At 60.8% G+C, this 57,671-nt stretch carries 47 protein-coding genes and 2 tRNA genes (2 of these 49 cut by a window edge); 27 read left to right on the plus strand and 22 right to left on the minus strand.

The window, feature by feature from the left end:
* Nucleotides 1–998, minus strand: the 5' portion of a protein-coding gene (locus BFP92_RS16870) for a ShlB/FhaC/HecB family hemolysin secretion/activation protein (RefSeq protein WP_065930370.1). It extends 784 nt beyond the left edge of the window; the window shows 998 of its 1,782 coding nt (coding positions 1–998); its start codon is at nt 996–998; the stop codon falls past the left edge of the window.
* Nucleotides 999–1,508: 510 nt separating this feature from the next.
* Here BFP92_RS16870 and BFP92_RS31750 point away from each other — a divergent pair.
* Complete coding sequence (locus BFP92_RS31750; protein ID WP_158235218.1) at nt 1,509–1,652, plus strand: hypothetical protein; 144 nt, start codon at nt 1,509–1,511, stop codon at nt 1,650–1,652.
* A gap of 461 nt (nt 1,653–2,113) precedes the next feature.
* Here the strand turns inward: BFP92_RS31750 and BFP92_RS16875 are convergent, their stop codons facing one another.
* Both BFP92_RS16875 and treR read right to left on the minus strand, forming a co-directional pair.
* Nucleotides 2,114–5,566, minus strand: a complete 3,453-nt coding sequence (locus BFP92_RS16875; protein WP_083221756.1) for a membrane-targeted effector domain-containing toxin — start codon at nt 5,564–5,566, stop codon at nt 2,114–2,116.
* Between the two features lie 78 nt (nt 5,567–5,644).
* Complete coding sequence (gene treR / locus BFP92_RS16880; protein WP_065930372.1) at nt 5,645–6,349, minus strand: trehalose operon repressor; 705 nt, start codon at nt 6,347–6,349, stop codon at nt 5,645–5,647.
* Between the two features lie 251 nt (nt 6,350–6,600).
* Between treR and treP the strand changes: the two genes are divergently transcribed.
* The 5 genes from treP (at nt 6,601) to BFP92_RS16905 (ending at nt 14,119) form a co-directional block, all read left to right on the plus strand.
* On the plus strand, nt 6,601–8,043 hold the full coding sequence (treP, locus tag BFP92_RS16885; RefSeq protein WP_065930373.1) for a PTS system trehalose-specific EIIBC component: 1,443 nt from the start codon (nt 6,601–6,603) through the stop codon (nt 8,041–8,043).
* Between the two features lie 121 nt (nt 8,044–8,164).
* Nucleotides 8,165–9,811 (plus strand): alpha,alpha-phosphotrehalase, encoded by a 1,647-nt coding sequence (treC, locus tag BFP92_RS16890; RefSeq protein ID WP_065930374.1) that lies wholly within the window; start codon nt 8,165–8,167, stop codon nt 9,809–9,811.
* A gap of 74 nt (nt 9,812–9,885) precedes the next feature.
* Nucleotides 9,886–11,106 carry a maltoporin gene (locus BFP92_RS16895; RefSeq protein ID WP_065930375.1) on the plus strand — a complete coding sequence of 407 codons (1,221 nt, stop codon included), beginning with the start codon at nt 9,886–9,888 and terminating at the stop codon, nt 11,104–11,106.
* A gap of 200 nt (nt 11,107–11,306) precedes the next feature.
* Nucleotides 11,307–13,838 (plus strand): phosphoenolpyruvate--protein phosphotransferase, encoded by a 2,532-nt coding sequence (gene ptsP, locus BFP92_RS16900; protein WP_065930376.1) that lies wholly within the window; start codon nt 11,307–11,309, stop codon nt 13,836–13,838.
* Between the two features lie 2 nt (nt 13,839–13,840).
* On the plus strand, nt 13,841–14,119 hold the full coding sequence (locus tag BFP92_RS16905) for a PTS sugar transporter subunit IIB (RefSeq protein WP_065930377.1): 279 nt from the start codon (nt 13,841–13,843) through the stop codon (nt 14,117–14,119).
* A gap of 138 nt (nt 14,120–14,257) precedes the next feature.
* Here the strand turns inward: BFP92_RS16905 and mltF are convergent, their stop codons facing one another.
* Nucleotides 14,258–15,718: a membrane-bound lytic murein transglycosylase MltF gene (gene mltF, locus BFP92_RS16910; RefSeq protein ID WP_058422684.1), complete on the minus strand. Its 1,461-nt coding sequence runs from the start codon at nt 15,716–15,718 to the stop codon at nt 14,258–14,260.
* A gap of 287 nt (nt 15,719–16,005) precedes the next feature.
* Between mltF and purL the strand changes: the two genes are divergently transcribed.
* Nucleotides 16,006–19,902 (plus strand): phosphoribosylformylglycinamidine synthase, encoded by a 3,897-nt coding sequence (gene purL, locus BFP92_RS16915; protein WP_065930378.1) that lies wholly within the window; start codon nt 16,006–16,008, stop codon nt 19,900–19,902.
* Nucleotides 19,903–19,906: 4 nt separating this feature from the next.
* A complete protein-coding gene (locus BFP92_RS16920; RefSeq protein WP_065930379.1) occupies nt 19,907–20,218 on the plus strand; it encodes a YqfO family protein in 312 nt (103 codons plus the stop codon).
* 237 nt (nt 20,219–20,455) lie between these two features.
* On the opposite strand, the gene nagE is transcribed toward BFP92_RS16920, so the two are convergent.
* The 7 genes from nagE to BFP92_RS16955 form a co-directional block, all read right to left on the minus strand.
* Complete coding sequence (gene nagE, locus BFP92_RS16925; protein ID WP_065930380.1) at nt 20,456–22,153, minus strand: N-acetylglucosamine-specific PTS transporter subunit IIBC; 1,698 nt, start codon at nt 22,151–22,153, stop codon at nt 20,456–20,458.
* Between the two features lie 26 nt (nt 22,154–22,179).
* Complete coding sequence (gene ptsP, locus BFP92_RS16930; protein ID WP_065930381.1) at nt 22,180–24,690, minus strand: phosphoenolpyruvate--protein phosphotransferase; 2,511 nt, start codon at nt 24,688–24,690, stop codon at nt 22,180–22,182.
* A 29-nt stretch (nt 24,691–24,719) separates the two neighbouring features.
* Nucleotides 24,720–25,742, minus strand: a complete 1,023-nt coding sequence (locus BFP92_RS16935) for an SIS domain-containing protein (RefSeq protein WP_139114080.1) — start codon at nt 25,740–25,742, stop codon at nt 24,720–24,722.
* Nucleotides 25,723–26,829, minus strand: coding sequence for an N-acetylglucosamine-6-phosphate deacetylase (gene nagA / locus BFP92_RS16940; RefSeq protein ID WP_065930383.1), 1,107 nt, complete (start codon nt 26,827–26,829; stop codon nt 25,723–25,725). Before nagA ends, BFP92_RS16935 begins: the two co-directional genes overlap by 20 nt.
* 10 nt (nt 26,830–26,839) lie before the next feature.
* Nucleotides 26,840–27,598, minus strand: a complete 759-nt coding sequence (locus tag BFP92_RS16945) for a GntR family transcriptional regulator (RefSeq protein ID WP_065930384.1) — start codon at nt 27,596–27,598, stop codon at nt 26,840–26,842.
* A gap of 271 nt (nt 27,599–27,869) precedes the next feature.
* The gene (locus tag BFP92_RS16950) at nt 27,870–28,373 is read right to left on the minus strand and encodes a L,D-transpeptidase family protein (protein ID WP_065930385.1); all 504 of its coding nucleotides are present in this window, start codon (nt 28,371–28,373) and stop codon (nt 27,870–27,872) included.
* A 36-nt stretch (nt 28,374–28,409) separates the two neighbouring features.
* Nucleotides 28,410–28,958: an NUDIX hydrolase gene (locus BFP92_RS16955; RefSeq protein ID WP_065930386.1), complete on the minus strand. Its 549-nt coding sequence runs from the start codon at nt 28,956–28,958 to the stop codon at nt 28,410–28,412.
* Nucleotides 28,959–29,104: 146 nt separating this feature from the next.
* Between BFP92_RS16955 and BFP92_RS16960 the strand changes: the two genes are divergently transcribed.
* From BFP92_RS16960 to purT, 5 genes are all read left to right on the plus strand, one after another.
* The gene (locus tag BFP92_RS16960; protein WP_056858702.1) at nt 29,105–29,707 is read left to right on the plus strand and encodes a CoA pyrophosphatase; all 603 of its coding nucleotides are present in this window, start codon (nt 29,105–29,107) and stop codon (nt 29,705–29,707) included.
* Nucleotides 29,708–29,742: 35 nt separating this feature from the next.
* Nucleotides 29,743–30,267, plus strand: coding sequence for a gamma carbonic anhydrase family protein (locus BFP92_RS16965; RefSeq protein ID WP_065930387.1), 525 nt, complete (start codon nt 29,743–29,745; stop codon nt 30,265–30,267).
* Nucleotides 30,264–30,479 carry a DUF1289 domain-containing protein gene (locus BFP92_RS16970; protein WP_058422692.1) on the plus strand — a complete coding sequence of 72 codons (216 nt, stop codon included), beginning with the start codon at nt 30,264–30,266 and terminating at the stop codon, nt 30,477–30,479. Before BFP92_RS16965 ends, BFP92_RS16970 begins: the two co-directional genes overlap by 4 nt.
* A gap of 178 nt (nt 30,480–30,657) precedes the next feature.
* The gene (locus BFP92_RS16975; RefSeq protein WP_065930388.1) at nt 30,658–31,125 is read left to right on the plus strand and encodes a VUT family protein; all 468 of its coding nucleotides are present in this window, start codon (nt 30,658–30,660) and stop codon (nt 31,123–31,125) included.
* A gap of 69 nt (nt 31,126–31,194) precedes the next feature.
* Nucleotides 31,195–32,376, plus strand: coding sequence for a formate-dependent phosphoribosylglycinamide formyltransferase (gene purT / locus BFP92_RS16980; protein ID WP_065930389.1), 1,182 nt, complete (start codon nt 31,195–31,197; stop codon nt 32,374–32,376).
* Nucleotides 32,377–32,496: 120 nt separating this feature from the next.
* On the opposite strand, the gene BFP92_RS16985 is transcribed toward purT, so the two are convergent.
* From BFP92_RS16985 to ccsA, 3 genes are all read right to left on the minus strand, one after another.
* On the minus strand, nt 32,497–33,807 hold the full coding sequence (locus BFP92_RS16985; protein WP_065930390.1) for an MFS transporter: 1,311 nt from the start codon (nt 33,805–33,807) through the stop codon (nt 32,497–32,499).
* Between the two features lie 356 nt (nt 33,808–34,163).
* Nucleotides 34,164–35,402, minus strand: coding sequence for a transporter associated domain-containing protein (locus BFP92_RS16990; RefSeq protein ID WP_056858697.1), 1,239 nt, complete (start codon nt 35,400–35,402; stop codon nt 34,164–34,166).
* 12 nt (nt 35,403–35,414) lie between these two features.
* Nucleotides 35,415–36,218: a cytochrome C assembly family protein gene (ccsA, locus tag BFP92_RS16995; RefSeq protein WP_170875846.1), complete on the minus strand. Its 804-nt coding sequence runs from the start codon at nt 36,216–36,218 to the stop codon at nt 35,415–35,417.
* A 242-nt stretch (nt 36,219–36,460) separates the two neighbouring features.
* Here ccsA and ffh point away from each other — a divergent pair, with 242 nt between their 5' ends.
* The 10 genes from ffh to thrC all read left to right on the plus strand — a co-directional run bounded on the left by ffh (nt 36,461) and on the right by thrC (nt 45,357).
* Nucleotides 36,461–37,837: a signal recognition particle protein gene (gene ffh / locus BFP92_RS17000; RefSeq protein ID WP_003193965.1), complete on the plus strand. Its 1,377-nt coding sequence runs from the start codon at nt 36,461–36,463 to the stop codon at nt 37,835–37,837.
* 250 nt (nt 37,838–38,087) lie between these two features.
* Nucleotides 38,088–38,339, plus strand: coding sequence for a 30S ribosomal protein S16 (gene rpsP, locus BFP92_RS17005; RefSeq protein WP_003175899.1), 252 nt, complete (start codon nt 38,088–38,090; stop codon nt 38,337–38,339).
* A 5-nt stretch (nt 38,340–38,344) separates the two neighbouring features.
* A complete protein-coding gene (gene rimM, locus BFP92_RS17010) occupies nt 38,345–38,881 on the plus strand; it encodes a ribosome maturation factor RimM (protein WP_056858695.1) in 537 nt (178 codons plus the stop codon).
* Nucleotides 38,863–39,636, plus strand: a complete 774-nt coding sequence (gene trmD, locus BFP92_RS17015; RefSeq protein WP_170875847.1) for a tRNA (guanosine(37)-N1)-methyltransferase TrmD — start codon at nt 38,863–38,865, stop codon at nt 39,634–39,636. The genes rimM and trmD overlap by 19 nt, the downstream gene beginning before the upstream one ends.
* A gap of 45 nt (nt 39,637–39,681) precedes the next feature.
* Entirely contained in the window at nt 39,682–40,032 is a 351-nt protein-coding gene (gene rplS, locus BFP92_RS17020) for a 50S ribosomal protein L19 (RefSeq protein WP_003175895.1), read from the plus strand.
* A gap of 82 nt (nt 40,033–40,114) precedes the next feature.
* On the plus strand, nt 40,115–40,528 hold the full coding sequence (locus BFP92_RS17025) for an acyl-CoA thioesterase (RefSeq protein ID WP_003193963.1): 414 nt from the start codon (nt 40,115–40,117) through the stop codon (nt 40,526–40,528).
* A 138-nt stretch (nt 40,529–40,666) separates the two neighbouring features.
* The gene (gene xerD / locus BFP92_RS17030; RefSeq protein WP_065930392.1) at nt 40,667–41,563 is read left to right on the plus strand and encodes a site-specific tyrosine recombinase XerD; all 897 of its coding nucleotides are present in this window, start codon (nt 40,667–40,669) and stop codon (nt 41,561–41,563) included.
* A 151-nt stretch (nt 41,564–41,714) separates the two neighbouring features.
* Nucleotides 41,715–42,446 carry a thioredoxin fold domain-containing protein gene (locus BFP92_RS17035; RefSeq protein WP_058422696.1) on the plus strand — a complete coding sequence of 244 codons (732 nt, stop codon included), beginning with the start codon at nt 41,715–41,717 and terminating at the stop codon, nt 42,444–42,446.
* Nucleotides 42,447–42,576: 130 nt separating this feature from the next.
* Nucleotides 42,577–43,881, plus strand: a complete 1,305-nt coding sequence (locus BFP92_RS17040) for a homoserine dehydrogenase (RefSeq protein WP_056858691.1) — start codon at nt 42,577–42,579, stop codon at nt 43,879–43,881.
* A gap of 66 nt (nt 43,882–43,947) precedes the next feature.
* Nucleotides 43,948–45,357, plus strand: a complete 1,410-nt coding sequence (thrC, locus tag BFP92_RS17045) for a threonine synthase (protein ID WP_056858690.1) — start codon at nt 43,948–43,950, stop codon at nt 45,355–45,357.
* On the opposite strand, the gene BFP92_RS31300 is transcribed toward thrC, so the two are convergent.
* Entirely contained in the window at nt 45,323–45,520 is a 198-nt protein-coding gene (locus tag BFP92_RS31300; RefSeq protein WP_122527260.1) for a hypothetical protein, read from the minus strand. The genes thrC and BFP92_RS31300 overlap by 35 nt on opposite strands.
* Nucleotides 45,521–45,708: 188 nt before the next feature.
* Between BFP92_RS31300 and BFP92_RS17050 the strand changes: the two genes are divergently transcribed.
* Nucleotides 45,709–45,993, plus strand: a complete 285-nt coding sequence (locus tag BFP92_RS17050) for a DUF3509 domain-containing protein (protein ID WP_065930486.1) — start codon at nt 45,709–45,711, stop codon at nt 45,991–45,993.
* Between the two features lie 182 nt (nt 45,994–46,175).
* On the opposite strand, the gene BFP92_RS17055 is transcribed toward BFP92_RS17050, so the two are convergent.
* Both BFP92_RS17055 and BFP92_RS17060 read right to left on the minus strand, forming a co-directional pair.
* Nucleotides 46,176–47,048, minus strand: a complete 873-nt coding sequence (locus tag BFP92_RS17055) for a TIGR02285 family protein (RefSeq protein ID WP_065930393.1) — start codon at nt 47,046–47,048, stop codon at nt 46,176–46,178.
* Nucleotides 47,048–48,247 (minus strand): CaiB/BaiF CoA transferase family protein, encoded by a 1,200-nt coding sequence (locus BFP92_RS17060; protein ID WP_056858688.1) that lies wholly within the window; start codon nt 48,245–48,247, stop codon nt 47,048–47,050. Before BFP92_RS17060 ends, BFP92_RS17055 begins: the two co-directional genes overlap by 1 nt.
* 148 nt (nt 48,248–48,395) lie before the next feature.
* Here BFP92_RS17060 and BFP92_RS17065 point away from each other — a divergent pair, with 148 nt between their 5' ends.
* A complete protein-coding gene (locus BFP92_RS17065) occupies nt 48,396–48,938 on the plus strand; it encodes a YaeQ family protein (protein ID WP_003193952.1) in 543 nt (180 codons plus the stop codon).
* A gap of 79 nt (nt 48,939–49,017) precedes the next feature.
* On the plus strand, nt 49,018–50,727 hold the full coding sequence (gene recJ / locus BFP92_RS17070; protein WP_065930394.1) for a single-stranded-DNA-specific exonuclease RecJ: 1,710 nt from the start codon (nt 49,018–49,020) through the stop codon (nt 50,725–50,727).
* Nucleotides 50,728–50,795: 68 nt separating this feature from the next.
* Here the strand turns inward: recJ and BFP92_RS17075 are convergent, their stop codons facing one another.
* The 4 genes from BFP92_RS17075 to BFP92_RS17090 all read right to left on the minus strand — a co-directional run bounded on the left by BFP92_RS17075 (nt 50,796) and on the right by BFP92_RS17090 (nt 55,364).
* Nucleotides 50,796–52,082 carry a virulence factor family protein gene (locus tag BFP92_RS17075; protein WP_065930395.1) on the minus strand — a complete coding sequence of 429 codons (1,287 nt, stop codon included), beginning with the start codon at nt 52,080–52,082 and terminating at the stop codon, nt 50,796–50,798.
* On the minus strand, nt 52,082–54,724 hold the full coding sequence (gene mprF, locus BFP92_RS17080) for a bifunctional lysylphosphatidylglycerol flippase/synthetase MprF (protein WP_065930396.1): 2,643 nt from the start codon (nt 54,722–54,724) through the stop codon (nt 52,082–52,084). The genes BFP92_RS17075 and mprF overlap by 1 nt, the downstream gene beginning before the upstream one ends.
* A gap of 279 nt (nt 54,725–55,003) precedes the next feature.
* Nucleotides 55,004–55,080 (minus strand) — tRNA-Met (locus BFP92_RS17085).
* A 207-nt stretch (nt 55,081–55,287) separates the two neighbouring features.
* A tRNA-Met gene (locus tag BFP92_RS17090) sits at nt 55,288–55,364 on the minus strand.
* 280 nt (nt 55,365–55,644) lie between these two features.
* Between BFP92_RS17090 and dinB the strand changes: the two genes are divergently transcribed.
* Nucleotides 55,645–56,703, plus strand: coding sequence for a DNA polymerase IV (gene dinB / locus BFP92_RS17095; RefSeq protein WP_065930397.1), 1,059 nt, complete (start codon nt 55,645–55,647; stop codon nt 56,701–56,703).
* A gap of 128 nt (nt 56,704–56,831) precedes the next feature.
* Here the strand turns inward: dinB and BFP92_RS17100 are convergent, their stop codons facing one another.
* Nucleotides 56,832–57,671: the 3' portion of a hypothetical protein gene (locus tag BFP92_RS17100; RefSeq protein WP_065930398.1), read on the minus strand. The gene runs 114 nt beyond the window's last position; the window shows 840 of its 954 coding nt (coding positions 115–954); its start codon lies beyond the right edge, outside the window; its stop codon occupies nt 56,832–56,834.

Genomic DNA, 57,671 nt, shown 5'->3' on the forward strand with positions numbered 1-57,671 from the left:
TTATACTCGCTGGTGGTGAACGCCAGTTGCCAGTAACCCATCGGCAGCGAGTAGTGGAGCGTATTGCCATTGGAGCCGTGTCGGCCGGACTCGCCGCCGCCCAGGTCGTGGTTGAAGCTGGCGTAGAACAAGTCGTTGAGCGACAGCAGGTTGTCCAGCGACAGCGACACATTGCCCTGATACTTGCCTGTGGATTTGCTGCCCGAGTTGTCGACGGACAGGCTCACGCGGGCCGGAAACTGCTGGCTCCATTTGATCACCACATCGCTTTCGCCGGGCTTGGCATCAGCCGCCAGGGTGGGGGTGATTTGAATGTCGGCGTCGGCAGTGGGCACGCGCTTGAAGTTTTCCAGCGCCTGTTCGATATCGCGCAGGTTAAGCAGGTCGCCGGGGTTGGCAGGCATCGCATTCCACAGGGTGGCGCGACGGCTGGTGCCTTCGGCAAAGCGGATTTCGCGGATGCGCCCCGGCACGATTGTCAGCACCAGAATCCCGCTGTTGAGGTCCTGCGCTTCGGCAAGCACGCGGGTGGTGACAAATCCCGCCTGGATGATCGCATTCTGCATGCGCTTCATCGTCATGTTGATGCCCGCGCCACCCAGGCAACGCCCCACGGCGGGGTCTTCCTCGGGGTTGGCGGCCTTCAGCGCCCATTGAAACTTCTCGGATGCGTCGCCAATCAGGCGGATGTCTTTAATGGCGAAGCAGGGCGCTTCTTTTACAGGAAGACGAGAGCCGCCTTCGTCGAGCGCAGGTGCCTGAAGACGCACATCGGGCCGCGATTCCAATTGATCACGCAGCGCGCGCTCACGCTCCTGCTGACGCAGTAATTCCTCTTCAGGCCCGGCAGCCTGAGCGGTGGCGGTCGTAAAGAGTGTCCACACTGCCAGCGCCGTCAGCGCGAGGTGTCTTGCATTCGTCGACGACAAGCGGGCCAGCCCCACGACATATCGAGAGGGGCCTGGCTTGTGCAGTGGGCAGCGTGAGTCCGCGGGCATTTCACATCCTTGTGATCAGAATCAGAGGCGCAATAAGTGCACGGCCTGGAACGGCAGTGGCACTGAAGAAAATAGAAAAATGTAAGGGTTTCGACGAGCAGAAAATGAAATTTCCTACATTCAGTCATACGCTCTGATGGAGGCTTAGTCCGAAAGTTCCGTGATGGGCAAGGCGACGATAACAACGCTCAGGAATGTGACGATCTTCACGCGTATTGCGAGTGCCGAGGCAAGCGAATCAGATAGTTTGCTAGATCTTAATACCTAGATCGAGCATATCCAAGAATGCTCGCGCCTCCTTAGCGGGGTTGTGCTGATCTTAGGGGCCTCGTAGCGCACGAGGCATTTGCCCTGTTGATGCGGCGCACGGTCTTATGGTCTCGCCAGTGAAATGCCCCGGTAGATCTGACGCCGCTGTCGACGGTGTTGCAGGAGGTTTTCCTACATGCCGTCAGGCTTGCGCTCCAGCAAGGGCTATTTGAACTGAAAGAGGAAAGAAGAGGCAATACGATGAAACGTTGGGAGGTGTACCAGGAAGGCAAACGGTTTGAAGGTGTTCAGGCCCGCGACCATTCCGAGGCAGTGCTTGAAGCATTGCGCAAACTCGACCTTAATGACGAGTCGGGGCTGGACGTGCGGCTGGCCGCGCAGTAATTCGGGAAAAGTCAGCCATGTCGTCCAGCACAAATCCGCTTGTGCTATGCGTGTATAGCTGCACCGTGTATGGCCATGCTGGTAACTTGCATCTGCCTTAATCATCACCCAAGGTGACTAAGGCCTGCTCCGCATGCGGTGCCGAAGTCCTGGCTGAATGGGACGGAGGCGTAGAGATGGTCACCAATCAACTCCAATTACGGAAAAATATGGAACGCAAGTTTTTGCTCCTGACCGATGACCGCACCACATGAGTCATGCAGTGCGTGCGAAAACAGCTTTTCGTTACTGGCATTTCTCGTGGTATCAGCTGAAAAATTAAAATAAGAATATGATTTGTAAAGACTTTTTATGGTGGTTTATGTTCGAGTGGGAATGATTCCTGGCCCGCCCCTGGAATCGTAAATAAACAAAGCCCCGGCATTGCCGGGGCTTTGTTGTTTCAGGGTGCTGGTCAATGACTATCGTGAAAACGTTTCCCACAGCCCATAGGCGTTGAGCCGAACCGCAATTGAGTCAGCGGCATCGTTGGGCGCGTGGGGGTTGATGATCGCCCAGCCGCTGGTGCCGTTGCGATAGGTTTCATAGCGCACGTAGTACGGCTTGCCATCGTGCAGTATCGCCTCTGAGGGGTCGGATTTCAGACGGTAGATGCCTTGATATTTTCCAGGACTGTTGAGAGGGGTCTGGCTTTCCAGAATCTCATTGGCTTCCCACGCTGCCGGGATTTCAGGGGCGTTGGTCGCCGGCAGCATCGCCTGGGAATTGCCCGTTGCAGCCATGCTCGTTCCTGAAACCGAGAGTTCGGTGGACGCCGCTAAAGCGTTGGTGCCCACCTCCGCCGCCGGAACCTGCAGTTTGATCAACGGCATCCCCTTGAGCTTCATGCCCTGGTTGTCCAGGGCCTGGAGCAGTTCGGTCAACGAGCCGTAGACGGTGCCCTTGAGCCGGGGAAACTGGGTCGCATCAATAAAGTAACCATTGTCGGCGGTACTCTGGAGGGTACTGCGCACCAACGCGTTGAGCCGGTTGCGGTGGATCAGTGTCAGTACCGACTGGGTTTGCTCCAGAAGATAATCGCCGGGAGTTTTGAGTACACGCTCAATCTCCTGCGCATTGAATGCGTAACGGTGTGGCAGCGCCACTTCCGTCACTGGCACCTGCAGGGCGAAGTCCGTGTCCAGAACGCCCGGCTTCGGATGCCGTGGAGGTATAGCCCCGGCGTTATTTACCACTTTGGGACCCAGGCGCATTTTGATCGCGGGGCTGGCGGCATTGAGTTCCTCAACGGTGCGCAGGCTGATACCACCGTTTATTTCACTGATACCGGCTACCCCCCGGAATGTGTTGGTATTTTGTGCTTCAGTCAGCGCCACCCATTTGCCGACGCCGTTTTTAAGTTGGTCCAGGCGGATGATTTCGCTGGTCAAAAAGTTCTTGGCCATTTGCTCATCCACCACGACAGGGAAGGACTTGTAGTTGGCCAGGCAGCCAGTGGCCTGGACGCGTATCCCGTAATCCCTGGCAGCGGTGAGCAGCGTCTGGGTGTTGAAGCGTACAGGCAACTGACCGTCCATCTCACGCAGATAGACTTGCAGGTTGTCGGACAGCTCCCCGGTGTTGGCAAACGTATCGAGGTCCAGTTGATGCAGGTCGTTGAACAGCCGGTTCAGATACAGCGTCTTGACCCCTTGTCGCGCCAGGGCGGGCATGTCCTTGATCAGGAGGTACAAGCTGGCGACGCGGCCGGGGCTTTCAGCGACCACCAGGCCTGACGTGGTTTTGAAGACCTTTTCGATCAGCTCGACGGAGGACATTTCTGGCGTGAGCGTGGGAAGAGCAGGACGTTCAGGCAAGGTATGGATGAAAAAAGGCCGGGAAAAAAAGTTACGCGCCGCGGTGAGTATTCCAGTGCGCGCCGGGTTGATTGAGTAATCTGACATATAGAACTCAGTAAAGCCGCCGTCAGGCTTGGGGATGCGCTTGAAGCGATCATCCCTGCCGCCCATTGCGATCTCAACCTCGTAGTTTTTGAGGTTGTTGAGGTCGTAGGGTGTGCTCAGGCTGGAGTGTGAGTGCCTGTAGGTGGGTGATCCATAGGCGGTTGGCATGGTTTCTTTGGCCACGGCTGAGTCCTCGCTTGCCGTGATCGTGTCGACAGGGGTGCCTCCCCTGACGGTGTCGGAGGGGCGCGGGGCGAGTTCCCACTCACCTGCGGCGTTCAGTCGTACGGGGCGTGAGCCGTAAAAAGCGTGAGGGTTTTGCGGATCAATGATCGCCCAGCTTCCATCGCCATTGACGTCGGCTTCGTAGCGCACGTAATAGACGGCATCCTTGAATTTGATCACGGTCGAAGGGTTGGATTTGACGCTGTAGATATTGCGATAGCGTCCTCCTTCACTCATCGGCGTAGCCCCTTCCAAGCCTTGCTGGCGTTTCCAGGCTGTGGGTATTTGAGGTTCTGGCGCAGCGGGTTCCACGGGGCCTGGCAACGGAGCTGTTTCTCCGCTCGTCGCTGCCACGCTCGGCGCGTCGACAGGATCAGGTTGCAACGCCTCTTTATACGTGGCCATTTCGGCCGCCTCTGTGGCATCGACCTCTGCGCCCACTTCGGTGATCGGGCCAGGCCCGGTCAGGGCCACCACGTTGAACAGCATGGCGATGCCGTTAAGCACGGCCGCCGTCACGCCGGCCTTGCGCTCTGCGCGAGTGCGGCCATTGACGGCCTGATCGATATTCAGCCCCGTGAGCGCAATGCTGGCACCCAATACCGGCAATGCCACCACCCAGCCGATTGCCGCCATTGGGCCGAACACTTTCAAACCGGCACTCAGGTAGCCTATCCAGAGTTTCTTTTGCAGCTGCGTCTGAGTGGTCAGCAGTTGCTGCGCCTCGTCGTACATTGACCAGCGGGTACGATCCCTCAGCCAGGTGAAGGCATCGGCGGTGATCGCCTGGTTTTTGCGATTGATCAGATGATGGTCGGACTGGCCCCAGGTGCCGACCAGGCGATTCATCAAGTCGGTGAGGTTGTCCTGCATGGCCTGGCGGTCAGACAGCGGAAAGTGACAGAGGAAGGCACTGCGGCTTTGCTCATTGTTCAGTTTGCCCAGAACCCACCAGTGCATGTCTGCCGGGGTTTCGAGTACTTGGAACGCTGGGGTGTCACCGGGGGTATAGAGAATCTGTCGGCCCTTCGGGTCGACGATGCGCAGCAGGTTGAACGCCACATGGCCGTCCACGTCCAGGGCATAGACCTGCAGGCCTTGGGTGGGCGTCTCTTCGGTCTGCAGCATCTGGCGGGTAATCGGCCACGTTACATTGGAGGCGACTGCGCTGATGCAGGTCTGGAAGTCGTCGGCCGTCAGTTGCTTAACGTCGAGAGCCTGGATGGCCTTGCTGAGGAAGTTGCACTTGGCCAGGACGCGAAAGTCGTCGGCATGGGTGTGCCAGAAATCATCCAGTGTATGGGTATACAGGCTGTCGAATTGCAGGTTCCAGAAGTCTTTCAGCACCTCATTGCCATGCAGGTGCACTTCGTTGGTTTCGTTAAAATCGCCATACACCGGGCCTTGGGTGTAAAAGCCTCCATAGAGGTCGAGCAAGTCGGCATTGTCGACGTCGGTGGCGCGAAAGCGCCGAATCACCAACTGTGTCAGGGTGGTCGATTCGTAGGGTTTTTCCAGAATGTGCTCCCAGCCGGTAAAGGTCTTGGTGCTGCTCTGGGCGGACTTGAATCGATGGTAGTAAACATCGTCCGGATCCAGGTCTGTCACGCCGTGCTTTTTCAGGATGCCGCAGGCGGTTTCATGGGCGCTGTCGTGCAGGCTGGGGCATGCCTGCACCACTTGGGTGGCCAAGGCCTTGAGGGCCGCCTTGTCGGCAGCGTTGGGCAGGGAGTTAGCGGTACTCATGGGACTCATCCGTCGATAAAGAACGGCGAGGGTCCCAAAGTTGCAAGGGTGTCAGGTGCTACATAGTTAGATCAGCCGTCACCGCCGGGCAATATCCGAAAAGTAAAACTTATCCAGCGTATGCCGCGACTCGGTGTACTCGAACTGCCTTCCATCCTGCAAAAACGTCTGGTTGCTCACCACAATCACATGGCTTTGCCCATCCAGATCCAGATGCGCCTGGTCGTCCTTGCTGCGCGGCAGGGCTTCGATGGTGCGTTGTGCGTAGCTGATCTGCAGCTCCAGCGTCTGTTCGATAAACGCATAGATCGACTGCTCGGCGATGTCGCGGTCCAGGCCTGGAATCAGGTCAGCCACAAAGTGGTTGATGTCCAGGATCACCCGTTTGCCGCCAATGCGCCGTACCCGTTTGATGCGGGTAATCAAGGTGCCGGGGGCGGCTTCGATGTGTTGCAGCAGCGTGCCTTCGAGCGGGAACTGGCTGAATTCGACCACCTCGGTGCGTACGTCATCGCCCAGGTCAGCGTGGGTTTCGTGGAAGCTGACGATGCCGCCCAGTTGGAACTCGATGGGGTTGGGCGACAACACAAAGGTGCCCTTGCCGTGGATTTTTTGCGCAAACCCACGCTCCTGCAACTGCTCGATGGCGCGGCGCACCGTGCCACGGCTGGCCTGGTAGGCGTCCATCAGTTCGGTTTCAGAGGGAAGGCGCGTACCGCGTTGCAGGCGTTCAGTGGTGATGCTGGCAAGCAGATCCGTATAGATCTGGTTGTATTTGCTCATGGGGATGGCTCTGTGCCGGCTTGATGAAGGTGAACGGCGCGTTCAAGGCAGGAACCTTAGTGGCAGAGGTGGGCTTTGTCCATTGGACCTGCGTGGAATCAGGGAAATGTCTGACTTCCAATTCGGAAAATTAAACTTAATGTAACTCGTACAGACGAGTTGTTGATTTAACTCGTACATACGAGTACTTTTGGCCACGGCGTGCTGCCAATGACTGCCCTCAAATAAAAAAACCAAAGTGGAAACCAAGCATGAGCCACGACTATTCCAATATTGCCCGCGAGATTCTCGAGAACCTCGGGGGCAGCGACAACGTTGAGCAAGCCGCCCATTGCGTGACGCGCCTGCGCCTGGCGCTCAAGGACCCGAGCCTGGTCAACGGCAGCGCGTTGAACCAGGTCGATCTGGTCAAGGGCTCGTTCTTCACCGGTGGCCTGTTCCAGGTGGTGATCGGCCCCGGCGAAGTGGAAAAGGTCTATGCCGCCCTGCGTGAGCAGACGGGGCTTGCGGCTTCGACCATTGCCGACGTCAAGCAGAAGGGCGCCGACAAGACCAACGCCATGCAGCGTCTGGTGCGGGTATTTTCCGACGTGTTCATGCCGATCCTGCCCGCGCTGATCATCGCCGGCCTGTTGATGGGCGTGAACAACCTGATGGGCGCCAAGGGCATGTTCATCGAGGGCCAGACGCTGCTGGAGGCGTATCCGAACCTGGATGGCCTGTGGAGCCTGATCAACCTGATGGCCAATACCTCATTCGTGTTCCTGCCGGCGCTGGTGGGCTGGTCGGCGGCCAAGCGTTTTGGCGGCAGTGAAATCCTCGGCATCGTGCTCGGCCTGATGCTGGTGCACCCGGACCTGCTCAACGCCTGGAACTACGGCAAGGCCGTGGCCGGGCTCGATGGCCAGAGCCTGCCGTACTTCGATATTTTCGGTTGGTTCAAGATTGAGAAGGTGGGTTATCAGGGGCAGATCCTGCCGATCCTGATGGCGGCCTATGTGATGAGCGTGATCGAGAAATGGCTGCGGGCTCGCGTGCCTAATGCCATCCAACTGCTCGTGGTGCCGATCACCACCATCGTGGTCACCGGCGTGCTGGCGCTGGCAATCATTGGCCCGGTGACCCGTCACCTCGGCATCCTCATCACCGAAGGCGTGGTCACCCTGTTTGACCTGGCGCCGATGGTCGGTGGGGCGATTTTCGGCCTGTTGTACGCGCCGCTGGTGATCACCGGCATGCACCACATGTTCCTCGCCGTAGACCTGCAACTTATCTCCACCCAGGGCGGCACCTTTATCTGGCCGATGATCGTGATGTCCAACCTGGCCCAGGGCAGCGCCGCACTGGGCGTGTTCTACATGACCCGCAACGCGCGGGACAAAAGCATGGCCTCGACCTCGGCGATTTCCGCTTACTTCGGCATCACGGAACCGGCGATGTTCGGCGTGAACCTGCGCTTCAAGTTTCCGTTCTATGCCGCGCTGCTCGGCTCGGCGCTGGGCAGCATTTTCCTGTCGCTGAACAAGGTGACGGCCTCGGCCATCGGCGTGGGTGGCTTGCCTGGGTTTATCTCGATCATTCCGCAGTTCATCCCCAGTTTTGTGATCGGGATGGTCATCGCCATGGTCGTGCCGTTTGTTCTGACCTGTGCGTTGAGCATGAAGATCGTTCGGCCGGGATATCGGGTCGCCTGATCGACCGCTTTCGCGGACAAGCCAGCTCCCACAGGTTGGAATGCATTGCAACTGTGGGAGCCGGGCTTGCCCGTGATGAGGCCCTCAAAGCCAGCCCACAACTCAATTGAAGGAACCCACCATGCAAGCCTGGCAACACTCGGTGATCTACCAGATCTACCCCAAAAGCTTCCACAGCCACGCGGGTAACGCCACCGGTGACCTGCTGGGCATCGTGGACAAACTCGACTACCTCAAGTGGCTGGGTGTGGATTGCCTGTGGATCACCCCGTTCCTGCGCTCGCCGCAACGCGACAACGGCTATGACATCAGCGACTACTACGCCATCGACCCCAGCTACGGGACCATGGCCGACTGCGACCTGCTGATCAGCGAAGCGGCCAAGCGTGGCATCAAGCTGATGCTCGACATCGTGGTCAACCACACCTCCATCGAGCATGAGTGGTTCCAGCAGGCGCGCAGCAGCCTCGACAACCCGTACCGTGACTTCTATATCTGGCGCGACCAGCCGAACAACTGGGAATCCAAGTTCGGCGGCTCGGCCTGGGAGTATGAAGCGCAAACCGGCCAGTACTTCCTGCACCTGTTCGACCACACCCAGGCTGACCTCAATTGGGACAACCCCAAGGTGCGCGCCGAGGTGTTCAAGTTGATGCGCTTCTGGCGTGACAAGGGCGTGGGCGGCTTCCGCCTGGACGTGATCAACCTGATCTCCAAACCCGCCGATTTCCCCGAAGACCACAGCGATGGCCGGCGCTTCTACACCGACGGTCCGAACGTGCATGAATACCTGCAGCAAATGCACCGCGAAGTCTTCGAAGGGCACGACCTGATCAATGTCGGCGAGATGTCATCCACCAGCCTTGAGCACTGCATTCGTTATTCGAATCCGGCGTCCAAAGAGCTGTCGATGACCTTCAATTTTCATCACCTGAAAGTCGATTACCCGAACCTGCAAAAGTGGGTGAAGGCCGACTTCGACTTCCTGCAACTCAAGCGGATTTTCTCTGACTGGCAACTGGGCATGCAGGCCGGTGGCGGCTGGAACGCACTGTTCTGGTGTAACCACGACCAGCCGCGGGTGGTCTCGCGTTTTGGCAACGACGGCGAGTACCGTGTGGTCTCGGCCAAGATGCTTGCTACCGCGCTGCACTTCCTCCAGGGCACGCCGTATGTGTACCAGGGCGAAGAGCTGGGCATGACCAACCCGGGTTTCGACAAGATTGAGCAGTACCGTGATGTCGAGACCCTGAACATCTTTCGCCTCAAGCGTGATGCCGGTGAGTCCGAGGCGTCGAGCATGGCGGCGATCATGCAGAAGTCACGCGACAACAGCCGCACGCCGATGCAGTGGAACACCCAGGCCAATGCCGGTTTCACCCGTGGCGAACCGTGGATCGGCATCCCGGCCAACGCGGCGCAGATCAACGTCGAAAGCCAGTTGGATGACCCCGATTCGGTGCTGCATCACTACCGCGCACTCATCGCCATGCGCCGCAACGAACCGCTGATCCAGAACGGAGTTTATCGCCAGTTGCTGCAGGACCACCTGCAAGTCTGGGCTTACCTGCGCGAAGGCCAGGGCGAGCGCTTGCTGGTGCTGAACAACTTTTATGGCAAGCCCTGCGAAATCCAACTGCCCGAAGGCGTCATCAGCGCGGCCAGCGAGCAACGCCTGCTGATCAGCAACTACCCCGACTGCCCTGTGCGTGCGAGCACGGTGCTGTTGCGCCCGTATGAATCGTTTGTGTTGCACCTCAAGGACTGAGACCCGCTGCAACCCCCGTATGGGAGTGCGGGGGCGCTTCACCCAAAAACATAATAAAAATACCGGAGTGCTTCATGAAAACAACAATAAAGCTGGGCCTCATTACGTCATGCCTTACTGCACCTTTTGCCGTTCAAGCCCTGGAGTTTGCCGGCTATTTGCGCAGCGGCGCGGGGACTTCAACGGGCAGTGGCAAACAGCAATGTTTCCAACTGCCGGGGGCGCAATCCAAATACCGTCTGGGCAACGAATGCGAGCAGTACGCCGAATTCGAATTGCGCCAGGACCTGCTGACCCTCGACGACGGCTCGGTGCTGAGCGTCGATGCCATGGCCTCGTTGTACAACAAATACGACCGAGCCCTGAAGTTTCAGGGAGAAGACAACGGCTCGGCGCGCATGCCGCAGATGTATGCGCAGTGGTCCAACCTGCCCAGCCTTAATGGCGGCTCGGTGTGGGCGGGGCGCCGTTACTACAAGCGTAACGACATCCATATCTCCGACTTCTACTACTGGAACCAGAGCGCCACGGGCGGCGGTGTCGAGGACGTCAAAATCGGCGACCTCAAATACAGCTACGCCCTGTCGCGCAAGGACAACCTGTACCAGAAGGAATACGCCACCCGTCACGACTTCAACGTGGCGGGCTTCAAGACCAACCCCGGCGGTGAGCTGGAATTTGGCTTGAGCTATATAGAAAAAGCCGGTGGGCGTGAGGCCAACAGCGGTTGGGCGATCACTGCGCAGCATGTGCAAAAAGCGTTTCTCGGCGGCAAGAACAAATTCGCCTTGCAGTACGGCGAAGGCCCCGGCACGGGCTTGGGCTATACCGGCGATACCGCCTTGGACAAGAGCAGCAAAAGCTACCGCGCCGTGGAGTTTTTCGACTGGCAGGTAACGCCGCGTTTCGGCGGGCAGGTCGAGGCGGTGTATCAGAAGGATATTCGCCCCGGCAGCCAGGACCAGACCTGGATGTCCATCGGCGTGCGCCCGGCCTACGCCATCAGCGAACAGTTCAAACTGGTCACCGAGCTTGGGCATGATCAAGTCGAGGCTGCCGGCGGCACGCGCAAGCTGAGCAAATTCACCTTCGCCCCGACCTGGTCGCCCAACGGCCCGGATTTCTGGGCACGGCCGGAAGTGCGGTTGTACTACACCTATGCAAGCTGGAACGAAGCGGCCAAGCGTGCGGCGAATGAACTGGCGGCGGGCTCGGCGTTGTCCGACACCGGCGCCTACGGCACGGCGCGGCATGGCTCGAACGTGGGTGTGCAAGTCGAATACTGGTGGAAGTAAACCTTTGGGTGTACACGAACCAAATGTGGGAGCGGGCTTGCTCGCGAATACGGTGGGTCATTCAATACATGTGCTGCCTGATACAGCGCTTTCGCGAGCAAGTCGAATCGTCGCACCGCCGCTGCCACATTGGATCGTCGTCAGCTTTGGGTTCTGCATTCGCCCTATGATTTTTACAGAACAAAACAGCAGGTGAAGTCATGACCACAACTCAACCCCTGGAACTGCTGGCGCCCTTGTCCGGGGTACTGCTGGCCCTGGACCAGGTGCCTGACCCGGTGTTTGCCAGCCGCATGATCGGCGACGGCCTGTGCATCGATCCCACCTCCCAGACCCTGTGCGCGCCATTGGCCGGGGTGATCAGTAATATCCAGGACACCGGGCATGCGGTCAGCGTCACCGGCGACAATGGCGTACAGGTGCTGATGCATATCGGCCTGGACACGGTGCACCTGGCCGGCAAGGGCTTCACCCGCCTGGTCGAGGAAGGCCAGCGGGTCGAGGTCGGGCAGCCCCTGATCGAGTTCGACGCCGACTACGTGGCGCTTAATGCGCGCAGTTTGCTGACCTTGATGCTGGTGGTCAGCGGCGAGCCCTTTGTGTGGCTGATGCAGGGCAGTGGCGCGGTGGGCGTGGGCCAGCCGCTGTTGCACGTCTCACCCGGTGAGGCCTCTGGAACCACGGGCGAGGAGGCGGGCGACGCACTGTTCTCCAAACCGCTGACGTTGCCCAATGCCAACGGTTTGCACGCACGCCCGGCCGCCGTACTGGCGCAAACGGCCAAAGGTTTCAACGCCAGCATTTACCTGCACAAGCAAACCCAGAGCGCCAACGCCAAGTCATTGGTGGCGATCATGGCGCTGCAAACCGTGCAGGGCGATACCTTGCAAGTGAGTGCGGCGGGAGAGGACGCCGACGCCGCCATCAAGGCGTTGGTAACCCTGCTGGCGCAAGGTTGCGGCGAGACGGTCGAGGAGTCTGTTGCGCCGGTTGAAACACAGCCGCCCGAGTCATCGGCGACCTTGTTGCGCGGCGTATGTGCCTCGCCCGGCTCCGCGTTTGGCCGGGTGTTTCAAGTGGCGGAGCCTGAGCTGCACATCGAGGAAAAAGGCGCGGGTGAATCGGTTGAACACGCCGCACTGACCCGCGCCTTACTGGCAGCCACCGAAGCGCTGCAAGTGTTGCAAGACAAAGCGGTTGGCAGCGCCCAGGCGGAGATCTTCCGTGCCCATCAGGAACTGCTTGAAGACCCGACCCTGTTGGAGCAGGCCCATCGCCTGCTCACCGAAGGCAAGAGCGCCGCCTTTGCCTGGAACAGCGCCACGGCCGCGACCGCCAAGCTGTTTCTCGGCCTGGGCAGTGCGTTGCTGGCTGAGCGCGCAGCGGATTTGGCCGATGTTGGCCAGCGTGTGCTGAAGTTGATCCTTGGTATTGAGGACAGCGCCTGGGAATTGCCGGATCGTGCGATCGTGATTGCCGAGCAACTGACCCCCTCGCAAACCGCCGGCCTCGATACGGGCAAAGTGTTGGGGTTCGTCACCGTCGGCGGCGGCGCTACCAGCCATGTGGCGATCCTGGCGCGTGCCCTTGGTTTGCCGTCGTTGTGCGGCGTTCCGGCACAGGCACTGGCGCTGGCCAACGGCAAGCAGGTGCTGCTCGATGCCGACAAAGGCGAGCTGCACCTGGAGCCTGACCTGGCCGCTGTCGAACAACTGGCGGCTACGCGCAAGCAACACATACTGCGACGTGAGCGTGAAGTGGAGCAGGCCGCCTTGCCCGGCATCACACGCGATGGTCATCACGTCGAGGTCACCGCCAACGTCGCCTCGTTGCAGGAGGTGGAACAAGCCCTGGCCCTGGGCGGTGAAGGCGTCGGCCTGCTGCGCTCGGAGTTCCTCTACCTGGACCGCAACCGCGCGCCCAGCCCCGAGGAACAGGCCGGCACCTACAGCGCCATCGCCCGAGCCCTGGGCACCCAGCGCAATCTGGTGGTGCGTACCCTGGATGTGGGCGGCGACAAACCCTTGGCCTATGTGCCGATGGAGCGCGAGACCAACCCGTTCCTCGGCTTGCGCGGTATTCGCCTGTGCCTTGAGCGCCCTCAATTGCTGCGTGAGCAGTTCCGCGCGATCCTGGCGAGTGCCGGCTTCGCACGGCTGCATATCATGCTGCCGATGGTCAGCCTGCTGTCGGAGCTGCACCTGGCGCGCAAGATCCTTGAAGAGGAAGCCACGGCGCTGGGCCTTACCGAGCTGCCGAAGCTGGGCATCATGATCGAAGTACCGTCTGCGGCGCTGATGGCGGATGTGTTTGCGCCGCATGTGGATTTCTTCTCCATCGGCACCAATGACCTTACCCAATACACCCTGGCCATGGACCGCGACCACCCGCGTCTGGCCAGCCAGGCCGACAGCTTTCACCCGTCGGTGCTGCGCCTGATTGCCACCACGGTCAAGGCCGCCCACGCCCATGGCAAGTGGGTCGGCGTGTGCGGCGCGTTGGCGTCTGAAGCACTGGCGGTGCCGGTGTTGATCGGGCTGGGCGTGGATGAGCTGTCGGTCAGCGTGCCGTTGATCCCGACCATCAAGGCCACCGTGCGCGAGCTGGACCTGGCCGACTGCCAGATCATCGCCCGCCAGGTGCTCGGCCTCGAAGAAGCCGCCCAAGTCCGCGAGGCCCTGCGCCTGTACCACGCGGCCACCGTTGAAACCTCACCTGTCGTGGAGCACTGAGCATGTTCGAGAAATTGCAAAGGGCGTTCTGGAAGGCCCTGACCCCGGATCTGATTGCCGAAGCGGTGGTGCCGCCGGCGCAGGGCCTGTTGTCGACCGAGGTGCTGAACGCATTGGGCGGTGTGGATAACCTCAAGTCGCAACAGCGCGTGGCACTGACGCGGGTGCGGGTGCAGTTGCAGGATGCGGGGCGGCTGGATGCGCAGGCGCTGAAGGCGGCAGGTGTTGCAGGGGTGATGGTGTTGGGCGGCGGCGTGGTGCATTTGCTCACTGGCCTCTGAAGCCAGGCGCAGATCAAAAATGTGGGAGCGGGCTCGCTCGCGAAGGCGGCGTGTCAGGCTATATATCTGTTGCTGATACACCGCCTTCGCGAGCAAGCCCGCTCCCACATGAGTCTTAGGGTGTTTGGGAGACTGGGTTTACAACTGCGGGTTATCTTCCGGCGGCTTGGTCTTGTCGATACCCGGCACATGCAGATTGCCTTCGACCACCTGGTTGCCTTCCAGCTGCGGCTGGGTCACCCAGGTGAGAATGTCGTAATACCGGCGGATGTTCGCGACAAAATGCACCGGCTCACCACCGCGCGCATAACCGTAGCGGGTCTTGCTGTACCACTGCTTCTGCGACAGGCGCGGCAGCATCTTCTTCACGTCCAGCCACTTGTTCGGGTTCAGGCCGTCTTTCTTGGCCAGCGTGCGCGCATCTTCCAGGTGGCCGGTGCCGACGTTATAGGCGGCGAGGGCGAACCAGGTGCGGTCCGGCTCGGCAATGCTGTCGTCCAGCTCATCCTTGATCTTGGCCAGGTACTTGGCGCCGCCCATGATGCTTTGCTTGGCATCCAGGCGGTTGGACACACCCATTGCCTGGGCCGTGTTCTGGGTCAACATCATCAGGCCGCGCACGCCGGTCTTGGAGGTGACGGCCGGTTGCCACAGCGATTCCTGATAGCCGATGGCCGCCAATAGGCGCCAGTCGACCTTTTCTTCCTTGGCGTAGGTGCGAAAGTGTTTCTCGTACTTGGGCAGGCGTTGCTGCAAATGCTGGGCGAAGGTGTAGGCGCCCACATAGCCGAGTACATCGACGTGCCCGTAGTAGCGGTCTTTAAGCCGCTGCAACGTGCCGTTTTTCTCGACCTTGTCCAGGTAGCTGTTGATCTCGTTGAGCAGGCTGTTGTCTTCCCCCGGCGCCACGGCCCAGCTCTGGTTGCTGGCATTGCCGAGGTCGAAGGCCACGCGCACGTTGGGGAAATACACCTGGTTCATGGCCACTTCGTTGGAGTCCACCAGGGTCAGGTCGATCTGGCCCTCGTCCACCATGCGCAGCAGGTCCACGACCTCAACGGCGTCTGACTCTTCGTATTCAATCGCAGGGTTCTGCTTTTTAAGCGCCGCCAACTGCTCGGCGTGGGTGCTGCCCTTGAGCACCATGATCTTCTTGCCCACCAGGTCTGCCGGGCCGGTCGGGCGCGACTGGCCGTTGCGGTAGATGATCTGCGGCGTGACTTCCAGGTATGGATGGGAGAAACGCACCTGCTGGGCGCGCTGCTCGCTGCTGACTAGACCTGCGGCCGCCAGAACCGGGCCGTTGGGTTTGCCCAGCTGGCCGAACAGGTCATCGAGGTTATCGGCGGTCTCGATCTCCAGCTTTACACCCAGGTCATCGGCAAAGCGCTTGACCAGCTCGTACTCGAAACCGGTTTCACCGTTGCGGTCCTGGAAATACGTGGCGGGGCTGTTCCGGGTAATCACCCGCAATACGCCATCCTCCTTGATTCGCTCGAGCGTGCTGGGCTTATCAACACAGGCGCTGAGCATCAGGAAGAGTCCGGTTGCGATCAGCCATTTGGCGCATCGCGGGCGTAAAGCAGTAGGGGAGAACATCTGCGCAGTATACGCAAACGACCCTCGGCGCCATATCTCGACAGCAGCGGACTTGTCTGCTAGCACCCGCAAAACCGGGCTGCAGCCCGCAGAAACGTGGGTTGGCGAGGGTTTGTGACGGTTAAAATAACTGCGCGCCAACCCCAGGATTTCGCCCCGAAAGCGTGCAATCCCTGCCAACTGACGTTCGGCAGCGGCCAGCCGTGCCGTTTCGGGTGCCGTTGGCGCAGGTTTACGCTAGAATGCACGGCCTCAAAGCACACCCCCTTCCCGAGGCTGTCCCGAAGATGTTGATCCTGCGCGGCGCTCCTGCCCTTTCTGCCTTTCGCCACAGCAAACTCCTTGAGCAACTGAGCCAAAAGGTTCCAGCGGTTACAGGCTTGTATGCTGAATTTGCTCACTTCGCCGACGTTACCGGCGTCTTGACCGCCGACGAACAGCAAGTGCTCGCACGCCTTCTGAAGTACGGCCCCAGCGTTCCCGTTCAAGAGCCCACCGGCCGCTTGTTCCTGGTTCTGCCGCGGTTCGGCACCATCTCGCCCTGGTCGAGCAAGGCCAGCGACATCGCCCGTAACTGCGGCCTGTCGAGCATCCAGCGCCTTGAGCGTGGCATCGCCTTCTACGTGGCTGGCCAGTTCAGCGACGCCGAAGCCGAGCTGATCGCCAGCAGCCTGCACGACCGCATGACCCAGATCATCGTCAGCCAGCTGGAACAGGCTGCCGGCCTGTTCAGCCACGCCGAGCCCAAGCCGCTCACCGCGATTGACGTGCTCGGCGGTGGCCGCGCCGCCCTCGAGAAGGCCAACACCGAACTGGGCCTGGCGCTGGCCGAAGACGAGATCGACTACCTGGTCGACGCCTTCAATGGCTTGAAGCGCAACCCGCACGACATCGAACTGATGATGTTTGCCCAGGCCAACTCCGAGCATTGCCGTCACAAGATCTTCAACGCCAGTTGGGACATCGACGGCGAAAGCCAGGAAAAAAGCCTGTTCGGCATGATCAAGAACACCTACGTGATGCACAGCGAAGGCGTTCTGTCGGCTTATAAGGACAACGCCTCGGTCATCGTCGGCTCCGTTGCCGGGCGTTTCTTCCCGGACCCTGAAACCCGCCAGTACGGCGCGGTGCAGGAGCCGGTGCACATCCTCATGAAGGTTGAGACCCACAACCACCCGACCGCGATTGCCCCGTTCCCGGGCGCAGCCACAGGTTCCGGCGGCGAAATCCGTGACGAAGGCGCCACCGGCCGTGGTGCCAAGCCCAAGGCCGGCCTCACCGGTTTCACTGTGTCCAACCTGCAGATCCCAGGGTTTGAACAACCGTGGGAAGTGCCGTACGGCAAGCCTGAGCGCATCGTTACCGCACTCGACATCATGATCGAAGGCCCGCTGGGCGGCGCCGCGTTCAACAACGAATTCGGGCGCCCGGCACTCACCGGCTACTTCCGTACATTTGAACAATCCATCACCACCCCGCGTGGCGATGAAGTGCGCGGCTACCACAAGCCAATCATGTTGGCCGGCGGCATGGGCAACATCCGCGAAGAGCACGTCAAGAAAGGCGAGATTCTGGTCGGCTCCAAGCTGATCGTCCTCGGCGGCCCGGCGATGTTGATCGGCCTGGGCGGCGGCGCAGCTTCCTCCATGGCCACCGGCACCAGCTCGGCAGACCTGGATTTTGCTTCCGTACAGCGCGAAAACCCGGAAATGGAACGCCGCTGCCAGGAAGTCATCGACCGTTGCTGGCAGTTGGGTGACAAGAACCCGATCAGCTTCATCCACGACGTCGGCGCCGGTGGTTTGTCCAACGCCTTCCCCGAGCTGGTCAACGATGGCGACCGTGGTGGCCGTTTTGAACTGCGCAACATTCCAAACGACGAGCCGGGCATGGCCCCGCACGAAATCTGGAGTAACGAATCCCAGGAACGCTACGTACTGGCCGTTGGCCCTGAAGACTTCGCGCGCTTCCAGGCCATCTGCGAACGTGAGCGTTGCCCGTTTGCCGTGGTCGGCGAAGCCACTGCCGAACCACAGCTGACGGTCACCGACAGCCACTTCGGCAACAGCCCGGTCGACATGCCACTGGAAGTGCTGCTGGGCAAAGCCCCGCGCATGCACCGTTCGGCGGTGCGTGAAACCGAGCTGGGCGATGACTTCGACCCAAGCACGCTGGACCTGGCCGACAGCATCGAACGCGTGCTGCACCACCCGGCCGTGGCGAGCAAAAGCTTCCTGATCACCATTGGCGACCGCACCATCACCGGCCTGGTTGCCCGTGACCAAATGGTTGGCCCATGGCAGGTTCCGGTGGCCGACGTTGCCGTCACCGCCACCAGCTTCGATGTGTACACCGGTGAAGCCATGGCCATGGGCGAGCGTACGCCGCTGGCCCTGCTGGACGCCCCGGCGTCGGGCCGCATGGCCATTGGTGAAACCCTCACCAACATCGCCGCTTCGCGCATCGGCAAGCTGTCCGACATCAAACTGTCGGCCAACTGGATGTCCGCTGCCGGTCACCCGGGTGAAGATGCGCGCCTGTACGACACCGTCAAGGCTGTCGGCATGGAGCTGTGCCCGGAGCTGGGCATCACCATTCCGGTGGGTAAGGACTCCATGTCCATGGCCACCCGTTGGAACGAAGACGGCACCGACAAGAGCGTCACCTCGCCGCTGTCGCTGATCGTTACCGGTTTTGCACCGGTCACCGACATCCGCCAAACCCTGACCCCGCAACTGCGCATGGACAAGGGCACCACCGATCTGATCCTGATCGACCTGGGCCGTGGCCAGAACCGCATGGGCGCGTCGATCCTCGCGCAAACCCACGGCAAACTCGGCAAGCACGCGCCGGACGTGGATGACGCCGAAGACCTCAAAGCCTTCTTCGCCGTGATCCAGGGCTTGAACGCCGACGGCCACCTGCTGGCTTATCACGACCGTTCCGACGGCGGTTTGCTGACCAGCGTTGTCGAAATGGCGTTTGCCGGTCACTGCGGCCTGAACATCGTGCTCGACAGCGTTGCCGAGGATGCCGCCGAAATCAACGGCATCCTGTTCAACGAAGAGTTGGGCGCGGTGATCCAGGTTCGCCAGGACGCCACCCCGGACGTGCTCGCACAATTCAGCGCCGCCGGCCTGGACGACTGCGTAGCCGTAATCGGCCAGCCGATCAACAACGGTGAAATCAATATCTCCTTCAATGGCGATACCGTGTTTGCCGGCCAGCGCCGCTTGCTGCAACGCCAGTGGGCCGAGACCAGCTACCAGATCCAACGCCTGCGTGATAACGCCGACTGCGCCGAGCAGGAATTCGACGTGATCCTGGAAGAAGACAACCCGGGCCTGAGCACCAAGCTCAGCTTCGACGTCAACCAGGACATCGCCGCGCCTTACATCAAAAAAGGCATTCGCCCACAAGTTGCCGTACTGCGTGAGCAGGGCGTCAATGGCCAGGTGGAAATGGCGGCCGCGTTCGACCGCGCCGGCTTTAATGCGATCGACGTGCACATGAGCGACATCCTCGCCGGTCGCGTTGACCTCAATGAGTTCAAAGGCCTGGTGGCCTGCGGCGGTTTCTCCTACGGCGACGTGCTGGGTGCCGGTGAAGGCTGGGCCAAATCGGCCTTGTTCAACAGCCGTGCCCGCGATGCGTTCCAGGGCTTCTTCGAGCGCAACGACAGCTTCACCCTGGGTGTGTGCAACGGTTGCCAGATGATGTCCAACCTCAGCGAACTGATCCCGGGCAGCGAGTTCTGGCCGCACTTTGTGCGCAACCGTTCCGAACAGTTCGAAGCCCGTGTTGCCATGGTGCAGGTGCAAGAGTCCAACTCGATCTTCCTGCAAGGCATGGCCGGTTCGCGCATGCCAATCGCCATCGCCCACGGTGAAGGCCACGCGGAATTCTCCAGCGAAGAAGCCTTGCTCGAAGCTGACCTGTCCGGTTGCGTGGCCATGCGTTTCGTCGACAACCACGGCAAAGTCACCGAAAGCTACCCGGCCAACCCGAACGGCTCGCCGCGCGGGATCACCGGCCTTACCAGCCGCGACGGCCGCGTGACCATCATGATGCCGCACCCGGAGCGGGTATTCCGCGCCGTGCAAAACTCGTGGCGCCCTGAAGAGTGGAACGAAGACGGCGCCTGGATGCGCATGTTCCGCAACGCCCGTGTGTGGGTGAACTAAGGCGGTGTACAAACTTGCCTTCTTTGTACCTGCCAGCCATGTGGAGACGGTGAAAACCGCCGTCTTCGCCGCCGGCGGCGGGCGCATCGGCAACTACGACAGCTGCGCCTGGCAAGTGCTGGGCCAGGGCCAATTCCGCGCGTTGGACGGCAGCCAGCCGTTTCTCGGGCAGGTGGGCCAGGTTGAAGTGGTTGAAGAGTGGAAGGTTGAGTTGGTGGTGGCCGATGAGTTGATTGTGGCTGTTGTGGCTGCTTTGAAACTGAGCCATCCGTACGAAACACCGGCTTATGAAGTGTGGCAGTTGGCGGATTTTTGATTCGTTGGTTGCTTAAACAAGAAACCCGCTGGGCCAGTTTGGTCAGCGGGTTTTTTGTTGTTTGTAACGGCCTATTCGCGAGCAAGCCCGCTCCCACATTGATCGTTCCCACGCTCCGCGTGGGAATGCATCCTGTGACGCTCCGCGTCACCCTTGTGCAGGGCTTGAGTCATGCGCGACGGCGTGGACGCGGAGTGTCCGGGGCGGCATTCCCACGCAGAGCGTGGGAACGATCGTTCAGGCGTTGATTGGTCGGGTAACCAGCCGCTCCAGTGCCTCGCCCAATCCAGTGGCCTTGTCACCAATCAACAAATGCCAAACCCCGCTGTCCAGCTGGCTCAGACCCTGGCAACCCAGTGCAGTCAGGTTCGCTTCAGACAGCACTGAATCGTCCCCCAGTTCCACCCGCAACCGGGTCATCGCCACCGCTTCCAGCTGGCGCACATTCGCGCGGCCACCCAAGGCACTCAGCCACTTCTCGGCTTCCTGTATATTCACCGCAACCGGTTTATCCACAGGCTGGGCGGCCACTGGCGCACTGGCAACAAACGATGGCATCGCCAGGCGAATCTCATCGGCAATGCTGTCGGCCATCGGCCCAACCACCACCTGCAAACTCCCGCCGTTACCCGGCCGCACCACGGCCATCGCGCCCAGTGCTTTCAGCTCCGCATCCACCGCTTTGTTGCGATCAACCATGTCCAGCCGCAGACGTGTAGTGCACGCACCCACGCTCAGCAAGTTCGTCGCACCACCCAACGCACGAATGTAGGCACTGGCGCGCTGGTTATCGGTCATCACCTCAGCCTGCACCACCTGGATGTCTTCACGCCCCGGTGTTTTCAGGTTGAACTTGCGAATGCAGTAATTGAACACGCTGTAGTAGATCACCGCATAAGCCAACCCCACCGGGAACACCAGCCAGCCGTTAGTGGACTTGCCCCAACCGAGCACCATGTCGATAAAGCCACCGGAGAAGGTAAAGCCCAGGTGGATATTGAGCATATTGGTCACGGCCATCGACAGGCCGGTGAGCACCGCGTGGATCAGGTACAAAAACGGCGCAAGGAACATGAACGCGAACTCGATCGGCTCGGTCACGCCGGTCAAAAACGAGGTCAGCGCCATCGACAGAAAAATCCCGCCCATGACCTTGCGCCGTTCCGGCAGTGCATTGCGGTACATCGCCAAACACGCAGCGGGCAGGCCGAACAGCATGACCGGGAACATGCCGGTCATGAACTGGCCGCCTTTCGGGTCGCCGGCGAAATAACGGGTCAGGTCGCCGGTGACGATGGCACCGGTGGTTGGGTCGGTAAAGCTGCCGAACACAAACCACGCCATGTTGTTGAGGATATGGTGCAGGCCGGTGACGATCAGCAGGCGGTTGAACACGCCAAACACGAATGCGCCAAAGCTGCCGCTTTCCATCAGCAGCACGCCGAAGCTATTGATGCCGTGCTGGATCGGCGGCCAGATCAGGCCGAAGATCACGCCCAGCGCGACCGCCGAAAAGCCGGTGACAATCGGCACAAACCGTCGCCCACCAAAGAAGGCCAGGTACTCCGGCAGCTTGATGTCCTTGAAGCGGTTATACAGCCCACCGGCCATCAAGCCGCTGGCAATACCGGCGAGCATGCCCATGTTGATGGTGGTGTCCATCACCTTGAGCGTGGAAATCATCACCAGGTAACCAATCGCCCCGGCCAAACCCGCCGTGCCGTTATTGTCACGGGCAAAACCCACGGCAATACCGATGGCGAAGATCAGCGCCAGGTTGGCGAAAATTGCTTGCCCGGCATCGTGCATCACCGCGATGTTCAAAAGGTCGGTGTCGCCCAGGCGCAGCAAGAGGCCGGCGATCGGCAGAATCGCGATCGGCAGCATCAGCGCACGGCCGAGGCGTTGCAGGCCTTCGATGAAATGTTGGTACATGGCGTGTCTCCCTATTCTTGTTGTTTTCAGCTCAGCGGCCAGTGGTGTTGACAGGCTTGGCGAACGGCCTTGGCGCTGCTCAGGTCGAGCAGGCCTTGGCTCAATTGCCGGCATTGCGCCGCGTCCAGGTGGCGGACGCGGTCCTTGATTTCTCCGATTTGCGGCGGGCTGACCGACAGTTCACTCACACCCAGGCCAACCAGCACCGGCGTGGCCAGCGGGTCGGACGCCAGGGCGCCGCACACACCCACCCAACGCCCATGCTTGGCGGCGCCGGCGCAGGTTTGCGCGATCAAGCGCAGCAGCGCCGGGTGCAAGGCATCCACCCGTGCGGCGAGGCCCGCGTGGTCGCGGTCCATGGCCAGGGTGTACTGGGACAGGTCATTGGTGCCGATGGATAAAAAGTCTGCGTGTTCGGCGAATTGCTCGGCCATCAGCGCAGCGGCGGGCACTTCGATCATCACGCCCAGTTCCGGGCGCTGGGTCAGTTCCAGCTCCGCGCACAATTCATCCAGGCGCTGGCGGATCTGCAGCAGTTCATCCACCTCGCTGACCATCGGCAGCAGGATGCGGCAACGCTCCAATGGGGACACTTGCAGCAGGGCGCGCAGTTGTTGGTCGAGCACGTCCGGGCGTACTTGCGCCAGGCGAATGCCGCGCAAGCCCAGCACCGGGTTGGCCTCAACCGGCAACGGCAGGTAGTCGAGCTGTTTGTCGCCGCCCACGTCGATGGTGCGGATGATCACCGACTTGTCGCCCATGGCATCCAGCACGGCCTGGTAGGCCTGGCGTTGCTCTTGTTCATCCGGCGCGGTGCGACGGTCGACAAACAGGAATTCGGTGCGCAGCAAGCCCACACCATCGGCGCCGTTCTCAAACGCCACTTTAGCCTCGGCACTGGAGGCGACATTCGCCGCCACTTCAATGCGCACGCCATCGCGGGTGTGCGCCGCTTGCCGGGCTTGGGCCTGTTGTTGCTGACGGCGCAACTTTTGCGCATCACGAATCTGGTGCACTTCGGCGTGGCGCGCCTCGCTGGGTGCCAGTTCCAGGCGACCGTTGGCCGCGTCCAGCACCACGCGTTGGCCTTGGGGCACGTCGAGCACTTCGGCGCCCAGCGCGACCACACAGGGCAAGCCTTTGCCTCGGGCCAAAATCGCGACGTGAGACGTAGCGCCGCCTTCGGCCATGCAAATGCCCACGGCATTTTGTGCGCTCAGTTGCAGCAGGTCGGAGGGGGTCAGTTCATGGGCGCTGACAATCGCGCCGGCCGGCAATTCGAAGTGCCAGGCTTCCCCCAACAGCGCACGCAGCACCCGTTGTTGCAGGTCGCGCAGGTCGTTGGCGCGCTCGGCAAACAGCGGTTTGCCCAACGCCAGCAACACCGCGCATTGCGCCTGGATCGCGTCGCGCCAGGCGTGGGTGGCGGCGCTGCCTTGCTCGATGGCACCGGTGGCGGCGTCCAGCAGGGTAGGGTCTTCCAACAGCGCAAGGTGGGCGGCGAAGATGTCTTCTTCTTCGACGTTCTTGCGTTGGCGCGCCTGCGCCAGGGTGCTGCGGATTTCGCCGCGCACTTGCTCCAGCGCGGTGTCCAGGCGCTGCAGTTGTTCGTCGGCGACATGCGTGCCCGTGTCTTGCGGCAGTTCGATACCGGTGAGGCGAAACAGCGGCCCACAGACCAGGCCGGGCGCGGCGCACACGCCTTGCAACACACCGGCTTCGGTGTTCGCCCGACGCGGAGCCACGGCTACCGGCGCGTGGTGCTCTTCACTCACAGCAACCGAGAGTGCGGCCACCAACGCCTGCAACGCCGCCTCGCAATCGGTGCCGCGACAGGTGATGCGTACTTCATCACCTTCACCAATGCCCAACCCCATCAAGCCAATCAGGCTGTCGCAGGGCGCCGACTTGCCGGCGAAGTGCAGCTCTGCATGGCAATTGAACTCTTGCGCGGCCTTGCGCACCAGCGCGGCGGGGCGGGCATGCAAGCCGCCACGGTGGGTAATGCGCACGCTGGCGCGCACTTCGGTGACCGCGTTATCCACAGCCGCCTGCAACGGCGCTGCCGAACGCGCGGCAATGTGCAGCAACGGCTCACCCACCTTAACGAATTTTCCTGCCACGGGCCGCAGCTCAAAGCGCTCGCCATTGGTCAGGATGATCAGGCTGACCAGGCTTTTGCACTGGCGCGCAATGCGGTCCAGATCAAACTGCACCAGTGCCTGGCCCTGGCTCACCCGTGCGCCTTCCTTCACCAGCAGGGCAAAGCCTTCGCCGTTCAATTCCACGGTGTCGATGCCCACATGCATCAACACTTCGGCGCCGTTGTCGGCGCGAATGGTCAGTGCATGCCCGGTGCGCGCGACGTGGATGATCACGCCATCACAGGGCGCGTGCAGGCAGTCGTTCAGCGGGTCGATGGCAATACCGTCGCCCATGGCGCCACTGGCGAACACTTCATCGGGAACGTTGCCCAGGCTCAGCACCGGGCCACTGAGTGGGGCGCTTAGGGTCAATTCATTATTGTTGTAGGACATGGGCACGGTACTCATCAGGAAAACGCGACTCAGTGAGTGCGGGTAACTTTGCTCAGGTGGCGCGGCTGGTCCGGGTCCATGCCCCGGGCCTCCGCCAGGCCGGCGGCCATCACGTAGAAGCTTTGGATCGCCAGGATCGGGTCCAGGCTTGGGTGTTCGGCGCGGCTCAGGGTCAGGTCGCGTTCCGCGATATCGTCCGGCGCCGCCAGCAAGACGCGGGCGCCGCGTTGACGCATATCGGCGGCCAGGCTCAGCAAACCGGCTTGCTCGGCGCCGCGTGGGGCGAACACCAGCAATGGGTAGTTTTCATCGATCAAGGCCATCGGCCCGTGGCGCACTTCGGCGCTGCTGAAGGCCTCGGCCTGGATTGCCGAGGTTTCCTTGAGCTTGAGCGCGGCTTCCTGGGCGATGGCAAAACCGGCGCCACGGCCGATCACTATCAGTCGTTGGCTGGCGCGCAGGGCTTCGATGGCCGGCGTCCAATCCTGGGTGGCGGCTTCGCGCAAGCCGTCGGGCAGGGCCTGGCAGGCTTGCAGCAGCAACAGGTCGTGGTTCCAGTGGCCGATCAACTGCGCGCTGGCGCTTAAAGTGGCGATAAAGCTTTTGGTCGCGGCGACACTCTGCTCCGGCCCGGCGCACAGTGGCACATGGAATTCGCACGCGGCTTCCAGCGGTGAGTCTTCGGCGTTGACCATCGAAATGCTCAAGGCCCCGCGTTTGCGCAGTAGGCGCAGGCTGTTGACCAGGTCCGGGCTTTGCCCCGACTGGGAGAAACCGAACGCCACCTGGCCGCTGACCTTCAACGGCGCTTGCAGCAGGGTCACCACCGACATCGGCAACGACGCCACCGGAATGCCCACATGCTGCATGGCCAGATAGGCAAAGTAGCTGGCGGCATGGTCCGAACTGCCACGGGCGATGGTCATCGCCACTTGCGGCGGCTGACGGCGCAGGCGCCCGGCCACTTCCTCCAGCATCGGGTTGAGGCGCTGCAGTTGGGCCTCAACGGCGTCACAGGAGGCCAGGGCCTCTTCAAGCATTTTTGAAGTCAATGGTTTCTCCTTCGACCATTACGTCGGTGAGTGTCAGGGAGCGGTCCAAACGCACGCAGTCGGCAAAGCTGCCGGGTTGCAGGCGCCCGCGTTCTTCCAGGCCCAAATAGTCCGCAGGAAATTGCGACAGGCGTTGTGAGGCTTCGCTGATGGGCAGGCCGATTTTCACCAGGTTGCGCAGCGCCTGGTCCATGGTCAGGGTGCTGCCGGCCAGGGTGCCGTCGGCCAGGCGCACGCCGCCCAGGCATTTGGTGACGGTGTGGCTGCCCAGCTTGTATTCGCCGTCGGGCATGCCGGCGGCGGCGGTGGAATCGGTGACGCAGTACAGGCACGGGATCGAGCGCAGCGCCACGCGTATGGCGCCGGGGTGCACGTGCAGCAAATCCGGGATCAATTCTGCGTACTTGGCGTGGGCCAACGCGGCGCCGACGATGCCAGGCTCGCGGTGATGCAGCGGGCTCATGGCGTTATACAAATGCGTGAAGCTGGTGGCGCCGGCGGCGAGGGCAGCGACGCCTTCTTCGTAGCTGCCCAGGGTGTGGCCGATTTGCATGCGCACGCCGCGTTCGCTGAGGGCGCGGATCAGGGCATCGTGGCCGGCGATTTCCGGAGCAATGGTGATCACCCGGATCGGCGCCAGGCGCAGGTAAGCTTCGACTTCGGCCATTAACGCAGTGTGGGCAAAGTTGGGCTGCGCGCCGAGTTTTCCCGGATTGATGTAGGGGCCTTCCAGGTGTACGCCGAGAACCCGAGCGCTGCCTGTAGCACGCTGCTCGCAGAACGTGCCGAGTTCGCCGAGCACACGGGAGATTTCATCCACCGGTGCGGTCATGGTGGTAGCCAGCAGCGAGGTCGTACCAAAGCGCACGTGGGTGCGGGTGATGGTTTCGAAAGCGTCGGTGCCTTCCATGATGTCTTTGCCGCCACCGCCGTGAACGTGCAGGTCGATAAAGCCTGGCAGCAAGTAGGGCAGGTCATTGTCGCTCGGGTCGCACGGCGTGCCGTCGATAGCGACCACCTTGCCGTGTTCGTGCACCAGGCGGCCGCGAATCCAGCCGCCGGGCGTGAGGATGTTGTCTTCGGACATGGGCAGTTCTCTAAACTCGCAGTTCAGCGGAGTAGTCATTACGGCGCAGCTCTGCGACGAAGTCGTAGTAGTCGTTGCGGCAGTAGGTGTCGGTGATTTCAATCGGCGTGTTGTCGGCGGTATAGCCGACCCGGGTCATCAGCAGCATGGCGGTGCCGGGGGCGATGCCCACCAGCTTGGCGAACTCATCGGAGGCATTGATTGCCTGGATATGTTGCAGGGCTCGCACCACCGGTTGGCCGATGCTCTCCAGGTATTCGTAAAGCGAATTGCCGATGGCTTGCGGGTTCGGCAGCACGGAGGCGGGCATGGCGGTCATTTCAATCGCCATCACGGTGTCATCGGCTTTACGCAGGCGCTTGAGCCGCGCCACTTTGTCGGTCGGCGACAGGCCCAGGCGGATCAGTTCTTCGTGGGTCGGCGGGGTGATGTCGCGCTCCAGCCACTGGGACGTGGGCACAAAGCCCTTGAGCCGCAACATCTCGCTGAACCCCGACAGGCGCGACAGCGGCTGTTCCAGACGCGGGGTGATAAAGGTCCCGGAACCCTGGCTGCGGCGAATCAAGCCTTGGGCAAACAGCACTTCCAGGGCTTTGCGCGCGGTGACGCGGGAAATATTCAGTTGCTCACTAAGGACCCGTTCCGACGGCAAGGCCTGCTCGGATTTCCACTCGCCGGCATGGATCGCCGCTTCCAGTTTGCGGGCCAATTGCAGGTACAGCGGCGTGGACTGTTTGTCGTCGGGGCGCAGCGCCAGTATGGGATTCATCTGTCAGGTTTCCGATGCGTTATTGGAGTGTTGTCGCCCGGTATTGGCCGGAAATTAATACCACTTAAATACCATGTCAATGCAGCGAAAACAGTGCAGCAGCCTGTTTCAGCGCACAGTAAAGGTGCCTGGTATCAAGTGGTATTAGAGAGGTCTTGAATGCGCGCAGAATTGCGCAGCCCGCGCAGTGAACTGGTATTCACCGGCAGGCGCTGCCATGGGCAGGATTTTTTTTGAATTATTTTTGACTTATTTTACGAGCGGTAGGCGATTACGGCCGAATCTCGATCAGGGTGCCGTCTTTGACCAGGTTCCACACTTCGCGCATGTCCACGTTGCGCATGCCGATGCAACCGTCGGTCCAATCCAGGGTGTGAAACCACTGTTCCGGGTATTCCTCGGTGTCGGGGGTGCCGTGGATCATGATCATGCTGCCCGGTTTCACGCCTTCGCGGCGCGCGCGGGCCGAGTCGCTGATATTGGGGTAGGAGATGTGCATGGCCAGGTTGAAGCGGTCGCTGGTCTTGCGCCAGTCGATCCAGTAGAAGCCCTCTGGCGTGCGACGGTCGCCTTCCATCAGTTTGGTGCCCTTGGGGTTTTTGCCCAGGGAAATACGGTAGGTTTTGAGCGGTTTGCCGTCATTGATCAGTTGCAACTGATGGGCGGACTTGAGCACCAGGATTTTCTCGACCGGTTTGCCGCCGAGGGTTTCCACTGTGGAGGCCCAAGACAGGCTGGCGAACGACAGGCAGATCAGAGCGAGCAACCAACGCATTAAAACGGTTTCCCTTGTAGACGGTGCTGCCTGGAGTTATTTGGCGGGCCGCGTCATCGGCGGCACCGACTCGCTGCGCACCGGGAACAGCTGTTGCCTGCGGTCAGCGAAGAAGCATTCTAAGGTACGCCCGACCGTGCGGAAAGCCAGCTCGGACCAAGGGATGTCGGCTTCATCGAACAGCTTCACTTCAAGGCTCTCGGGGCCTGCGGCGAAGTCCAGGTCAACCAGCTCGGCGCGGTAGAAGATATGCACCTGGCTGATGTGCGGGACATCGATCAGGGTGTAGAGGCTCAGGTTGCGCACGCGGGCGCAGGCTTCTTCCAGGGTTTCGCGCATGGCAGCCTGTTCGACGGTTTCGCCGTTCTCCATAAAGCCTGCGGGCAGGGTCCAGTAACCCAGGCGCGGCTCGATGGCGCGGCGGCACAGCAGCACTTTGTCGCCCCACACCGGCACGGTGCCGGCGACGATATTGGGGTTCTGGTAGTGAATGGTCGAGCAGTGATCACACACGTAGCGCAGGCGCCCGTCGCCTTCGGGAATGCGTTGGGTAACCGGTTTACCGCACTGGCTGCAGAAATTCATGCTGGGGTTCCTGGAAAGTGCGTCTATCTTGGCGTGGCGGGCAGGGCCCTGCAAGTTGTCGTTTAGCGACACGCCAGTGGTTTTGGGGTTGGGCGCCCGCCTGCTTTGGTGCATGATGCATGGTAGCCAACAGATCGAGATGACTCATGCTGGACGAGCTACTTCGCCGGGTAAGCAATCACACCCCCCACACGTTGGAAACCGATGGGCGTTTCCCCGAGGCCGCGGTGTTGGTGCCGATTACCCGCAGCGACGAACCCGAACTGATCCTGACCCTGCGCGCCAGCGGCCTGTCGACCCACGGTGGCGAAGTGGCGTTTCCCGGCGGGCGGCGTGACCCCGAAGACCCGGACCTGATCTTTACCGCACTGCGCGAAGCCGAAGAAGAAATCGGCCTGCCGCCCGGTCTGGTGGAAGTGATCGGCCCCTTAAGTCCGTTGATTTCCCTGCACGGTATTCGGGTTACGCCCTACGTCGGTGTGATCCCCGATTACGTCGAATACCTGGCCAACGATGCCGAGATCGCCGCCGTGTTCAGCGTGCCGCTGGAGTTTTTCCGCCAGGACCCGCGCGAACACACTCACCGCATCGATTACCAGGGCCGCAGCTGGTATGTGCCCAGTTATCGGTTTGGTGAATACAAGATCTGGGGGCTGACGGCGATCATGATTGTCGAGCTGATCAACCTGCTCTATGACGATGCCCAGATCAGCCTGCACCAGCCGCCTAAAAGCTTTATCAATATCTAAGCCATCGCTTGAATGGCCAGCCGTGAGGACACACCATGAAATACCGCCTGGGCGACGCCCGCGTCGAGACGCATCCGCACAGCTGGGTGGCGCCGAATGCCACGCTGGTCGGCAAGGTCAAGCTGGAAGAGGGCGCCAACGTCTGGTTCAACGCGGTATTGCGTGGCGATAACGAGCTGATCCTGATCGGCAAGAACAGCAATGTGCAGGATGGCAGCGTGATGCACACCGACATGGGCTACCCGCTGACCCTGGGCACCGGCGTGACCATCGGCCATAACGCCATGCTGCACGGCTGCACCGTCGACGACTACAGCCTGATCGGCATCAACGCGGTGATCCTCAATGGCGCCAGGATCGGCAAACATTGCATCATCGGCGCCAATTCGCTGATTGGCGAAGGCAAGGAAATCCCCGATGGCTCGCTGGTGATGGGCTCGCCGGGCAAGGTGGTACGTGAGCTGACCGAGGCCCAGAAGCGCATGCTCGAAGCCAGCGCCGCGCACTATGTGCATAACGCGCAGCGCTATGCGCGTGACCTGGTTGAGCAGCAAGAATGAACCCGGTTGAACGCCCCGTCGCCTCGCCGTGCGTGAGCATTTGTGCGCTGGACGATGACGATATTTGTACCGGCTGCCAGCGTACGGTGGATGAGATTACGCGCTGGAGCCGCATGGACAATGCCGAGCGCCGGGTGGTGTTGGGGTTGTGCCATGAGCGGGCGATGGCGAGTGGGTTGGTGTGGATGGTTCCGGGCAAATCTGGCGCCTGACAGACCGCTTTCGCGAGCAAGCCCGCTCCCACATTTGACCGCGTATAACCTGTAGGAATGTGGTCAAAATGTGGGAGCTGGCTTGTCGGGCCGCCGCATCGCTGCGATGAGGCCCGCCCAGACGACATATTTCCAAATGTGAAGTACCCTGTGCCCCTTGCCCACAGGTCCTCGCCCCATGCTCTTCCTGATCGCCTACATCAGCAGCGTCGTGCTGATCAACTTCGCTTTCTCCACCGCCCCGCACCTGGATGTCATCTGGTCCGCCTGGGGTGGCCTGGTGTTTATCCTGCGTGACATGGTGCAAACCCGCTTCGGCCATGGCGCGATCATCGCCATGCTGGCGGCGCTGGTGCTGTCGTACATCACCTCCGACCCGTCCATCGCCCTGGCCAGCGCCACGGCGTTTGCGGTGTCCGAGTGCATCGACTGGCTGGTGTTCAGCATCACCAAGCGCCCGCTGCACGACCGCCTGTGGATAAGTTCGGCGCTGAGTATTCCCCTGGATACCTTTATCTTCTTCGGCCTGATCGGCGCGCTCACACCGGCAGTGGCCGGCACCGCGCTGGTGTCGAAATTTGCCGGGGTCACGGCGGTGTGGCTGATCATGGCCTGGCGCATGCGCAAACGGGCTGTCGCCAACTGAGGCCAATTTTTACAGTTCATGTAAAATGCCGGCCTTTCTCCCCATGATCCGCTCCCCTGAGGACCTGAGATGACCCGAATCGGAACTCCATTGTCGCCAACCGCGACCCGCGTTTTGCTGTGTGGCTGCGGTGAGCTGGGCAAGGAAGTGGTAATCGAACTGCAACGCCTGGGCGTTGAAGTGATTGCCGTGGATCGCTACGCCAATGCGCCGGCCATGCAGGTGGCGCACCGCAGCCACGTGATCAACATGCTCGACGGCGCCGCCCTGCGTGCCGTGATCGAGGTCGAAAAGCCGCACTTCATCGTGCCGGAAATCGAAGCCATCGCCACTGCAACGCTGGTGGAACTGGAAGCCGAAGGCTTCACCGTGATCCCGACCGCGCGCGCCACCTCGCTGACCATGAACCGCGAAGGAATTCGTCGCCTGGCCGCCGAAGAGCTGGACCTGCCGACCTCGCCGTACCACTTCGCCGACACCTTCGAAGACTACAACAAGGCCGTGCAAGACCTGGGCTTCCCGTGTGTGGTCAAGCCGGTGATGAGTTCGTCGGGCAAGGGCCAGAGCCTGCTGCGCAGCACCGACGACGTACAGAAGGCTTGGGATTACGCCCAGGAAGGCGGGCGTGCCGGCAAAGGTCGCGTGATCATCGAAGGCTTTATCGACTTCGACTACGAAATCACCCTGCTGACCGTGCGCCACATCGGCGGCACCACCTTCTGCGCGCCAGTGGGCCACCGTCAGGAGAAGGGCGACTACCAGGAATCCTGGCAGCCGCAAGCCATGAGCCCGATTGCCCTGGCTGAATCCGAGCGCGTTGCCAAGGCCGTGACCGAGGCGTTGGGTGGTCGCGGCCTGTTTGGCGTGGAGTTGTTCATCAAGGGCGATCAGGTGTGGTTCAGCGAAGTGTCGCCGCGCCCCCATGACACCGGTCTGGTGACCCTGATTTCTCAGGACCTGTCGCAGTTTGCGCTGCACGCGCGCGCCATCCTGGGCCTGCCGATTCCGTTGATCCGCCAGTTCGGGCCTTCGGCTTCGGCGGTGATTCTGGTGGAAGGGCAGTCGACTCAGACGGCGTTCGCCAATCTTGGCGCTGCCTTGAGCGAGCCGGACACGGCATTGCGTCTGTTTGGCAAGCCGGAAGTGAATGGTCAGCGCCGCATGGGCGTGGCGTTGGCGCGGGATGAGTCGATTGAGGCTGCTCGGGCTAAAGCGACCCGAGCTTCCAAGGCTGTTGTTGTAGAGCTGTAACCCCAACCCGATCGTTCACACGCTCTGCGTGGGAATGCAGCCCGGGACGCTCTGCGTCCCAAAGCGTGACGCGGAGCGTCACAAGAGGCATTCCCACGCGGAGCGTGGGAACGATCGGCTTCAGGCGACCTTGTTCAAATCATTATCCCGCGTCTCTTTCAGGCACAGCACAGCAATCAAGCTGAGCAACGCTGCCGCCGACACATACCCGCCGACATAACTCAGCCCACCCATCGCCACCAGCTTGGTTGCGAAAAACGGTGCAGCCGACGCGCCGACAATCCCACCGAGGTTATACGCGGCCGAAGCGCCGGTATAACGCACGCGGGTCGGAAACAGCTCCGGCAGCATGGCGCCCATTGGGGCAAACGTGATGCCCATCAGGAACAGCTCCAGCGCCAGGAACAACGCCACGGCCCAGGTTGAACCGTGGGTCAGCAAGGGCTCCATGGTGAAACCCGACAAAATCGCCAGCACCGCGCCGACGATCAGCACCGGCTTGCGCCCGTAACGATCGCTGGCCAAGGCCGCCAACGGCGTGGCCAAGCCCATGAACAGCACCGCAAAGCACAGCAAGCCGAGGAACATCTCACGGCTGTAGCCCAGGGTCGAAACCCCGTAGCTCAGGGAAAACGCGGTGGTGATGTAAAACAGCGCATAGCACACCACCATCGACGCGGCGCCCAGCAATACCGGCAACCAATGCTGGCTGAACAACTCTACCAGCGGCACTTTCACCGGCGCCTCTTTGGCCACGGCATTGGCGAATACCGGGGTTTCATGCAGCTTGAGCCGCGCATAGAGGCCGACCATCACCAACGCTGCGCTGAGGATAAATGGAATGCGCCAGCCCCAACTGCGAAACTGTTCGTCGTTGAGGCTCATGGCCAGGATCAGGAACAGGCCGTTGGCCGCCAAAAAGCCGATCGATGGGCCCAGTTGCGGGAACATGCCAAACCAGGCGCGCTTGCCTTTGGGCGCATTCTCGGTGGCCAGCAACGCCGCGCCGCCCCATTCGCCGCCCAGGCCCAGGCCCTGGCCGAAGCGCAGCACACACAGCAGGATCGGCGCCCAGGCCCCGATGCTGTCATAACCCGGCAGCAAACCGATCAGCGTGGTGCACACGCCCATCAACAGCAGCGAGGCCACCAGCGTGGATTTGCGCCCGATGCGGTCGCCAAAGTGGCCGAACAGCGCCGAACCCAGCGGGCGGGCGATAAAGGCGATACCGAAGGTCAGAAACGACGCCAGCATCTGCGCGGTGCCGGAAGTCTGCGGAAAGAACACCGGGCCAATCACCAGTGCGGCCGCGGTGGCGTAGATATAGAAGTCGTAGAACTCGATGGCGGTGCCGACGATGCTCGCCGTGGCGACCCGTGCGGTCGAGTTGAGCGGGGCGGCGGTGGCGGCCTCGTTATAGGTGGTGCTCATTGAGGTATCCCTGACGGTCATTGCGCGTTTTTACGCGGATTTTTATTGGTCGAACACCCATGGATCAGGGTTTTAAGCGGGGCGGCTCGGGATGGGAGCAAACACCGGTCAGACACGGTAAGGCGGTGCCTGGACGCGCTGAGTGCGGGTAGCACGCGGTCGGGCGGGGCTTGGGTAAGCCGAGCCGATTATAGGAAGGGGTTTGAACATACAACAAGGGGGCTGACACGCTGCAAATCGAAATGTGGGAGCGGGCTTGCTCGCGAAAAGAGTGGGTCAGTCAGCTGATCTTTAACTGATATACCGCTTTCGCGAGCAAGCCCGCTCCCACATTGGATATGTATGACGCCAGTAGGTCAGGCAGCCACCGGCACGCGGCTGGTATGCCAGATCAGCACCTTGCTCACGCGGTTGTCCTCGGTCTCGAGGATTTCCAGGCGATAGCGGCCGATTTTCAGGCACACCGCGCAGTCCGGAATAGTCTCCAGCGCCTCGGTGACCAGGCCGTTGAGGGTCTTGGGGCCGTCGCTGGGCAAGTGCCAGCCCAGGCTTTTGTTCAGTTCGCGGATCGAGGCGGCGCCGTCGATGATGTAGCGGCCATCAGGCTGGGCTTCGATGTGCGGGTTATCCACAGCCTGGTCGCTTTCAAATTCGCCGACGATTTCTTCGAGGATATCTTCCAGGGTAACGATGCCCAGCACTTCGCCGTATTCGTCCACCACCATGCCCAGGCGCCGTTGCTGTTTATGGAAGTTCAGCAACTGCAATTGCAGCGGCGTGCTCTCCGGCACGAAGTAGGGTTCGTGGCAGGCGGCGAGCAAGGCTTCTTTGGTCAGGCTGGCGTCGGGCAGCAGGTGCTGGATCTGGCGAGTGTTGAGCACCGCTTGCACCTGGTTGATGTCGCTGTGAAACACCGGCAGGCGCGTGCGCTGGGACGTGCGCAGTTGCTCGATGATTTCTTCGACCGAGTCATCCAGGTTGATGCCATCCACTTCACTGCGCGGCACCAGGATGTCGTTGACCGTGATGTTGTCCAGGGCGTGGATGCCGGGCAGGCCGGGCGTGCGATTGTCGTTGGCCTCGGGCTCCGGTTCGTCGTCATGCTCAGGCAACGGCTCGTCGCTCTTTTTCACCACGCCGGATTTGCGCGCGAAGGGGCGCAACAGCAACAGGCTGATGCCATTGAGCAGCCAGGCCAGTGGATAAAGGATTTTCAGCGGGACGCCCAGCAGCGTGTTACCGAAGCCCAGCACGGCCTGGGGGTGACGAACGGCCAGGGCGCGGGGCAGGTAGTCGGCAAGTATCAGCAGGATGGCGCAGGAGATCAGCCAGCCGAGCCACGGGCCGTTTTGCGCCCAGGCATAAATTGCCAGCAACGTGCACAGAATCACCACGGCCGCGCGGCACAGGCTGTTGCACAGGATCAGGCTGTTACGTGGGAAGTTCAGACGGGCGGCAGCCTTGTCCCCTTGGCGTGTGCCGGGGCGTATGGCCAGCAGGTGTTGTTGTGCGGCTTCGATGGCGGTAAACAGCGCCGCCCATAAGATCAGCAGGGCGATTACCGCGAGCATCGGCCCAAGGGGCAAGTTGTCCATTATTACTGCCCGTCAGATATGCAGGATGTATTCGCGAACCAGCTTGCTGCCGAAGTAGGCCAGCATCAGCAGGCAGAAACCGGCCAGGGTCCAGCGGATTGCCTTGTGCCCGCGCCAGCCGAGACGGTTACGCCCCCACAACAGCACGCTGAACACCACCCAGGCCAGGCACGCCAGCAGGGTTTTGTGCACCAGGTGCTGGGCGAACAGGTTCTCGACGAACAGCCAGCCGGAGATCAGCGACAGCGACAGCAACGTCCAACCGGCCCAGAGGAAACCAAACAGCAGGCTTTCCATGGTTTGCAGCGGCGGGAAGTTCTTGATCAGCCCGGAAGGGTGCTTGTTTTTAAGCTGGTGATCCTGCAGCAGCACGAGCAAGGCCTGGAACACCGCGATGGTGAACATGCCGTAGGCCAGGATCGACAACAGGATGTGCGCAAGGATGCCCGGCTCTTCGTCGATGACCTGCACGGTGCCGGTGGGCGTGAATTGCGCCAGCAGCACGGTCAGTATTCCCAGCGGGAATAGCAGCACCAGCAGGTTTTCGACCGGGATGCGGTAGCAGGCCAGCAGCGTCAGCGCGATGACGGCAGCGGCGATCAGGCTGGCGGCGCTGAAAAAGTCCAGGCCCAGGCCGACCGGCGTCATCAGGTGGTTGAACAGGCTCGCGGCGTGGGCCAGCAGGGCGACGACGCCCAGGCCTGCCAGCAGACGTTTGTCCGCTTTAGTGCCTTGGGCCAGACGAGTGCCCTGATAGAGAGTCGCAGCGGCATATAAAAGGGCGGCGGCGAGGCTGGGTAGCAAACTGGGTGACAAGGGGACCATAAATCCTGATAGACAAGCCCGAAAGGCGCTGAGTTTGGCACACACCTGCGCTGCACGAAAGACTCCCGGGCCAGACAGCGCGTGTGCAGCGGCGCAGTCTTCGCTATAATCCGCGACCTGCCCACGCCACAGGCGTGCTGAGCGCTGTTTTTAACAGCGGTTTACCACAGCCTGGGCCGCCATTACCTCGGTCACCACTGCATTTCGATGAATAGGGCCTGAAAGGATCGCGCATGTTTGAAAACTTGACTGACCGTCTCTCGCAGACGCTGCGCCATGTCACCGGCAAGGCCAAGCTGACCGAGGACAATATTAAAGACACCCTGCGTGAAGTGCGCATGGCGTTGCTGGAAGCCGACGTGGCCTTGCCTGTGGTCAAGGACTTCGTCAACTCGGTCAAAGAGCGCGCTGTGGGCACCGAAGTGTCCCGCAGCCTGACGCCGGGCCAGGCTTTTGTGAAGATCGTCCAGGCCGAACTCGAAAGCCTGATGGGCGCAGCCAACGAAGACTTGAACCTCAGCGCCGTTCCACCGGCCGTCGTGCTGATGGCCGGTCTGCAGGGTGCGGGTAAAACCACCACCGCCGGCAAGCTGGCGCGCTTCCTTAAAGAGCGCAAGAAAAAGTCGGTAATGGTTGTGTCGGCGGACGTGTACCGTCCGGCTGCGATCAAACAGCTGGAAATGCTCGCGGGCGAAGTGGGGGTGACCTTCTTCCCGTCCGACCTGAGCCAGAAGCCGGTCGACATCGCCAACGCGGCTATTAAAGAAGCCAAGCTCAAATTCATCGATGTGGTTATCGTCGATACCGCCGGTCGCCTGCACATCGATGAAGAGATGATGGGCGAGATCAAGGCGCTGCATGCCGCGATCAACCCGGTCGAGACGCTGTTCGTGGTCGACGCCATGACCGGCCAGGATGCGGCCAACACCGCCAAGGCTTTCGGCGACGCACTGCCGCTGACCGGCGTGATCCTGACCAAGGTCGACGGTGACGCCCGTGGCGGTGCTGCGCTGTCGGTGCGCGCCATCACCGGCAAGCCGATCAAGTTCATCGGTATGGGCGAGAAGAGCGAAGCGCTCGAACCGTTCCACCCGGAGCGTATCGCCTCACGCATTCTCGGCATGGGCGACGTGCTCAGCCTGATCGAGCAGGCCGAAGCCACGCTCGACAAGGACAAGGCCGACAAGCTGGCCAAGAAGCTGAAGAAGGGCAAGGGCTTCGACCTCGAAGACTTCCGTGACCAGCTGCAACAGATGAAGAACATGGGCGGCCTCGGCGGCCTGATGGACAAGCTGCCGAACATCGGCGGTGTGAACCTGGCGCAAATGGGCAACGCCCAGGGCGCGGCAGAGAAGCAGTTCAAGCAGATGGAAGCCATCATCAACTCCATGACCCCGGCCGAGCGCCGCGACCCTGAGCTGATCAGCGGTTCGCGCAAACGCCGGATCGCCATGGGTTCCGGCACCCAGGTGCAGGACATCGGTCGCTTGATCAAGCAGCACAAGCAGATGCAGAAGATGATGAAGAAATTCTCCGCCAAAGGCGGAATGGCCAAGATGATGCGCGGCATGGGCGGTATGTTGCCCGGCGGCGGCATGCCGAAAATGTAAAGAATTCGAGCGCAAGTCTGCTTGCGCTCCGCCCCACAGGGACGTGGGATCTCCAGCAAACCCGCGGTTAGCGGGAGCTGACTCGCCGTTTTAACCGACGGCTCTATAGCAGATCTGAGTGGCACGCTGATAGGCGCCAGAAAAAGACATTTGCAAAAGTCCGGATATTCCTTAGAATATGCGGCCTTTCGGGCACCTATGCCCGCTGTGCATTTAGATTTGCAGCACCGACTACAGGAACGATGTTCACATGCTAACAATCCGTCTTGCCCTTGGCGGCTCCAAAAAGCGCCCGTTTTACCACTTGACCGTAACCGACAGCCGCAACCCGCGCGACGGTTCGCACAAGGAACAGGTTGGTTTCTTCAACCCTGTTGCTCGTGGTCAAGAAGTTCGTCTGTCCGTGAACCAAGAGCGCGTAGCCTACTGGCTGAGCGTTGGCGCACAGCCATCCGAGCGCGTTGCAAAACTGTTGAAGGACTCGGCTAAGGCCGCAGCCTGAGCAATATGAACGCGACGCCAGCTGTTGCTGATGATTTGATCGTTATCGGCAAGATTTACTCTGTTCATGGCGTTCGCGGCGAAGTGAAGGTGTATTCCTTTACTGATCCGACTGAAAACCTGTTGCAGTACAAAACCTGGACGCTCAAGCGCGAAGGTAGTGTGAAACAGGTCGAGCTGGTCAGTGGACGCGGGAGCGATAAGTTCCTGGTCGCAAAGCTCAAGGGTCTTGATGACCGTGAAGAAGCTCGTCTTCTGGCCGGTTATGAGATCTGCGTGCCGCGCAACCTGTTCCCTGAATTGACCGACGGCGAGTACTACTGGTACCAGCTGGAAGGTCTGAAGGTTATTGATCAACTGGGGCAATTGCTCGGGAAAATCGATCATCTTCTGGAAACCGGCGCCAATGATGTAATGGTGGTCAAGCCTTGCGCTGGCAGCCTGGATGATCGCGAACGCCTGTTGCCTTATACCGGGCAATGCGTGTTGGCCGTCGACCTGGCCGCGGGCGAGATGAAGGTGGAATGGGACGCGGACTTCTAAGCGTGGCTAATTTGCGCATTGAAGTGATCAGTTTGTTTCCCGAGATGTTCTCCGCCATCAGCGAGTACGGCATCACCAGTCGGGCGGTGAAACAGGGGCTGTTGCAGCTTACCTGTTGGAACCCGCGAGACTACACGACGGATCGACATCACACTGTGGACGATCGCCCATTTGGCGGTGGCCCGGGCATGGTGATGAAGATCAAGCCCCTGGAAGATGCGTTGGTCGAGGCCAAGGCAGCCGCCGGGGAGAAGGCGAAGGTAATTTACCTGTCCCCTCAAGGCCGTCAGCTGAAACAGGCTGGCGTGCGCGAACTGGCGAATGAGGAGGCCTTAATCCTGATTGCCGGTCGCTATGAAGGCATTGACGAGCGTTTTATTGAAGCGCATGTCGATGAAGAGTGGTCGATTGGGGACTATGTCCTGTCTGGCGGCGAGCTGCCGGCGATGGTCCTGATAGATGCGGTTACACGACTGCTGCCTGGAGCTTTAGGGCATGCGGACTCTGCGGAGGAAGATTCCTTCACGGATGGTTTGCTGGATTGCCCGCACTACACCCGACCGGAGGTGTATGCGGATCAGCGTGTTCCCGACGTATTGCTAAGTGGCAATCACGCACACATCCGGCGTTGGCGTTTACAGCAGTCCCTTGGTCGGACCTATGAACGACGCGCCGATCTTCTGGAAAGCCGCTCGCTTTCTGGAGAAGAGAAGAAGCTGCTCGAGGAATACATCCTCGCGCGGGACGATAGTTAACAACGTATCGATGGTAGGTCCATTGACTTACCTTAGGAGCACAGCATGACTAACAAAATCATCCTTGCACTCGAAGCAGAGCAGATGACCAAAGAGATCCCTACCTTTGCCCCGGGCGACACTATTGTCGTTCAGGTGAAAGTGAAGGAAGGCGACCGTTCGCGTCTGCAAGCGTTCGAAGGCGTGGTAATCGCCAAGCGTAACCGTGGTGTGAACAGTGCTTTCACTGTTCGTAAAATCTCCAACGGTGTTGGCGTAGAGCGTACTTTCCAGACCTACAGCCCGCAAATCGACAGCATGGCCGTTAAGCGTCGCGGTGACGTACGTAAAGCCAAGCTGTACTACCTGCGTGACCTGTCCGGTAAAGCAGCTCGCATCAAGGAAAAACTGGCTTAAGTCCAGCTTCCCGATGCAGAAAAAAGCAGCCTGCGGGCTGCTTTTTTGTGCCTGAAATTTGTCTATTTGCCGGTATTTGGCCATGACCACCCGCCTCGAAGAAATCCAGCGACGCACTGACCTGTCCGTGACCCACGTGACCAAAGCCGTGTTCCCGCCGACCACCAACCACCACAACACGCTGTTCGGCGGCACTGCGCTGGCGTGGATGGATGAAGTGTCTTTCATCACCGCCACGCGCTTTTGCCGCTTGCCGCTGGTGACGGTGTCCACCGACCGTATCGACTTCAATCACGCGATCCCCGCCGGCTCCATCGTCGAGCTGATCGGCCGCGTAATCAAAGTGGGCAACACCAGCCTTAAGGTCGAGGTTGAAGTGTTCGTCGAGAGCATGAGTGCCGATGGCCGTGAAAAGGCGATCCAGGGCGTGTTCAGTTTTGTCGCGATTGATGCCGACAAACGCCCTGTGCCGGTGCTGCCTGGGTTTGTGGACTGACCCGAGACTGCTATCGCAGGCAGCTCCCACATTTAATCGGTGTTGATCATGCTATCAGGCAACACACAAAACCCATGTGGGAGCTGGCTTGCCTGCGATAGGATCTACCAAACACTCCAGTCATCAACCTGAGCCTCTATGCCCGCCATCGACCACCCTCTGATCGACCGCTTCCTCGACGCCCTGTGGCTGGAAAAAGGCCTGTCGGACAACACCCGGCAGGCCTATCGCAGCGACCTGGCTTTGTTCAATGGCTGGTTGCAGGAGAAAAACCTCGAGCTGATCAATGCCGGCCGTGAGTTGATCCTCGATCACCTGGCCTGGCGTTTGGAACAGAGCTACAAGCCGCGTTCCACGGCGCGATTTCTTTCGGGTGTGCGTGGGTTTTATCGCTATTTGCTGCGCGAAAAGCAGATTTCCGTCGACCCGACCCTGCAAATCGATATGCCTCAGCTCGGTAGGCCCTTGCCTAAATCCTTATCGGAAGCTGACGTGGACGCCTTGCTCGCCGCGCCCGATCTGAGCGAAGCCATCGGCCAGCGCGACCGCGCCATGCTGGAAGTCTTGTATGCCTGCGGCCTGCGCGTGACCGAGCTGATCAGCCTGACCCTGGAGCAAGTCAACCTGCGCCAGGGCGTGCTGCGCGTGATGGGTAAGGGCAGCAAGGAACGACTGGTGCCGATGGGCGAGGAGGCGATTGTGTGGGTGGAGCGCTATATGCGTGACGCCCGCAATGAGCTGCTCGGCGGGCGGCCCAGTGATGTGCTGTTCCCCAGCCTGCGCGGCGAGCAGATGACCCGCCAGACCTTCTGGCACCGTATCAAGCACCAGGCCAAAGTTGCCGGGATCGGCAAGGCGCTGTCGCCGCATACCTTGCGTCATGCATTCGCCACGCATTTGCTCAACCACGGCGCGGATTTGCGCGTGGTGCAAATGCTGCTGGGGCACAGCGACTTATCCACAACCCAGATCTACACTCACGTGGCACGCGCACGCTTGCAGGAAATGCACGCCAAGCACCACCCGCGCGGATAAAATCACCTCGGAAAAACCCCAATTTGCCCGTTGAAGCCTGCCCTTGGGCCCAACTGTGGTAGGCTTTGCCGGTTAGCAAAGGGGACGGCCACTGCCCGCGTTTCCAAGCGGTGTTCCACAGCCGTCCCTGCATCTGCCTTCAGGAGTTCCCATGCGCTTGACCCAGATTATTGCCGCCGCAGCGATTGCGTTGGTTTCCACCTTTGTTGTCGCCGATGACGCCGCCGAGCAAACCATTCGCAAGAGCCTGGCCAACCTGCAGCTCGACACCCCGATCGAAAGCATCAGCGCCAGCCCCATGGCCGGCCTGTATGAAGTCAAGCTCAAGGGCAGCCGTGTGCTGTACGCCAGCGCCGATGGCCAGTACATCGTTCAGGGCTACCTGTTCCAGCTTAAAGACGGCAAGCCGGTCAACCTGACCGAGAAAGCCGAGCGCCTGGGCGTGTCCAAGCTGATCAACGGCATTCCGGTGGCTGAAACCGTGGTGTACCCGGCCATTGGCGAGACCAAGACCCACATTACCGTGTTCACCGACACCACGTGCCCGTACTGCCACAAGCTGCACGCCGAAGTGCCTGCGCTGAACAAGGCCGGTATCGAAGTGCGCTACGTCGCATTCCCGCGCCAGGGCCTGGGTTCGCCGGGTGACGAGCAGCTGCAAGCCGTATGGTGTTCGGCCGACAAGAAATCGGCCATGGACAAAATGGTCGATGGCAAGGAAATCAAGGCAGCCAAATGTGCCAACCCGGTTTCCAAGCAGTTCGCCCTCGGCCAGTCGATTGGCGTGAACGGTACACCGGCCATCGTTTTGGCTGACGGTCAGGTGATTCCGGGCTACCAGCCGGCACCACAAGTTGCCAAACTGGCGCTCAGTGCCAAGTAAACCAGCATCGTCGAACCTTTGACGATCATGGCCCGCCGACCGTTCGACGGGCCATCAAATTGAAAGCCGCAGTTGTGCGGCTGTTTTCCACGGCCGACCTAGCGTCGGCCGTTTCATGGGGAGTTCTTCAGTGAAACCGGTCAAAGTAGGCATCTGTGGGTTAGGGACCGTCGGTGGCGGCACCTTCAACGTACTTCAGCGTAATGCTGAAGAAATTTCCCGCCGTGCAGGGCGTGGGATTGAAGTGGCGCAAATTGCCACGCGTACGCCAAAGCCTCAGTTCCAAACGACCGGTATTGCGATTACCAACGATGTCTTCGCCGTGGCCACCAACCCTGAAATCGATATCGTCATCGAGTTGGTCGGCGGCTATACCGTGGCCCGTGACCTGGTACTGCTGGCCATCGAGAATGGCAAGCACGTGGTCACCGCCAACAAGGCGTTGATCGCCGTGCACGGCAACGAGATTTTTGCCAAGGCGCGCGAGAAGGGCGTGATCGTCGCATTCGAAGCCGCCGTGGCCGGTGGCATCCCGGTGATCAAGGCGATCCGTGAAGGCCTGTCCGCCAACCGTATCAACTGGGTGGCCGGCATCATCAACGGCACCGGCAACTTCATCCTCACCGAAATGCGCGAGAAGGGCCGCACCTTCGAAGACGTGCTGGCCGAAGCCCAAGCCTTGGGTTACGCCGAAGCCGACCCGACCTTCGACGTGGAAGGTATCGACGCAGCGCACAAGCTGACCATTTTGGCGTCCATCGCCTTTGGTATTCCGCTGCAGTTCGACAAGGCCTACACCGAAGGCATCACCAAGCTGACCACCGCCGACGTGAACTACGCCGAAGCCCTGGGCTACCGCATCAAGCACCTCGGTGTGGCGCGCAGCACCCCGGCCGGTATCGAGTTGCGTGTACACCCGACGCTGATCCCGGCCGACCGCCTGATCGCCAACGTCAATGGCGTGATGAACGCCGTGATGGTCAACGGTGACGCCGCAGGTTCCACCTTGTTCTACGGCGCCGGCGCCGGCATGGAGCCGACCGCTTCGTCGGTGATTGCCGACCTGGTGGACGTGGTTCGCGCCATGACCAGCGACCCGGAAAACCGCGTGCCGCACCTGGCCTTCCAGCCGGATTCGCTGTCGGCCCACCCGATCCTGCCGATCGAAGCCTGCGAAAGCGCCTACTACCTGCGCATTCAGGCCAAGGACCATCCAGGCGTGTTGGCCCAGGTGGCCAGCATCCTCTCGGAGCGCGGCATCAACATCGAGTCGATCATGCAGAAGGAAGTCGAGGAACAAGACGGCCTGGTGCCGATGATCCTGCTGACCCACCGCGTGCTCGAGCAGCACATCAACGATGCCATCGCCGCGCTTGAAGCGTTGCAGGGCGTGGTTGGGCCGGTGGTGCGCATCCGTGTTGAACACCTGAACTAATCGTTTAGCGGCAAGGGCCCCACAAGTTCGGCGGCCCTTGTTCAGAATGCTCTAGAGGAGCCAGTCATGCGTTATATCAGCACCCGCGGCCAGGCACCGGCCCTGAACTTTGAAGACGTTTTGCTCGCCGGCCTTGCCACTGACGGCGGCCTGTATGTGCCGGAAAACCTGCCTCGTTTCACCCAGGAAGAAATCGCTTCGTGGGCCGGCCTGCCGTACCACGAACTGGCGTTCCGGGTGATGCGCCCGTTCGTTACCGGCAGCATTCCGGATGCCGATTTTAAAAAGATTCTGGAAGAAACCTATGGCGTGTTTTCCCACAACGCCATCGCGCCACTGCGCCAGCTGAATGGCAACGAATGGGTATTGGAGCTGTTCCACGGTCCGACCCTGGCCTTCAAGGACTTCGCCCTGCAACTGCTGGGTCGCTTGCTCGACTACGTGCTGGAAAAACGCGGCGAGCGTGTGGTGATCATCGGTGCCACCTCCGGTGATACCGGCTCGGCGGCCATCGAAGGTTGCAAGCACTGCGAGAACGTCGACATCTTCATCCTGCACCCGCACAAGCGCGTGTCGGAAGTGCAGCGCCGCCAGATGACCACCATCTTCGGCGAGAACATCCATAACATCGCCATCGAAGGCAACTTCGATGACTGCCAGGAAATGGTCAAGAACAGCTTCGCTGACCAGAGCTTCCTCAAAGGTACGCGTCTGGTGGCGGTGAACTCGATCAACTGGGCGCGGATCATGGCCCAGATCGTCTACTACTTCCACGCCTCCCTGCAGTTGGGCGGCCCGGCGCGTTCGGTGTCGTTCTCGGTGCCGACCGGAAACTTTGGCGACATCTTCGCCGGTTACCTGGCGCGCAACATGGGCTTGCCGATCAATCAGTTGATCGTCGCCACCAACCGCAACGACATCCTGCACCGCTTCATGAGCGGCAACCAGTACGTCAAGGAAACCCTGCACGCCACGCTGTCGCCGTCGATGGACATCATGGTTTCGTCGAACTTCGAACGCCTGCTGTTCGACATGCACGGTCGCAACGGTTCGGCGATTGCCGGCTTGATGGACACCTTCAAGAGCGGTGGCGGTTTCAGCGTTGATGAAGAGCGCTGGACCGAAACCCGCAAGCTCTTCGACTCCCTGGCCGTGGACGATGCGCAAACCTGCGAAACCATCGCCGAGGTCTACGCGCAGACCGGCGAGCTGCTCGACCCGCACACTGCCATCGGTGTGAAGGCCGCACGCGAATGCCGTCGCAGCCTGGACATCCCGATGGTGATTCTGGGCACCGCCCACCCGGTCAAATTCCCGGAAGCGGTGGAGAAGGCCGGTGTTGGCAAGGCGCTGGAACTGCCTCAGCACCTGGCTGACCTGTTCGAGCGCGAAGAGCGCTGCACCGTGCTGGCCAATGACCTGAAAGCCGTGCAGGCGTTTGTCAGCCAGCATGGCAATCGCGGCAAGCCACTCTGACCCGCCGGTTATTGCGCAGCAGATCAAGCCCGTCTTCGTGACGGGCTTTTTCATTCTGGCCATAGAGGGTGTGCCCGCTCGTCACGCGCCAGCCCATCAGGAACATCGGGCGGTCGTCGGCACAGCGCCAGACGCGGCTTTCAAGGCGGGCGCCGAGGGGCATCCTGGGGTTCCAGCTTGTGGGTGGTTGTTTTCTCTCTGTCATCTTTGCCGTGCATGCTCGATTGACTCGGGCAGGTGACGACACAAAAGGTCGAACTTTCTGCTGCGGGCACGGGTCACTTGAATGTCAGCATCTTAGTGACATTTTTGTTTTTCGAACTTTATTCGAATGATTGAGTGGTGATCGAGATGGAAAGTATCAGCCTATTGCTCGAAGAAGCACTGAGCCCTTATCAGGTTACGTTGACCACCTCGGGTGTGCAGGACGAGTGCCTGGTGACCGTGAAGAATCCGGCTGGCGCTATTGTCGTCGAGCGGGAAGTCGATCGGGCGCAATTGACGGATAAGCGCGTGCTGGTGGATGTGGTCGATTGCCTGCTGCGCGACCTTAAAATCGCCGAAGGGCGCCTGGAACCGTCGGTGATTGCCGCCTTGCGCAACGCCGCACAGACTCGCGGCAGCGCGCTCGCATGAAGAATTGTTTAATTGGCGAAACTTCCTACGCCATGCCCGGTCAGATTTTTTAACAACAAGAGCAAACATTGTGCTCCGGTGTTTGTGGCTTGTTGTACTGGTCTTTGTAGGCCACGTTTAACCCCGAAGTGTCTCCCCACTCTTCGGGGTTTCTTTTTGCCTGGGATTTATCCGGCACAGGCTCAAGGCTCGGGGGAGTTCAGGAAAAAGCTCGGGTTATCCAACAAATACTGTTCACGCATTGCTGGGTCTAACCACGAAGCGTAGGACTGTTGCACTTGCTCCAGTGGGATCTCACCCAACGCCTGATCGATTCGCTGTATGGCCTGGCGACCTTGAGGCGTGTTGGAGCAGCCGATATGCGTGCGCTGGTAAGGCGCTGAACCCTTGATGGGAAAGAACAGCAGGTCCTGGGCCGCAATCCCCTGTTGCTGGGCGTGATAGCGGATTTCCGGCGGGTAGCCCAGCACGGCCTCAAGTCGCCCCAGGCGTTGCATCTGCAACAGGCTGCCCAGGGCGTCATTGCCATAATGCAGGGTCAGGGTGTGCGGGTCAGCGTGCTTGAGCTGTTCATCGACGGTGGGGCCGTAGCTGCGTTCGGCGGTGGCGCCGATGCGCGCCTTATGGGCTTTGAGAAAGGCTTGCAGGTCAAACTGACCCTCGACGATATAGGGCGCCATGGCCGCCTGTTGGCTGCGCGGGATCGTCACCCCATTGCTGACCGCCACGAATGCCTGGGCGGAAAACACCACGTACTGGGCGCGCTCTGGCGTCCACAGCAGCGATGGATCACAGGTCAGGGGTTGAGCACGCAACATTTGAATGCCGCGCGCGCGGTTGACGTGCATCACTTGATGCCGATACTCCGGCAGGTGCTCCATGAGCAGCGGCAACAGTTGGTCGAGTGCGCCCTGGTTTTTTTGCGGGCCTTCGAAGATGGTCATTGGCGGCAGGTCGCGCAGCAGCCAGGTCATTGTGTTCTCGGCCCGTGCCGAGAGCGACCAACTGCCGAGCAATATGCTTACAAGCAGCAAGCGGATGTACGGGCGAACCATCAGATCGCGCCATCCTCACGCAAACGGGTAATGGCGGCGGCGTCGTAACCCAGCTCATTGAGCACCGTGCTGTTGTGCTCACCCAACTGCGGCCCAACCCATTCGCAACTGCCTGGCGTCTCGGAGAGCTTGGGCACGATGCCGGGCATTTTGAAGTCCTTGCCACCTGGCAACTGCGCCTTGAGGAACATTTCCCGGGCCAGAAACTGCGGGTCGCCGAGCATGTCTTCGGCACTGTAGATACGGCTGGCGGGCACTTCGGCCTTGTTCAGTTGTTCGACCACTTGTTCCAGCGGCAGCGAGTTGACCCAGCGATCAATCACCCCATAAAGCTCGTCACGGCGGCTGTCGCGCCCGTCATTGCTGGCCAGGGCCGGGTCGTTGGCCAGGTCGTCGCGGCCGATGGCGCTCATGAAGCGCTTGAAGATCGCATCGCCATTGGCGCCGATCTGCACATGCTTGCCGTCAGCACTGGTATGAATCGAAGAAGGCGTGATGCCGGGCATGATGTTGCCGGTGCGCTCGCGGATAAACCCGAACACGTCGAACTCCGGGATCATGCTTTCCATCATCGCGAAGATGGCTTCGTACAGCGCCACATCCACCACTTGGCCGAGCCCGCCGTTGACTTCCCGGTGCCGCAGCGCCATCAGCGCGCCGATTACCGCCCACAGGGCCGCAATGGAATCGCCGATGGAAATTCCGGTGCGCACCGGCGGGCGGTCTTCGAAGCCGGTGATATAGCGCAAACCGCCCATGGACTCGCCCACCGCACCAAAGCCCGGCTGGTCTTTCATCGGCCCGGTCTGGCCGAAACCGGAGAGGCGGACCATCACCAGCTTGGGGTTCAGCGCGTGCAGGGTTTCCCAGCTCAAACCGAGTTTTTCCAGTACACCGGGGCGGAAGTTTTCGATCAGGATGTCGGCGTCCGCCAGCAGCTGTTTAAGAATCGCCAGGCCATCCGGGTGTTTGAGATTCAGGGTCAGCGACTTTTTATTGCGCGCCTGCACAAACCACCACAGCGAGGTGCCTTCGTACAGCTTGCGCCACTTGCGCAGCGGGTCGCCGCCATCGGGGGATTCGACCTTGACCACTTCGGCACCGAATTCGGCGCAGATGCGTGAGGCGAACGGGCCGGCGATCAGGGTGCCCAGTTCGATGACTTTCAGGCCGGCGAGCGGTTTGGCATTAAACGACATGAGGATCCTTAGCAAGCAGGGGCGGTGGTGTCATGCCTTTTAACATAGGCGAGCGGCCCAGGGATAAGCATGATGCAGCGCAGTATTCGTTCAATGGCTGCCCCATCGGTTAGACTGGCGACCTTTCCCTGTCTTTAGAAGCCCGTTCATGGCCCAGCCGTCCACGACCTACAAATTCGAACTCAACCTCACCGACCTCGACCGTTCGGTGTACGAGAGCGTCAAACAGACCATCGCCCGCCACCCTTCGGAAACCGAAGAACGCATGACCGTGCGGCTGCTGGCCTACGCCCTTTGGTACAACGAGCAGTTGGCGTTCGGGCGTGGCCTGTCAGATGTAGACGAGCCGGCCCTGTGGGAAAAAAGCCTGGATGATCGGGTGCTGCACTGGATTGAAGTCGGCCAGCCTGACGCCGACCGCTTGACCTGGTGCTCACGCCGTACCGAGCGCACCAGCCTGCTGGCCTATGGCAGCTTGCGTGTATGGGAAGGCAAGGTGGTGCCGGTGGCCAATAACCTCAAGAACGTCCACATCGCCGCCGTGCCGCAGGAAGTCCTCGAGACCCTGGCCAAGGACATGCCGCGCGTGATCAAGTGGGACGTGATGATCAGCGAAGGCACCATTTTTGTGACTGACGACCGTGGCCAGCATGAAGTGCAATTGCAATGGCTGGTTGGCGAACGCGGCTGAAGAGGTACAGCTTCAAGCGGCAAGCTTGAATCTTGCAGCTCATTACTAATATCCACTACAGAGAATTCCCCTTCGTCCCATGCGTATCGATCCTCGCCCGTTGCCCGCTGTCCTGCCGTTTCTCGGTGAATTGCCACCGCTGTTGACCCGTCTCTACGCCGCACGCGGTGTGCAGTCTGAGGCTGAGCTGGACAAGAGCCTGGCGCGGTTGATTCCCTACCAGCAACTCAAGGGCATCGACGCGGCGGTAGACCTGCTGGTGACGGCCCTGGAGCAGCGCCAGCGCATCCTTATCGTCGGTGACTTCGACGCCGATGGTGCCACGGCCAGTACCGTGGGCACGTTGGGCCTGCGTTTGCTGGGTGCGGCCCATGTCGATTACCTGGTGCCCAACCGCTTCGAATACGGCTACGGCCTGACCCCGGAAATCGTCGCGGTGGCGCTGCAGCGCGAGCCGCAGCTGCTGATCACTGTGGATAACGGCATCTCCAGCGTTGAAGGCGTGGCGGCGGCGAAGGCCGCCGGGTTGCAGGTATTGGTCACCGACCACCACTTGCCGGGCGATGAATTGCCGGCGGCGGATGCCATCGTCAACCCGAATCAGCCTGGCTGTGAGTTCCCCAGCAAGGCGCTGGCCGGCGTGGGGGTGATCTTCTACGTGCTGATGGCCCTGCGCGCGCGGTTGCGCAGCCTGGGCTGGTACGACAACAAACCGCAGCCGAACATCGGCGAGCTGCTCGACCTGGTCGCCCTGGGCAGCGTCGCTGACGTGGTGCCGCTGGATGCCAACAACCGCATCCTGGTGCACCAAGGCCTGGAGCGTATTCGTGCCGGGCGTGCGCGGCCGGGGATCAAGGCGATCCTCGAAGTGGCCAAGCGTGACCACGCGCGTATCACCTCCACCGACCTCGGTTTTATCCTCGGGCCACGCCTCAATGCGGCGGGGCGCCTGGATGATATGAGCCTGGGCATCGAATGCCTGCTCACCAGTGACGTGGCGGCGGCACGGGAAATGGCCGCGCAACTGGACGGCATGAACCAGGACCGCAAATCCATCGAGCAAGGCATGCAGCGCGAGGCCCTGGCCCAGCTCAAGGACTTGCCGGTGGAGTCGATGCCTTACGGCTTGTGCCTGTTCGACCCGGAATGGCACCAAGGTGTGATCGGTATTCTGGCGTCGCGCATGAAAGAGCGGTATTTCCGCCCGACCATCGCCTTCGCCGACGCCGGTGATGGCCTGCTCAAGGGCTCAGGGCGCTCTGTACAGGGTTTTCACATCCGTGATGCCCTGGCGGTGGTCGCCAGCCAGCATCCCAACCTGATCGCCAAATACGGCGGCCACGCCATGGCCGCCGGCCTGACCTTGCCCGAGGAAAACTTCCCACTGTTTGCCGAAGCCTTTGATGCCGAAGTGCGCCGGCAACTGTGTGAAGAAGACCTCACCGGTCGCCTGTTGACCGACGGTACGTTGGCGGTGGAAGAGTTTCACCTGGAACTGGCGCGTGCCCTGCGACATGCAGGGCCATGGGGCCAGCACTTTCCCGAGCCGTTGTTTCACGGTGTGTTTCAGCTGGTGGAACAGCGTGTGGTTGGCGAGCGGCACCTTAAAGTGGTGCTCAAGAGCGAATGCGGGTCAGTGAAGCTCGATGGCATTGCGTTTGGTGTGGACCGTGAAGTCTGGCCGAACCCGACGGTGCGTTGGGTGGAGTTGGCCTACAAGCTGGATGTGAACGAGTTTCGTGGCAATGAAACTGTGCAGCTGATGATTGCGCATATCGAACCGCGCTAGCGCTTATTAACACCGCAAAACAACTGTGGGAGCTGGCTCCCACAGTTTTAATCCGCGTACAGGTCGGATTACTCGGCCTTGTCCTTCGCCTGGTGCTTCACAATGATATCCACCAAACGCTGAGCCAGCGCCGGGTAGTTCTCATCAAAGTGATGCCCGCCCGGCAGCTTCACCGCCTCGCCCACAGCCGTGGTATCGGTGCAGCCACTCTCGTTGACTTCTTCAGCACCGTAGATGCACACCACTTTGTCCGCCGGCAGCTTGGCCATTTCCGGGCCGGTGGCGGCTTCTTTGCCGGCGTTGCCCAGCCAGCCTTCCACTTCGATTTCAAAGCTGCCGGTGCGTGCAAAGGCGAGCAGGATGATGGCGTCGACACGTTGCTGTTCGCTTTCCGGCATGCGGTTGTAGATCGCCGGCAATACGTCTGCGCCGAACGAATAGCCGGTTAGTACGAAGCGTTTGGTGCCCCACTTCTGGCGGTAGTGCTGCATCAGCTCGGTGAGGTCTTTGGCGCTTTGTTCCGGGGTCTTGTGCTGCCAGTAGTAGCGCAAGGTGTCGATGCCGACCACCGGGTAGCCGATCTTGGCCATTTCACCGGCTACATCGCGGTCCAGGTCACGCCAGCCGCCATCACCGGAGAGGAACAGGGTAACGGTGTCCTTGGCTTGGCCGGCCGGTACTTCGACCACCGGAATCGCCAGGCCGCCGTTATCCGAACCGACCAATTGCTTGCGCAGTTCGTTGTTCAACACTTGCGGGTAGTGAATGTCGTAGTCGCTGATGCTGGTCGTCGCGCGCGGTGTATCGCGGACGAAACTGGCGCTTTCATCGTCAGGGTTATCGTTCCACGCCACCAGCCAGTTGCCGTGGGCGGAGGTTTTCGGCAGTGGGTCCTTGCAGCCTTCCTGCACCAGGGCGAAGCCGACGGAGATGGCGTTGGCCTTGTCGTCGTTCTGTGACGCCAGCCAGCGCCAGGCGAGCGCGGCGCCAGGGCCGATACCGCTCACCAGCGTCGCCGGGCCTTTAAGCTGGGCCAGGGCGCTTTGCAGGGCTTGTTCCTGCAGCTTGCAGTCATCTTTTGGCAGGATCACTTGCACGATCTGCGCCGAGCCGCCCTGGCTCAGGGCAATCAGCTGGCTGTCGCTCAAGGTTTCGTCGGCCATTACGGCCACGGCCACGCGGGCCTTGGCCGAGCCGTTAGGCGTCACACGGGTCATCACCGAACCGTCGGCCTGGGGCAGTTGTTCCAGGGTCGGTTGCGGGGCAGGGCGGTTCCAGTACCAAAAGCCACCCGCCGCGATCAGCGCGAGCAGCACTACTAAGGCCAATACATACCGCCAGGAGCGTCGAATCATCAGCGTTTCACCAATCCAGTCAAGCCGCCCGCAATCAGGGCGGCGGTATCGGCCAGTGCCACCAGCGGATCAAGTCCTGCGGGCACGGCCATATAACGAGGTTCCCAGTCAGGCTGGAACTTGTCTTTGAAGCGGCGCAAACCTTGGAAGTTATACAGCTGCTCGCCACGGCGGAACACCATCGAGCCCAAGCGTTGGGTCAGTGGCGCACCACGGCGCGGTTGCAGGCCCGACAACGGCACCATGCCGAGGCTGAAGCGGGCGTAGTCGTGGTTCTTATAATGTTGAATCAGGCCAACCATCATGAATTCCATGGTCAGCTTCGGCGCGTCCGGGTGCGCACGCATCAGGTCGAGACTGGCCAGGTCATGGTTGTAGGTCTCGAGCAGGTTGGCGAAGGCTACCGGGCGACCTTCGAAGCGAATGATCGCGATGCGAAAGTGCTTGAGGTAGTCGTCGCTGAAACGTCCCAGGGAGAAGCCTTTTTCCCGCACGTTCTTGCCGGTCAGCCAGGCATCGGAGATGACTTTGAGCTCATCCATCGGCGCCTGGCCCGGGTCGCAGATCTCCAGGGACAAGCCGTCCCGGGTGCCACGGTTCCAGGTGTAGCGCAGGTCCTTCATCTCTTTGCCCTTGGCTTCCAGGTCAAAGCGTTTGAGGTCGACGCGGGCTTCTTCGCCCAGCTTGATCGCGGTGAGGCCGATGTCCATGTAGTACGGCAGGTTTTCGGCGCGTACCTGGTAGAACACGGGGCGTGCGTGATGGATGTCGCACAGGTCACGGAACTGCCAGATCATCTCCGCGCGGGGCTGAGTCGGGCCGATCGGGTCGTACAAGGCCACCAGGCTGCGCCCGCGACGGGCGTACATCAGGAAGGCTTCATCATTGGGGTGAAACAGCAACGCCTTGTCGCCGGTCAGCGCCAGGCCGCCGTCAGGTTGCGAGGAGGCCATCAGGATCTTGGTGGCGCGCTCCAGCTCATCCGGGGTCGGCAGGTGGATCACCGGGCGGGCGGTGCGCAACAGCCAGGTCAACGACACGATGACCAGCAACACCGCCGCACCCAGCAACGAACGCAGGCCCCGTGGGGCGTTGGCGTCCAGGGTGAACTGCCACCACAGTTGATGGCTGTACGGCACATCTTGATAGGCAAACAGCAGCAGCCAGATCGAGGCGCCCAGCACGCAGACGCTGGCCACCAGGTACAGCGGCGAGAACGGCAGTTCAGTCAGGCGGCTGGCGCGGTAAAACGAGCGACGGAAGATCGCCAGCAGCACGGCGGTCATGGTCATCAGGCTGGCTTCTTCCCAGTCAAAACCCTTGAGCAGCGAGAGCAGGGCGCCGGTCAGCAGCAGCACCATGGTCAGCATCCAGGCCGCCGACAAACGTCGACGCAGGCCTTGGGCGAGCAGCAGGCACAACACGCCGATCAGGCTGGCACCGAAGTGCGAGGCATCAATCAGGCGGTGGGGAATCAGGAACCCGATGTTTTCCAGGCGTGAGTCGATTTCCGGCGTGGCGCCGGAAAAAAGCAGGACCACGCCGGACAAAAAAACCAGTACGGCCAGCACCGGCGCCGCCAGGCCCGATGCAACCCGCAGGCTTTGCTGGGTCTGGAACAGGCGCTGGGCTTCGTTGACCAGCAGGAAGATACAGGCGATCAGCAGCGGCAGCACCACGTAGATCATCCGGTACAGCAGCAGGGCCGCGGCCAATGGCGCGGCGCCGAGTTTGTCGGCAAACGCGGCCAGCAGAATTGCCTCGAACACACCCACGCCGCCCGGCACATGGCTGAGTACACCGGCCGCCAGGGCCAGCAGGTACACCAGCAGGAACGGGCCGAATGGCGGCGCTTCGGGCAGCAACATATAAAGGACGGTGGCGGCAGCGGCCACATCCAGCGCGGTAATGATCAGTTGCAGGAAGGTCAGGCGGCGGCCGGGCAGGCGCAGCGTGCGACGCCCGGCCTTGACCAGCAGGTTGTCCGGGTAAGGCTGCTCCGGCAGGCGGCGGCGATAAATGCCGATGCACAGCGCAACTGACAGCAGCAGCACCACGCCGGCAATGCCGCCGAGCAGGCCTTGGGACACGTGCAGGTAGGTCGAGGCCGCCGGCAAGTTACTCAAGGTGGCCAGTGCAGCCAGCGGCGGCAGGGCGGTGCCCAGGGCCAGGCTGGCAAATACGGTCATGTGCGCCACTTCCGAGGCGCCGATGCCGTGGCGTGCATATAAACGGTAGCGCACCGAGCCGCCGGAGAGCATCGACAGGCCAATGGCATTGCCGATGGCAAAGGCGGTGAAGCCGCCCATGGCCAGGGTTTTGGCCGGCAGCTTTACGCCGGCATAACGCGCGCCGGAGAATTCATAGCCCAATAGAATGACGAAACCGGCGACCGCCGCGGCAAATGCGCCGAGCAAGGCAGGCTTGGGCACTTCCAGGATCGAGTCGTGGAGCGCGTAAAGATCGAGTTCCAGCAGCAGGTGTCGGCAGGCGATCAGGGCGATAGCGAACAACAGCAGAGTGACGGCCAGCCCAATGGGTTGACGGTATTTGCTCAACAGATCCAGCCAACGCAAACGGGTGGGAGTAATCGGTTGTTCCGCTGTGACGGTGTCTTGTGGTTCAGACGAGTTGGCGCGCATCAATCACCTCGTGGATTGTGCGCGACAGGATGGAGGTATCCAGCCAAGTTACCAATCCCTATGGACAAAATAATTACAAATATTAACGCTTATCGCCGGGGGCGGCGACAGCGGCCATTGGTCGTAGAGGGTCGTGCTTGAGTACTGAGCATAGCTTGCAATGACATGGACTCTGCAAACCGTATACGGTTTCATGAAAGATGCCATGCCATTGTTTCAGAAGAACTTTTTCATCGGATACAAAAAAGGCCACTCTTTCGAGTAGCCTTTTTTGATGTTTGGTTGCGGGAGCCGGATTTGAACCGACGACCTTCGGGTTATGAGCCCGACGAGCTACCAGACTGCTCCATCCCGCGTCTGTGGGCGGCATTCTACAGCCCAGCGGCGAGGTGTCAACCGTTAATAGTCTGATGGGTCAAATAAGTGGAAATTAGTCACTCCACAGCCACCTTGTGCGGTAAGTGCAGGGTGGGCAACGTTTTTTCTGTCTTACAATTTTCATACAGGACTAAAACAGGCGCGCACAAAAAAGGCCACTCTTTCGAGTAGCCTTTTTTGATGTTTGGTTGCGGGAGCCGGATTTGAACCGACGACCTTCGGGTTATGAGCCCGACGAGCTACCAGACTGCTCCATCCCGCGTCTGTGTGTCGGCATTCTACAGAGGAACGCAGGTGTGTCAACCTGTGAATTGAAGAAAAGCGCTTGTGGTTCAATCGGTTAGCTCTCCAGGGTGGGCTTCAAACGGCCTCGGGGCCAGTCTGGCCAAGGGTTTCAGCTCTATTGGCGGCTGGTTTTCGATTGAGAAAATAAATTCACCTGGGAAATTTCCTACCGCTCAAACGGCAGATTCAAACTACTGGTGCTATATACAGGAGTGAGTGCGATACTGGCCGCCCGTTGGATTACACCCTCTGTTTATATGACGCAGCGCAAAATCATCCACGTCGACTGTGATTGCTTCTACGCCGCCATCGAGATGCGCGACGACCCGAGCCTGGCGCAAAAGCCCTTGGCGGTCGGCGGTTCGGCAGACAGGCGCGGAGTGATTGCCACCTGCAACTATGAGGCGCGGGCCTATGGCGTGCGCTCGGCCATGTCATCGCGTCACGCCTTGAAGCTGTGCCCGGACCTGACCATCGTCAAGCCGCGCATGGATGCCTATAAAGAAGCCTCGAAGGAAATCCAGACGATCTTTCGCGACTACACCGACCTGATCGAGCCGTTGTCGCTGGACGAAGCCTACCTGGATGTGTCCGACAGCCCGCATTTTGGCGGCAGTGCCACGCGTATCGCCCAGGACATACGCCGGCGCGTCTCCAACCAGTTGCACATCACCGTGTCGGCCGGCGTGGCGCCGAACAAGTTTCTGGCCAAGATCGCCAGCGACTGGAAAAAGCCCAACGGCCTGTTTGTGATCACCCCGGATCAGGTCGAAGACTTTGTGTCGCAGTTGCCGGTGAAAAAGCTGCACGGGGTCGGCAAGGTCACTGCCGACAAGCTGGCGCGCCTGGGCATCGAAGACTGCCTGCAGCTGCGCGAGTGGAACAAGCTGGCGCTGGTGCGTGAATTCGGCAGTTTTGGCGAGCGGCTCTGGGGCCTGGCCCGGGGGATTGATGACCGCGTGGTGCAGAACGATAGCCGTCGGCAATCCATCAGTGTGGAAAATACCTACGACGTAGACCTGCCGGATCTTTCAAGCTGTCTGGCGAAACTGCCTGAGCTGATGGAAACGCTGGCGGGGCGCATGGCGCGTATCGACAGCAGCTACCGCGCGGGCAAGCCGTTCGTTAAGGTGAAGTTTCATGACTTTACCCAGACGACGCTGGAGCAGGCCGGGGCAGGGCGGGATCTGGAGAGTTATCAACAGCTGTTGACGCAAGCGTTTAACCGGGGCGGGAAGCCGGTGCGGTTGTTGGGGATTGGGGTGCGGTTGCTGGACCTGAGCAATGGCAATGAACAGCTCGAGCTCTCCTGGTAGAAACCGGAAAAAATGTGGGAGCGGGCTTGCTCGCGAATGCGCAGTGTCAGTCGATACATTCATCACTGATACACCGCCTTCGCGAGCAAGCCCGCTCCCACATTTAGATCTATAGCGTTTTCAGGATCTCAGCGTGCCCCAGGATCTGCGACAAGCCGCCCCGCATCCTTGGTCAGTGCCTGCAGAAACTCCTGCTGCAATTCCGGATCATTGCGCGTCAATTCGATCAGGCTTTGTTCCAGCTCGCTGGCCTCTTCTTCCAGGCCCAGTTCCGACAGGCGTTTGACCCGGTGCACCCATTGGCTCACTTCGTCATCTTCCAGGTCGTCGTAGATCAGGCCATGGGCTTCGAGCAACTTGTTGCGCAGTGTGCTGCTGATCGCCAGCGACGAGTCGGAATGCACATCGTCCTGGCCATCTTCCACGCTGATCTTCAAGGTGCTGACGCGGTTCAGGTCCTGCTCGGCAAACGGGCTGTCCAACAGGTTCAGGCGCAGTACGCCGTCGCGGTCGGTGGTCAGCTCATGGGTCTGCTTGCCGGCGGTGACCTGTACCGGGCGTTCGCTCCAGGGCAGGCTCGAATACTCGGTTCGCTTGTCGCGCTGCACTTCATCGATACCCGCCAGGTTCTGTTGCGCACGGCCGTGGGATTGCACGTTCATGAACGGGTTGATGCCGTCCACGCCGTAGCTCAGCCAGTCGTGCGTCATGCTGGTGGGCAGGTTACCGAGGGCGAAGATATTCACCACGTTGGCGCCCGCGCCCGCTACCAGTGCAACGGCACCCAACGGCATCTCATAGAGTTTGCGCCAGGCTTGGTAGGGGGTGTAGCGATCGTAACGGCGGGTGACTTCGAACTCGGTGACCTCAAAGGTCTTTTGCTCGTGAATGCGAACCCGGCGTTGCGGCAGTTCCAGCACTTTGGGTTCGCCGACATCGATTTGCAGGCTGTGATCGAGCAACTTGCG

Origin of the sequence: Pseudomonas sp. 58 R 3 (assembly GCF_900006605.1) — a bacterium.
GTDB lineage: Bacteria > Pseudomonadota > Gammaproteobacteria > Pseudomonadales > Pseudomonadaceae > Aquipseudomonas > Aquipseudomonas salomonii.

Excerpts from the sequence above, each read along its gene's own strand:
- BFP92_RS31750 (WP_158235218.1), top strand. The coding sequence starts at position 1,509 with ATGAAACGTTGGGAGGTGTACCAGGAAGGCAAACGGTTTGAAGGTGTT.
- BFP92_RS16875 (WP_083221756.1), bottom strand. The coding sequence starts at position 5,566 with ATGAGTACCGCTAACTCCCTGCCCAACGCTGCCGACAAGGCGGCCCTC.
- treR (WP_065930372.1), bottom strand. The coding sequence starts at position 6,349 with ATGAGCAAATACAACCAGATCTATACGGATCTGCTTGCCAGCATCACC.
- treP (WP_065930373.1), top strand. The coding sequence starts at position 6,601 with ATGAGCCACGACTATTCCAATATTGCCCGCGAGATTCTCGAGAACCTC.
- treC (WP_065930374.1), top strand. The coding sequence starts at position 8,165 with ATGCAAGCCTGGCAACACTCGGTGATCTACCAGATCTACCCCAAAAGC.
- BFP92_RS16895 (WP_065930375.1), top strand. The coding sequence starts at position 9,886 with ATGAAAACAACAATAAAGCTGGGCCTCATTACGTCATGCCTTACTGCA.
- ptsP (WP_065930376.1), top strand. The coding sequence starts at position 11,307 with ATGACCACAACTCAACCCCTGGAACTGCTGGCGCCCTTGTCCGGGGTA.
- BFP92_RS16905 (WP_065930377.1), top strand. The coding sequence starts at position 13,841 with ATGTTCGAGAAATTGCAAAGGGCGTTCTGGAAGGCCCTGACCCCGGAT.
- mltF (WP_058422684.1), bottom strand. The coding sequence starts at position 15,718 with ATGTTCTCCCCTACTGCTTTACGCCCGCGATGCGCCAAATGGCTGATC.
- purL (WP_065930378.1), top strand. The coding sequence starts at position 16,006 with ATGTTGATCCTGCGCGGCGCTCCTGCCCTTTCTGCCTTTCGCCACAGC.
- nagE (WP_065930380.1), bottom strand. The coding sequence starts at position 22,153 with ATGTACCAACATTTCATCGAAGGCCTGCAACGCCTCGGCCGTGCGCTG.
- ptsP (WP_065930381.1), bottom strand. The coding sequence starts at position 24,690 with ATGTCCTACAACAATAATGAATTGACCCTAAGCGCCCCACTCAGTGGC.
- nagA (WP_065930383.1), bottom strand. The coding sequence starts at position 26,829 with ATGTCCGAAGACAACATCCTCACGCCCGGCGGCTGGATTCGCGGCCGC.
- BFP92_RS16945 (WP_065930384.1), bottom strand. The coding sequence starts at position 27,598 with ATGAATCCCATACTGGCGCTGCGCCCCGACGACAAACAGTCCACGCCG.
- BFP92_RS16950 (WP_065930385.1), bottom strand. The coding sequence starts at position 28,373 with ATGCGTTGGTTGCTCGCTCTGATCTGCCTGTCGTTCGCCAGCCTGTCT.
- BFP92_RS16955 (WP_065930386.1), bottom strand. The coding sequence starts at position 28,958 with ATGAATTTCTGCAGCCAGTGCGGTAAACCGGTTACCCAACGCATTCCC.
- BFP92_RS16960 (WP_056858702.1), top strand. The coding sequence starts at position 29,105 with ATGCTGGACGAGCTACTTCGCCGGGTAAGCAATCACACCCCCCACACG.
- BFP92_RS16965 (WP_065930387.1), top strand. The coding sequence starts at position 29,743 with ATGAAATACCGCCTGGGCGACGCCCGCGTCGAGACGCATCCGCACAGC.
- BFP92_RS16970 (WP_058422692.1), top strand. The coding sequence starts at position 30,264 with ATGAACCCGGTTGAACGCCCCGTCGCCTCGCCGTGCGTGAGCATTTGT.
- BFP92_RS16975 (WP_065930388.1), top strand. The coding sequence starts at position 30,658 with ATGCTCTTCCTGATCGCCTACATCAGCAGCGTCGTGCTGATCAACTTC.
- purT (WP_065930389.1), top strand. The coding sequence starts at position 31,195 with ATGACCCGAATCGGAACTCCATTGTCGCCAACCGCGACCCGCGTTTTG.
- BFP92_RS16985 (WP_065930390.1), bottom strand. The coding sequence starts at position 33,807 with ATGAGCACCACCTATAACGAGGCCGCCACCGCCGCCCCGCTCAACTCG.
- BFP92_RS16990 (WP_056858697.1), bottom strand. The coding sequence starts at position 35,402 with ATGGACAACTTGCCCCTTGGGCCGATGCTCGCGGTAATCGCCCTGCTG.
- ffh (WP_003193965.1), top strand. The coding sequence starts at position 36,461 with ATGTTTGAAAACTTGACTGACCGTCTCTCGCAGACGCTGCGCCATGTC.
- rpsP (WP_003175899.1), top strand. The coding sequence starts at position 38,088 with ATGCTAACAATCCGTCTTGCCCTTGGCGGCTCCAAAAAGCGCCCGTTT.
- rimM (WP_056858695.1), top strand. The coding sequence starts at position 38,345 with ATGAACGCGACGCCAGCTGTTGCTGATGATTTGATCGTTATCGGCAAG.
- trmD (WP_170875847.1), top strand. The coding sequence starts at position 38,863 with ATGGGACGCGGACTTCTAAGCGTGGCTAATTTGCGCATTGAAGTGATC.
- rplS (WP_003175895.1), top strand. The coding sequence starts at position 39,682 with ATGACTAACAAAATCATCCTTGCACTCGAAGCAGAGCAGATGACCAAA.
- BFP92_RS17025 (WP_003193963.1), top strand. The coding sequence starts at position 40,115 with ATGACCACCCGCCTCGAAGAAATCCAGCGACGCACTGACCTGTCCGTG.
- xerD (WP_065930392.1), top strand. The coding sequence starts at position 40,667 with ATGCCCGCCATCGACCACCCTCTGATCGACCGCTTCCTCGACGCCCTG.
- BFP92_RS17035 (WP_058422696.1), top strand. The coding sequence starts at position 41,715 with ATGCGCTTGACCCAGATTATTGCCGCCGCAGCGATTGCGTTGGTTTCC.
- thrC (WP_056858690.1), top strand. The coding sequence starts at position 43,948 with ATGCGTTATATCAGCACCCGCGGCCAGGCACCGGCCCTGAACTTTGAA.
- BFP92_RS31300 (WP_122527260.1), bottom strand. The coding sequence starts at position 45,520 with ATGCCCCTCGGCGCCCGCCTTGAAAGCCGCGTCTGGCGCTGTGCCGAC.
- BFP92_RS17050 (WP_065930486.1), top strand. The coding sequence starts at position 45,709 with ATGGAAAGTATCAGCCTATTGCTCGAAGAAGCACTGAGCCCTTATCAG.
- BFP92_RS17055 (WP_065930393.1), bottom strand. The coding sequence starts at position 47,048 with ATGGTTCGCCCGTACATCCGCTTGCTGCTTGTAAGCATATTGCTCGGC.
- BFP92_RS17060 (WP_056858688.1), bottom strand. The coding sequence starts at position 48,247 with ATGTCGTTTAATGCCAAACCGCTCGCCGGCCTGAAAGTCATCGAACTG.
- BFP92_RS17065 (WP_003193952.1), top strand. The coding sequence starts at position 48,396 with ATGGCCCAGCCGTCCACGACCTACAAATTCGAACTCAACCTCACCGAC.
- recJ (WP_065930394.1), top strand. The coding sequence starts at position 49,018 with ATGCGTATCGATCCTCGCCCGTTGCCCGCTGTCCTGCCGTTTCTCGGT.
- BFP92_RS17075 (WP_065930395.1), bottom strand. The coding sequence starts at position 52,082 with ATGATTCGACGCTCCTGGCGGTATGTATTGGCCTTAGTAGTGCTGCTC.
- mprF (WP_065930396.1), bottom strand. The coding sequence starts at position 54,724 with ATGCGCGCCAACTCGTCTGAACCACAAGACACCGTCACAGCGGAACAA.
- dinB (WP_065930397.1), top strand. The coding sequence starts at position 55,645 with ATGACGCAGCGCAAAATCATCCACGTCGACTGTGATTGCTTCTACGCC.